Here is a 57,671-nt window from a genome sequence, read left to right as displayed (position 1 = left end):
TAAACTAACTCACGTATTTTAATCTTCAGCTAAAGCTTCAAATACCTTTTTCTTTTCTGCAAAATATTCTTTCATCACTTCTGGTTGCTGCATCATCATCATAACTTTTTGCATGGCTTGCATATGATCTGCATCTTGCTTTTGAAACATTTGCATACCATGAACTTTACTTAGTTCAACGATCTCTTCAAATGTATTACCTTGAAACTGCTCATCGCAAGCTCCACCCAGTTGTTTACAAGTCATTGTTTTCATTTTCGAATCCTATATTTAAATTGTGATAATAAAAAAGAGACTATTAAAAGCTGTCCCCCAATATCATAAATAGTATCTACTTAGGGTCTGTTGTTCTTTCAGGATTAAATTTTATTCAATTTAAAACGGATTTAATCGCGATGTGAGCTTTGTCTAATAGTTATTCTATTAAAAAAGCGAACAGCAATGAGTAAATTTGTTTTAAATGAACCCAAAGGGCAGCAGGTGTTTGACATTTATACCGCGTTATCGTCTGTTCGAGTAGCCAGCTAAACGTCACATACTCTGCCTTGCCTAAATATCAAACACCTTGCTGTAAAAATAATCTCGAAAGATCAACAGACCCTAATTTATTCTGGAAACTTAGAGAATTTTTTAGCGTGAATAGCTTTATCATACCATTGAGCTTTTTCATCATAAAAAATATTATCTTGTGCTTCTAAGTTAGGAGTACCATCTAAATAACCAGCTGGAACAATAAACGTTTTTCCAGAGCTCGATAGATATGGAACAAGACTTCCACATTCTTTACAAAAAGCGCTTGATATAGACCTATTAGGTACATCATAACGTTTAATAAGGCTTTCACCTTTTAAGCATTTTATTTTTTCTGAAGAAATAAACAAGTTAGAAGCATGGGCAGAACCTGTTATTTTCTGGCATTGAGTGCAATGACATAAATGGAACTGTGTAAAGTTATTCTCGCATTCAAATTCAACACCTTCGCACAGGCAACTTCCAGTAATTGTAGACATATGTGTTCCTTTACAAGTATAAAAACAGTCTTAAAAAAGAATTATTTTTTTGCAAAAATCTTATTGAATATACGCGAAACAAAGTAAGACACACCAAAACCTATAACAACATACAAAACAACTAAAGGCATTTCAAAACCTGTTGTAAAAATGTTGCCATCTTCTAATAAACATTGACCTTTTTCATACTGAAATACGCCACCTTCATTTACACAAGGTTGAATGAGTAGTAAGTCGTTTATTACCCAAATGACTAACAAACTAACAAATACACCAATAAATTTTGCGATTGCACTTTTATTCATAACACTCTTAATAATTTTATTCGTTGAACTCTATTTTAATGGTGCTGTTATATCACATGAGTTTATCTGGAGTTACTATTTATTGTCTATACGGGGCTAAAGACTTAAGAAACAGCACTAATCAGATAGAGCTAAGTTGACCGCGGCTTCTGCATGTATTTCTGTGGTGTCGTATAAGGGTACTGAAGTGTCATTTTGGTTAATTAATAACGCGATTTCGGTACAACCTAAAATAACCGCTTGTGCACCTTGTTCAAATAAGTTTTTTACAATGGTTAAGTAAAGCTCTTTTGAGCCGGAGTTAATCACACCTCTGCATAGTTCATCATATATGACGTTATGTACAATAGTTTGGTCATTGCTTGAGGGAACAACCACTTCAATACCAAAGCGTTCAGTTAAACGATCTTTATAGAAGTCTTGCTCCATGGTAAAACGAGTTCCTAGTAAACCCGCTTTTGTAATACCCTTTTTAACCAATTTAGCCGCTGTTGCATCAGCAATATGCAAAAGAGGAATAGAGATATTTCTTTGGATCTGTTCAGCCACTTTATGCATAGTATTAGTACATATAATAAGAAAGTCAGCACCGCCTGCCTCAACAGATTGAGCTGCTTTGCTTAGAATTAAGGCCGTTTCATCCCATTGACCAGCATGCTGCAGTTTTTCAATCTCTTCAAAATTAACGCTATATAAGCAAATTTGTGCTGAAGACAATCCTCCAAGTTTTTGTTTAACACCTTGGTTAATAGTTTTGTAGTAACTCGCGGTTGACTCCCAACTCATACCACCTAACATGCCGATTGTTTTCATTTAAAATCCTTCTAAATTATGTTTAATATCTACATAAATTACTTTCGACCCAATATACGTAATATGCGCAAGAACAAGTTAATAATATCCATATACAATGCAGCGGCACTATCTATCGCATTATCGTAGGTTTTAGGTATGGCGTTTGCTCTAGCCCAATCGTAACCAATATAACCACAAAAAATTATTGCTACAATCCAATCTAAAATACCGTGATGAGTATCAAAAACAAAAACCATAATCAGCTCAACAATAATGACACTGATTAAAGCTACCGTTAACCCACCAATAATTTTATTAAAGAATGCTGGATACATAGAGCCTAAAAGCATCATCACAAAGGTTACTAAACCTGTGACTCTAATTGCCTCAAGTACAATGTCAGGATTGTATTGGCTAACGACTAAATTAATAATTAAACCAAAAGGTACTACGACAAAGTTATAACCAATAAAGCTTACCGCAGGGTTATCTGATTTATTAAAAAGATAAATACCAAAGAAACAACAGGCAAAATAACCTACAAAAAATATAATAGGATTAACACTGCTAATAGATTCTGGTGAGATATTTAAAACCATAAACCAGTTAACAGCAAAGCCCCAAATAAGGGCTAAACCAATAACAATATTATATGCCGTAGCACTTATAATTTTGTCGTTGGTGTGAGTTCTATCAAATACATTTACTTCCATTGTAAGTTTCCTTTTTGTGATTTCTCGTTATTTTTAATTTTTAGTTATCAGTGTAAAAGCACACTACCCTTTCTGATATCCCCAGCGTGGCATAATGTTCTGATCGATACCAAGATGATCCAACATTCTTCCTACCATAAAATCAATCAAGTCGTTGATTGATTCAGGATTATGATAAAACCCTGGAGACGCAGGCATAATAGTTACCCCCATTTGCGACAGAGTTAACATGTTTTGCAGATGAATAGTTGAATACGGTGTTTCGCGAGCAACTAAAATAAGCTGTCCACGTTCTTTTATGACTACATCTGCAGCACGTTCAATTAAGTTATCGCTCATACCTTGGCTTATTGCTGCAAGGGTTCCTGTTGAACAAGGGCAAACCACCATTAACTTAGGCGCTGCTGAACCCGATGCCACTGGCGAGAACCATTGTTCTTTACCAAAGACAATAATTTGCTCGGCTTTCGCGTTAAATTTATCAACAAAGAATTTGCTTGCTGCATCAGGTGATGATGGGACTTTTAATCCTACTTCTGTATCAAATACCACTTTTGCAGCACTCGAACATAATAGGTAAATTTGATAATTGGCAGCCACTAAACATTCAAGTAAACGCAACGCATAAGCAGAACCTGAAGCACCTGTAATCGCTAAAGTGATTTGTTTTTCGAACTGTGTATTTTTAACTAATGTTGAGCTCATGCTAAACCTTATTTTGTTTGTCTGTTAAAGCGTTTAGTAGCTTGTTGTGTATATCACCAAAGCCACCATTACTCATCACAACTATAGTATCGTTTGTTTGTGTTTCGTCACTAATGCTCTCAACTAAATTAGCTAAATCAGCACTTACCACACAAGGTGCTTTACAGTCTTTGATCAAGTCTTCAACCGACCAATCAACACCATCACCTTGATAAATATAGATCAGGTCTGCATGATCAAGTGAAGCGGCTAAGGTATCTTTATGAACGCCTGACTTCATAGTATTTGAACGAGGTTCAAGCACAGCAATAATACGTTCTTTGCCTACGTGATGACGCACACCCGTTAAGGTTTTATTAATAGCGGTTGGATGATGAGCAAAATCATCAAATACACGAATACCATTTACCGTGCCACGCAATTCTAAACGACGCTTAGTGTTTATAAATTCGCTTAGAGCTTCTATTCCTACTTCGCTTGGTACGCCTGCATGTCGAGCTGCGGCAATCGCCATTAAACCATTATCGATATTAAAGTCGCCAATTAAATTCCATTTTACAGTACCTTGAATATCAGCTTTGAAACTTACAACAAATTCACTGCCGTCTGCTTTCAGTTTTTCAGCAAACCAACCTTTGTCACGATTAAGTTCGTCAACACTTTGTTGAGTAGGTGTCCAACAGCCTTTATTAATCGTTTCAGCAATGGCTTGTTCGTTTTGTGGATATAGTACTAACCCATTACTCGGTACCATTCGAATAAGATGATGAAATTGTTTTTGGATATCACTTAAATCATCAAAAATATCGGCATGATCAAACTCTAAGTTATTGATCACTAACGTACGAGGACGGTAATGAACAAACTTAGAACGTTTATCAAAAAAGGCGGTGTCGTATTCGTCAGCTTCAATCACAAAAAAAGGAGCTTCACCTAATCTAGCTGAGCTCTCAAAGTTTTGTGGAACTCCGCCAATTAAATAACCTGGCGCCATATTCGCATATTCTAAAATCCAAGTTAACATGCTGCTGGTAGTGGTTTTGCCATGAGTTCCTGAAACAGCAAGCACCCAACGATCTTTCAATACATTTTCAAGTAACCACTGAGGTCCAGAGGTGTAGGCAATATTTCGGTCTAAGACATACTCAACCATAGGATTGCCACGCGACATTGCATTACCAACAATCACTAAATCAGGTTCATCTTTTAAATGCTCGATTAAGTAACCTTGTTTTAACTCTATGCCTAATTCTTCGAGCTGAGTGCTCATCGGCGGATATACGTTAGCATCGCAACCTGAAACTCGATGTCCTAACTGTTTTGCTATGGCGGCTATTCCGCCCATAAATGTGCCACAAATACCTAAAATATGAATATGCATATGTTTACCAAGAAAATTGTAAAAAATAACGACCTATATGCTGGCAATATACCTTAGTCGCACTAGGGAAAACTAGTTGTAGATTGTATTTAATCCGATAGTAGGCATTACATATTTTATAATGAGGGATGATACACGTAGAAGTTCGAGCTATTTTCTTATCAAAAATGAGATTTTAAAAGCTAATAACTGTCGTTAAAGTATATAGCTTCATCAATTTACAAGCTTCGAGAACAAAACTAATGGTAGATAGACAAGCCTAGCTCTTCAGCGATATTTTCTATTAAATTCATACCCACAACAGAGTTACCGTAATGATTCAAAGGTGGGCTCCAAGTACAAATAACACCATATCCCGGTACAATAGCAATTATCCCCCCACCAACACCACTTTTAGCCGGTAAACCTACAGAAAAGGCAAACTCACCCGACTGATCATACATTCCACTCGTCGATAATATTGCATTTACTCTATGTGCATCTCGTGCAGTACAAATGGTCTCTTTTGTTATGGGATCTATGCCTTTATTCGCTAAAAAGAGTAAACTTTGTGCTAATTGCTCGCAACTCATCGATATTGAGCATTGAGTGAAATAATGGCTTAAAACATCTGGTACTTCAGATTCTATATTGTCAAAGCTCTTCATCAAATGTGCAAATGCGGCATTAAGATGCCCATGCTTAACTTCTGATAAATATACGTCATTATCAATGCGTATATTATCATTGCGTGCAAGCTTTCTAATATAGGTTAGAAAGGCAAATTTACTTGATGAGAAGTTACTTGTTAATATGTCTGATATTAAAATCGCTCCAGCATTTATAACCGGATTTCGTGGTATGCCTTTCTCAGCTTGTAACTGAATTATAGAATTAAACGGTAAACCCGAAGGTTCCATTCTTACGCGTTTCCATAAAGGATCGCCTATTCGGTTTATTGCCATAACTAAACCAAACACTTTAGAAATGCTTTGAATAGAAAAAGGATGTTGATAATCACCAGCGCCAACAACTTTACCCTCTAGCGTACCTACGGCAATTCCCATTAAATCAGGTTTCACACTTGCTAGTGCAGGTATATAATTAGCTACTTTTCCCTGAAGGTAATTATCTTTCTCAGCGGATAACAATGTCTGTAGTTTTTTCTGCAATTCAATAATGTTTTTTTTCATTTTTTTTAAAGCAACTTAAGAGTGAAGTACTAGCACAAAATTAGTGAAATGCATTGTCAGAAAAACACTTAACACATCGACTAAGTTATACTGAATCGTTTACTTGTATATCACAAGACATTCTATCGACTTTGTTGTTAATTCAATGTAATTATTGGTATTGTCGATTGAATCACAATGAGATTCCACTTACATTAATCATATACATTTTGATAAGGAAATATGTGTGACCAATCTAGCATTACAGTCAATCTCAGTTTACCCAATAAAATCGTCATCAGGTATTCATCTTTCAAATAGCTGGGTAGAAGAACTTGGTTTGTCTTTTGATCGCCGTTTTATTGTGGCAAACGCTAACGGTGAAATGTTTACCGCTCGCACAGAGCCACGCTTATGTTTGATTCAGGCGAATCTGACTTCTACAGGCATAAACATTACCGCTCCTGGCATGCCTATTTTGTCTATTGAATATGCTAAGTTTTCTTCTGAATATCAAAATGTCACCGTTTGGAAAAGCGACATAAAAGGTCAAATAGGTGCCGAACATTACAACCAATGGTTCAGTCGTTATTTAGAGCAATCTTGTCAGTTATTATTTTTTGGTGAAAACTCAGAGCGCTATGTTAAAAACAAAAATAGCCAAGTGGGTTTTGCCGACGGATACCCTATTCTGCTTATTTCACAACAGTCTTTAGCTCAGCTTAATCAAAAACTCGGTGCTAATAATAGGGTTACCATGAGTCAGTTTAGACCGAATTTAGTGGTAGATGGTTGCGATGGTTTTGCTGAAGACACATGGAAACACATCCGTATTGGAGAAGTTGAATTTGAAGTTACCTCGCCTTGCTCTCGTTGTATTTTTACAACAATTAACCCTGAAACAGCTGAGACAAATAAACTACAAGAACCATTAACAACACTAAAAACTTTCAGGCAAGTTGAAGACGGCGATGTGATGTTTGGTCAAAACTTGGTGCCTTTAAATCAAGGACAAATTAAACTTGGCGATAAAGTTGAAGTTATCGAAACTAAGCAAGCCCCAACTTTTGTGATAAAAGAAAATAAACAAATTAAAAATACAGCTAACCAGGATTCTGCACCTATGAAAGTAAATAAAAAACCTAAAATCAACTTTAGTTCTTGGAATAAAGAAGTGGTTGGTAACAACAAAGCGACTATTTTAGATCAAGGTGAAGATGCCGGTTTAATTTTACCTTATTCATGTCGTGGCGGAATGTGCGGACGCTGTAAAATAAAACTAGAAAGTGGTGATGTAGAACAACTAGCCACAGATGGTTTGTCTGGTGAAGATATAGAAAATGGTTACGTTTTAGCCTGTAGTTCTATTCCAAAATCTGACATTGTGCTAAGTAAGGCACCAAGAAACTAAAGGATAAACCATGAAGTTAAACTGCGATTTAGGTGAAAAAGTACATGATAACGATGCGTTGATCATGCCCTTTATTAACATGGCAAATATCGCGTGTGGCTTTCATGCTTCCGACCCTTTAACCATGAACAACACAGTTAAGTTAGCACTTACCAACAAGGTAACTATTGGTGCCCATCCAAGTTATAACGATAAAGATAACTTTGGCCGTATTAGTGTTAATTATTCAGCTGCGGAACTCATCGCGATAATTCAATACCAAATAGGTGCAATGCAAGCGATATGCGACAGTAACAAAGCCACTTTAAGTTATGTAAAACCACATGGTGCTTTGTATAACGACATGATGAAAAACGCTGAAATATTCGAACAAGTTTGCCAAGCAATTTCAGCATTAAAACATCCTCTGCCATTACTTATTCAAGCTTTACCTGAAACCGATAATACCTTCATTCAATTAAAAGCTATTGCAGGTAAATATCAAATATCTTTGTTATTTGAAGCCTTTGCCGACAGAGAATATACCGACCAAGGCTTGCTTGTTTCTCGCCAAGAAAGCAATGCGGTGATACACGATATAGACAAAATCATAAGCCGATGTGAACAATTAATCCGCCACAATAAATTCATCAGCGTTAACGGAAAACCTTTAAATCTCAAAGTAGATACGCTATGTGTTCACGGCGATAATCCTGAGGCAATAGCAGTCGTTAAACAACTCCATCAATTACTCAACGCTGAATGTTCAAATAATACAAACAATATATCGCCAAGCTCATGTTAAAAGCATCTGAAAAATCAGAGAATCAGTCTTTGATTTCCCTTTCATACATTAGTGAAAATGCCGTATTACTTGAATGGCCCGAAAAGATTTGTGCAACACAACATCAACATATTATGTTTTGTCAGCAGCAAGCTTCTGCTTTTCTTAAAGAGGTTTTAATTGATTGCATAGCAAGTTATGCCAGCCTGATTATTTATTACAAATTTGAAAAAATACAACACGACACCTTAAATACATTCTTGCTTGAGCTGATCCAAAATCCTACCAACAATAACAACCCAACAAGTACTTCAAGTAACTCAAATCATGTTGATTCAGTAGAAAACTCACTTATAGAAATTCCTGTTTATTATGGCGAAGGCGTTGCCTGGGATATTAAAACAGTTGCTCAACAAACTAAGCTCAGTATTGAGGAAGTTATTCAGCTACATAGTCAAACCACTTATCGAGCTTACGCTTTAGGCTTTACTCCTGGTTTTTGTTATTTAGGTAGATTACCTGCGCAATTACAACTTCCAAGAAAATCATCTCCGCGCCTTAGTGTGCCTAAAGGTGCTGTTGCCATTGCAGAGCAACAAACCGCTATTTACCCTAATACCAGCCCTGGTGGTTGGCATATTATTGGGCAAACACCTTTAGATATGTATCATGCTGATTTAACGAGTAATAACGAAGAAAATAAAAATAGCGCCTGTCAAAGTTCACAATTTAACAGCACCATTCAAGTGGGACAATCAGTGAAGTTTGTTTCTATTACACTAGAAGAATTCTTATCTTTAGGTGGCGAATTAATAAAGGAAATATCCTAATGAGCGCAAAGCCAAAAAATCACTTAACAGTTATCAAGCAAAATGGCTTTTGTAGTGTTCAAGATTTAGGTCGAATGTCGAGTCAGCACTTAGGTTTTAGTGCTAGTGGAGCTGCGGATGAATATGCTTTTCTGTATGCTAATTATTTATTATTTTTAGCTCAAAAGCTTTTTCAACCTTGTGTTCAACTTAATCGCCACCTTACCCATAATCTAAATCAGGCTCAGTTAGAAATAACCTTAGGACAAATAACGTTTAAGGCTGAACAAAATTGTACTATCGCCATAACAGGAGCAGATTGTTCTGTATCTATTAATGATAAACCTGTAAATAACTGGCAAATTCATCATGTAAAGACTCATGATATTATTCATTTTAGCCAACCAAAAATGGGGTTACACAGTTATTTAGGGGTTGCAGGCGGTATTCAAAATAAACAATGGTTGGGCAGTCGTTCACAAACATCAACTGAAAAAGGTTTAGGCTTTAATAATGCGCCAGCAGATACAATATCACTTAATTACCGGATCCCTCTAGCTGAACATTGTAATATTAATGACAGAAATAAGGAGCATTACAACCTTACTTCTACAATCCCTGCTTCTGGTCGTTTTGATTTAGAGCAAGCATCTAAAGTCGCATTTGCACAAAAGCAATTAACACCTAGCACGTTTTACAAAGAGCTAAATAAGCCATTAACGCTACGTTTTATTCCTCAAAGTTTATGGCATTCGTTTGCTAAGAAACAACAAACCGCTTTTTGTAAGCATCAATTTACCATCAGCGCAGATAGCAATCGTATGGGTTATCGATTATCAGAAACACCTGATGATATAACCTCTTCTATGTCAAACACGCAGTCTAAGCTATCTAAACCTGTAACTTTTGGTACTATCCAAATCCCAAGTAAAAACCAACCTATTGTTCTAATGAAAGAAAGGCAAACGATAGGTGGTTACCCCGTTTTAGGCTCGGTTATACAAACCGACTTATTCAAATTAAGTCAGCTACGTCCAGGAAATAAAATACAGTTCTCACCTACTACTTTAAGTTTTGCTCAACAGCAACTTAGCGCTTTTCATCAAAAATTCTGTTTCTCAATTTAAATCAAATACATTTTTTGCCTGCGCTTTAAAACGCACTGTAATTGTGCAAGACAACAACAACAGTGCAGTTTATATGTATTAAAAATCAATAAAAACAATAAATTAAACTTAACCTCATGATATATATACAATAAAAAAACTTATACCCTATGGCACTAGCCTTGCTATCTCATACTCAATAGATTTTTTAAATTTCAACTTTGAAATAATACGGTGAAAACTTATGAGTGGACAAGCAGGCATTAACATACTGTCATTTACAGGAAAAATGAAAGTACTTCATTTAAGTTGGATGGCTTTCTTCATAACCTTTATGGTTTGGTTCAACTTTGCTCCATTAATTTCTGTTATTGGTGACAGCCTAGGCTTAACAGCGAGTGAACTTAAAACCCTTATGTTACTTAACGTAGCACTTACCATTCCTGCTCGCGTTATTATTGGTATGCTTACCGATAAATACGGACCTCGTTTAGTTTATGCACTTCTACTCGCAGTATGTAGTATTCCATGTTTTATGTTTGCCTTTGCTGATACCTTTGAACAAGCTGCAATTGCTCGCTTTTTATTAGGCTTTATTGGTGCCGGTTTTGTTATTGGTATTCGTATGGTTTCTGAATGGTTTCCAGCTAACGAATTAGGTACTGCAGAAGGTATTTACGGTGGTTGGGGTAACTTTGGTTCTGCAGCAGCAGCAATGACTTTACCGTCAATTGCTTTATTATTTGGTGGTGATGATGGCTGGAGATATGCTGTAGCGCTAACAGGTTTATTAAGCCTAGCATTTAGTTTGATTTGGTATGCAAACGTTAACGACACACCTAAAGGCTCAACCTACTTTAAACCAAAACAAACAGGTGCAATGGAAGTAACCAGCGTTCCTGATTTTTACTTACTATTAATAATGAAAGTTCCTATGTATGGCGCCTTAGCATTACTTGCTTGGAAACTTTCACCATCAGGTGTTTCATTATTTACCGAAAGTACAACGTTAATCGCGTACTTATCCTTAGTTATTTTGTTCTTAATTGAAGTTAAACAAACATTTAAAGTGAATGGTCATTTATTTAAAAATGAAGTGCCTGAATCGCATCGTTATAAATTCAAACAAGTTGCGGTATTAAATATTTTATATTTTGCTACTTTTGGTTCTGAGTTAGCTGTTATTTCAATGTTACCTTTATTCTTCGCTGAAACTTTCGAGTTAGAAATGGTTTACGCGGCAATGTTAGCTTCCACTTACGCTTTCATGAACTTAATGTCGCGTCCTGGTGGCGGTTGGTTAAGTGATAAATTTGGTCGTAAGAAAACCTTACTTATTTTAACTGCTGGCTTGGCCGTAGGTTATTTTGCTATGTCGTTAATTGATAGTTCATGGCCTTTAGTTATCGCTGTAATTACTGCAATGGCTTGTTCTTTCTTCGTTCAAGCAGGTGAAGGTGCGGTATTTGCGGCTGTGCCACTTATTAAACGTCGCTTAACAGGCCAGATTGCTGGTATGACTGGAGCATACGGAAACGTAGGTGCTGTAGTTTATCTAACCGTATTATCAGTGGTAGACTATTCAACATTCTTTCTTGTTATTGCGGCGACGGCAGTTGTTGGATTTATTGCATTGTTATTTATGCAAGAACCAAAAGGAACAATTACCGAAGTACGTGAAGACGGTAGCATTGAGCTAATAAATGTCTCATAAACCTTCAGTTAATTCTGAAAAAAGTACAGATAAAAGTACAGAACAAACATCAGCACAAAGCCAAAACACACCAGACAAATTAGACGTGTGTTTTGGTGGCTACAGCACAGCCGGTAAAAAAGCGGAAAATCAAGATGCCTTCGCAGCACTTGTTCCCAAAGCCGCCGAAATTATATCGAAAGGTGTTGTCGCTACAATCGCTGATGGGGTTTCAAGCGCAAGCCGAGCTGCCGATGCGGCTCAGGTTTCCGTCACCCAATTTATCAATGATTATTACGCAACCTCAGACACTTGGTCTACACAAAAGTCAGCATCAAAAGTTCTCACTAGTTTAAACCAATGGTTATCTTCTCAAACCGATTCTGCCAACGGTGAATCATTACAATGGCTAACCACTTTTACTTCATTAATTGTGAAGTCTTCTACGGGTTATGTTTTTCATGTTGGGGATACACGTTTAAGTGTCTATCGTGAAAATGATATCGAAATAATCACTCGCGATCACAATCGAAGAAGTGGCACTAACAGTACTAATGTTATTTTAACGCGTGCTTTAGGTGCAGATCCTCGCCTAAAAGTAGACGTACATCAAATAGATGTTAAAGCTGGTGATATTTATATTTTAACTTGTGATGGCGTACACGACTTTTTATCAACAGCCGCCATCAAATCTCGATTACGTGATTTACCAAAAAACCCAAGTAATGAAGACTTAGAAAACGCCAGTAAAATTATTGTAAATTTTGCTTTAGAAATGGGTAGTAACGACAATGTTAGTTGCTTACTTATGTATATTGGCAGTACGCCTAATCGCGAACTTATCGAAATAGAAAGAGACTTACTAAGTAAAACCATACCACCTGCTCTTGAAGTGGGTATGAAGATAGACAATTACCAAGTCCGAAAAGTTATTCACGCCAGCATACGCTCACATTTATATCTTGTTGAGCAAGAATCAGAACCAACCCCTTTTGTGTTAAAAGTTCCTTCAGAAAACTTTGCTGATGATATGATTTATCTACAAGGTTTTATGCGCGAAGCTTGGATTGGCGAACGTGTAAATCATCGTAATGTAATGCGTATTCAAAGCGCTAAAACTAACAGTAAATTTTTATATCATGTTTGCGAATATATTGATGGGCAAACTCTATCAGAATGGATGCATGACAATAAAAATCCGAGTATTGCTCAAGTTCGTGATATTTTAGAACAAGTGATCAAAGCGCTACGCACATTCCAGCGTTTAGACTTAGTTCATCGGGATTTGAAGCCAGACAACATCATGATAGATGCTTATGGTAAAGTCACTTTAATTGATTACGGTACGGTACTTGTCGCCTCATTAGAAGAAAACAGTAATAATTTAGCCGAATCGGTTCCACAAGGCACGTTAAATTATATTGCCCCAGAAACCTTATTGACCTTACATGCAGATCACAAAAGTGATTTATTTTCGTTAGGTGTTATCGCTTATGAAATGCTGTGTGGGAGTTTACCTTATAAACCTATGGTAAGAGCTGAAGTCACCTTTAGTGATTATTCGCCATTTCAATACAAACGTATTACTCACTTTAGAAGTGACTTACCTTTATGGTTAGATTTAGCACTGAAAAAAGCCACTGAAGCAGATCCCGCTTTAAGGTATAACGCTTTCTCTGAGTTTTTTGCCGATTTAAGCAAGCCTAATATTAATGCCTTACAGGAATATAAAAAACAGCCCATCATGGAGCGTAACCCTATTCAATTCTGGCAAAGCATGTCTGCCATATTGTTTGTAGCTTTTATTATTGCCCTTATTTATTAATTTAGAACCTGCTCTAAATATGTACAAACAACAGAATATATTAAACAAAAAAAGCGCCTGAATCATTGGCTGATTCAGGCGCTTTTGTTTATCTAGCTTAGTTTACATAGCTATGATTCATATAATGTTAAAAAGTATAGTTCAAACGCGTATATAAAAAGCGTCCGTCAATGCTATACGATGAAAAGCCAGAGTACGGGAATATTTGGTTAAAGTTAGATTGACCAATATTACTTACAGTATCTTGTGGGTATTCGTCGAATAAATTATTCGCCCCTAACGATATTTTAAGATTATCAGTAAGTGCATACGATACATCTAAATCCACTATCCAGTTTGGATCTAATACTTCATCGTTTTCAACCGTAGTACCAGAGTCAATAACTTCGCCGTAACGTGTCGCACGTAAATTAACTTGTAGTTCATCTAAGGTCCAACCCGCAGCTAAGTTCAGCTTGTTTTTTGGTGTACCATCTTCAAAACGTGCAATTTCTCTGCGTGAGAATACAACATAGCTATCGCCTAATGCTGATAACTCACTTGGATTTTCTTTTACATGAGTGACTTCAGTTTCATTAATGTTAAGGGCTGCACTTAAACGTAGCTCGCCGTTAGTACTTAAATCAAGGTCGTAAGTTGCAACAACATCAACACCTTTTGTTTTGGTATCTATAGCATTAGTAAAGTAACGCGCACGTTGTGTATTGAGTTCGCCAGCTTCTTGTAAAATGTTTACAACAGCATCACCACTTAAGTTTTCAGATAATACGATACGGTCATCAATAGTAATCTGGTAAGCATCTACCGTTAAGTTGAAGTTTTCTTTCTCATAAACAAAACCTAACGTACCATTGACTGAATCTTCAGCTTCCAACTCTTTTGCGCCTAATGCTTGCGCTGCTGATGCAGAAACCGGGAACAAACCTACTTCACTTGGAATGCCATTTTCGAAAACTGTCGCAATAGATTTATAAGACGTTTGCGCTAAACTCGGCGCTCTAAAACCAGTACTAATTGCACCACGAAACGCTAAGGTATCTGATACTTCGTATCTCGCTGCGAGCTTAGACGTAAGTGTTGACCCAAAATCACTGTAATCTTCAAAACGCGTCGCTACAGCGATATTTAATTTGTCTGTTAAGTCGGTATCTAAATCAACATATAAAGCAACATTATGTCTGCTTTCATCAACGGCACTTTCTGGAGAAAAACCAGATAATACTTGCGCACCACCAGCTGCAACAGGAATACCATTGTCATCAAGTACAGTAATGTAAGAAGCCTCTTCGCCTGCAATAATTTGATAACCTTCAGAGCGATATTCTGCTCCCATCGCTAGAAACACTTCGTTTTCTAAACCTAAATCAACCATATTAGTCACATCAAAGTTTACTACGGTTTGATCGTAAACTAGGCTACCGTTTTTAAATTCAGTTGGGCTGTCAAGTCCCATTGAAGCATTTAAACTATTAACCACTTCAAATTCAAAATCATTTTTGCCGTAATTAACACTTAAATCCCAAGTCCAATCATCTACTTCACCATTCACACCTACAACAATCGCCTGATCTTTAACATCAGAACCAATTTGAGGTAAAAAACCATCAGGATAAATTTCAGGAATGTTATTACTATCGTTAGGCTCTCGGTAAAAACCACCCGATAAACCATCACGAACAGCATAACTACCAAATGAATAGAGCTCTACCTCGTTACTTAATGATACGCCAGCATTATAGAAGAAAGCCGTATCTTTAATGTCGGCTTTACCAAAGTTGTGGTTGTAACGATTAAAAGTTAATTCACGAGGATCTAATTCCCCATTAATACGGTCATATTGTTCGCGTGGGTCGAAACCTGAACGGTTAGTTGCATCACGATCGCGAGATTCTAGCGATAAATTGATGAAACCATTGTTTTCAAATGTAGTTCCCCAATTGGCAGAAAGCGTAGTTGTTGCGCCATCGGTACGGGATCTATCGCCACCCGTTACAAAATCTAAATCGCCATTAGCATCTATTTGAGTTTGCTGTAACTCAGGTACACCATCCATAGTTGTTACATGTTTACCATAAGTAACATTAATGCTGCCGCCTTCACTCTTTTTAAGAATGATGTTGATAACGCCAGCAATAGCATCAGAACCATATTGAGCAGCTGCGCCATCACGAAGAATTTCTATACGTTCAATGGCAGCAGTAGGAATAGTATTTAAATCAACGGCTGTTGAACCTCGACCTACCGTTCCATTTAAATTAAGTAAAGCACCACTGTGACGACGCTTACCATTAATAAGTACTAGCGTGTGATCAGGTGCTAAACCACGAAGTACAGCTGGACGAGCGTGATCGGTACCGTCAGCAACAGTAGCGTTTGGATAGTTAAAACTCGGTACAAGATTAGATAGCACTTGGCTTACTTCTAACTGTCCTGTTTTAGCGATATCTTCAGCACTTAGTACATCAATAGGTACCATGCTTTCAGAAACGGTTCTGTCATTCCTACGTGAACCAGTAACAATAATACGCTCAACGTTAGCTTCTTCTAATGACTCTGCAGCTTGCACGGTATAAGTGGGAATAGCACTAACTGAAAGAGCAAGCCCTAAACCAATAGCGGAATGTGCTTTAAATGAATGACGAATATTTTGAGTAAGTTTTTTATAAGAGGTATTTAACAAAATGTATCTCCTTGTATGGCGAATGCCTTACTTTATCTGGGGTGAATCATGTTTATCTTGGTAATTATACTGATGGCTATAACATAAAAATGCAACATTAAATACGAAGAATTTCGTAATAATAAAGTCAATTCTATAATAAATAACCTATCAGAGCTTTGTTCACGCCTTTAAGAGGCTTTTATATTATTGAATGTGCACTGCACTTGTGCGGAAATGTATTCACACTTGTGCATAGGTAAATTTTTTTCACGTCTAAAAAACATAAACAGCTGATTACTAACAATTAAAATTCATGGCACTGTGTTTGCTCTATATCTACTAAGTCGAGGGGTATAACAACGTCCTGTATACATAACCTCAGTTCCGCATCGATGCGGCATTAAATAGCAAAGTAGGATTGTAGTATGAGCATAAAACAAAAGATCGTAGTTGTAGGTAACGGAATGGTTGGTCATCACTTTGTTGATGAAATGGCTAAACATGATGGTTATGAAATTACAGTATTGTCGGCAGAAGATAGACTTGCCTATGACCGTGTACACCTTTCTGAATACTTCTCAGGTAAAACCGCTGAGGATTTAGCCCTTACGACACCCGAACACTATAATGAATTAGGTGTTAAGTTTTTTACTGACGCTAAAGTTACCAATATCAATAAAGCAGAAAAAACTGTTAGTACTGAAACTGGCGATAAATATGCTTACGACAAACTTATTTTAGCAACAGGTTCTTACCCTTTTGTTCCACCTATTCCAGGTAAAGAAAGAGAGCATTGTTTAGTTTACCGTACCATTGATGATCTTGACGCGATTCAAGCCTCAGCTAATTCAGGCAAAGTAGGTGTTGTTGTTGGTGGTGGTTTATTAGGTCTTGAAGCGGCTAACGCATTAAAAGAGTTAGGTTTACAAACTCATGTTGTAGAGTTTGCACCACAATTAATGGGTGTTCAGCTAGATAAAGATGGCGGTGAATTACTTAGAAATATGATTGAAGGCATTGGCGTTCAAGTACATACACAAAAAGCGACGAGTGAAATTATTGATGGTGAAGATTGTGTACATCGTATGGTATTTGCCGACGGTACTCATTTAGAAACCGATCTTATTTTGTTCTCAGCAGGTATTCGTCCTTACGACAACTTAGCGCGTGATTTTGACCTACAAATAGGTGAACGTGGCGGTATTGTTGTTAACAATGAATGTCAAACTTCAGACGAACACATTTATGCCATTGGTGAATGTGCCCTTTGGAATAACTTTATATATGGTCTTGTAGCTCCAGGTTACACCATGGCAAAAGTTGCAGTAGACAATATTATTGGCGGTGAGCAACAATTTACTGGTGCAGACATGAGCACCAAGTTAAAGCTAATGGGAATGGATGTAGGTTCAATTGGCGATGCGCATGCACGTACAGCTGGAGCTAAATCATATACTTACTTTAATGAACCAGACGATATCTACAAAAAGATTGTAGTGAGCGCAGACGGTAAAACATTAATAGGTGCTGTTCTTGTAGGTGACACCAGCGAATACGATTCATTATTACAATATGCATTAAATGCAATTGAATTACCTAAAAACCCAGACAGCTTAATTTTACCAAGCTCAGGTGAGAAACCAACACTAGGTGTAGACGCCCTTCCAGATACCGCAACTATTTGTTCATGTTTGAACGTTACTAAAGGCGACATTATTAGTGCGATTGATGCAGGCGCATGCGATGTTGCAGGCGTTAAGTCTTGTACTAAAGCAACAACAGGTTGTGGTGGTTGTGCTGCTTTAGTTAAAACAGTTACCGATCACGAATTAGAAAAACGTGGTGTAGAAGTTAGTACAGATATTTGTGAACATTTTGCTTACAGCCGTGTAGAACTTTTCCATATCGTTAAAGTAGAAAAAATCAGAAATTTCGATACCTTAATTGAAAAACATGGTTGTGGTATTGGTTGTGAAATTTGTAAGCCAGCTGTGGGGTCAATCTTAGCTTCTGTATGGAACGACTACGTATTACAAGAAGATCACTTACCGCTGCAAGACACAAACGATACATATCTAGGTAACATGCAAAAAGACGGTACTTACTCAATTGTACCTCGTATGCCAGGTGGTGAAGTAACGCCAGAGCGCTTAATTGTTATTGGTGAAGTAGCGAAAGAATACAACTTATATACCAAAGTAACAGGTGGTCAACGTATCGATTTATTTGGTGCTCGTGTTGATCAATTACCTGACATTTGGGAGAAATTAATCGCGGCAGGTATGGAAACAGGTCACGCTTACGGTAAATCTTTACGAACAGTTAAATCATGTGTTGGTAGTACTTGGTGTCGTTATGGTGTGCAAGACAGCATGGCAATGGCGATATTCTTAGAAAACCGCTACAAAGGTTTACGCTCTCCTCATAAAATTAAATTTGCAGTATCAGGTTGTACACGTGAGTGTGCTGAAGCGCAAAGTAAAGATATAGGTGTAATCGCCACAGAAAACGGTTGGAACTTATACGTAAGTGGTAACGGTGGTATGAAACCTCGTCACGGCGATTTATTTGCTACCGACCTTGATGACGAAACATTAGTGAAATACATCGACCGTTACTTAATGTTTTATGTACGAACAGCTGATCGATTAACACGTACTTCAGTATGGTTAGACAACCTTGAAGGCGGCTTAGAATACATGCAGAAGATTGTTATTGATGATCACTTATCTATTAACCAAGAGCTTGAAAGCCAAATGGACGCTGTTGTAGATACTTATCAATGTGAATGGAAAACAACCATTGAAGATCCGAAACAGTTAAAACGTTTCCGTCAATTTGTTAACTCTAAAGCAGTAGACAAAAACATTGAATTTGTAACAGAGCGCGAACAAATTCGTCCAGCCAGAGGTGACGAAAAAAGCTATAAAGGCGTACAAATCCATACTGTAGATATTACGACTGATCGCGAAGTAGAACCGGCGTAGGAATAAAAAAATGACAATTGAAAAACAATGGCAAACCATTTGCCACAAAGATGACTTAGTTAAAAATTCAGGTGTTTGTGCATTATTGGCAAACGAAGAACAAATTGCGATCTTTCAAGTTAAAGACGATGTATTTTCGGTAGGTAACTGGGATCCAATCGGTCAAGCTAATGTGTTATATCGTGGTTTAATTGGCGACAGCAAAGGTCAAATTTATGTTGCATCACCTCTATATAAACAACGTTTTGTTTTAAACAGTGGAAAGTGTTTAGACGACGAAACTGTTGCTATTAAAACTTACGATACGCGCTTACAAAATGATGAAGTTCAAGTATTAGCTTAACAAGTTATTACCTGAAATTTTGAAAGGCTTATTACGCAGCAACTAGCTTTTAGTTGCTGCGTTTTTTATTCTCATTTAATTGGATTGATGCTTCTCACGTAATACTTATCACTTAAGACCTTCACTTAATGCTTTATTTGAAATTATTGATTTAAGGTTCTTTAATTAAAATAATAGATGTATTGTTCGCTCTACCCTATTAGAATAGCGCCGCTTGATACTGTCTGAATAAAACTCTTTAACTTATTTATAATTCCAAAGGAAAATCTTCTTGTTATTAATGATCGACAACTACGATTCTTTTACTTTTAACTTAGTGCATTATTTTCAATCACTGCATCAAGAAGTAAAAGTCTGTAGAAACGATCAAATTACCATTGAAGAAATAAAAGTACTCGCGCCACAATACATCGTTATATCGCCAGGCCCTTGTGATCCAGATTCGGCAGGCATCTCGTTAGCTGTTATAGAACACTTTGCAGGAAAAATACCTTTATTAGGGGTATGTTTAGGGCATCAATGTATTGCTCAACATTACGGTGCTGTTGTAGAGAAAGCTTCTAAGGTTATGCACGGTAAAACAAGCAGTATCAGCCATAACAACACAGGTGTTTTTGAAAACCTAAATAACCCGCTCACGGTTACTCGCTATCATTCATTAGTTGTTAATAAAAATACGTTACCTGAAGAATTAACAGTGACGGCTTGGAGTCATGACAACGATAGCGAAGAAATAATGGCACTTTCTCATAAGAAACACCCGATAGACAGTGTACAATTTCATCCTGAATCTGTTTTAACAGAACAAGGTCATGAATTATTGAAAAATTTTATTACCTTATATGAGAATTACTCATGTGATTATAAATAATAAGTAAATAAGCAATCATTACTCATGTTCCGCCATTACTATCCGATATAGAGATCACACTGATTTATCACCTAAAGAGCCCTAGAATTTTTTTATATGCTAATACTTAATAATAACGAACACATTGCTCCTATTTACAATAAGTCATTAAGTTTATTAATCGGTAAAGACTTTGCGGAGAAAATGAGTGGAAAAATATCATTGAGTGGGCATCAAGATAGCGAGCAAGTTAATCGTAGAAGAGAACTATTAGCCATAGAAGAAGAAACGAATAAAAATAAGATCATAGAAAACCACGGAAAAAACCATTTTAAAAAACAAGTCATGGAGCAACTCTTTACGAAAGTAAACGAGAAAATGGATCTGCAACTAGATAATACCGAAAGCTTATTTTACGAAACATTAGCAATTAAAGATGCTGCGCCCGAAGTTTTAGAAATTCTATGTTTAAAAGCTGCATCAATTAAACGCATATCTCCTTTAGTTAAGTTACTGCCTTGGCTAGCACGCGAAGTAGTTAACTTAGTAAACAAGCCACAATATAGAAAACGAGCTGACGTACAAGTAACAGATCCTAACTTAGCGCTGAGTTATATAGGCTTAGATAACTTACAACAGGTTATTCCTACATTTACCCTAAAATATATACTGCCTCACTCAACCACACCTTTTAAGTTATTAAAACGTAAATTGTGGAATGACAGTTTAGCCATAGGATTAGCCTCAGCTGCACTTGCTGAAGATACTGGTTTAGATAGGTTTACCGCCTTTACCGCTGGCATGTTTAGTAATATCGGTCGATTAGTTGTAACACGCTATTATTTACAAACCTACGATGAATTACATAGAGCTGAATTACAAAAGGCGTACGATAATAAAGATAAAAAAGTCCATGATGCTCTACTCGAGTTTGATTCATCACCAGAATTACTTTTAGAGCAACTTATTGCTCGCAGCGATAAAATATCTGCAGATATTGTCGAACTTATGCGCTTCGAAAGACTGCAAATTACCGAACCAATTTTTGACTTAGCCTATGCCACAGAATACAAAAAAATGTGTCCCATCGCGCAAGTAGTAGCAAAGGCAAAAGCTTATGTAACTTTTAGAGGATTAGCACGAGAAGAATTGATATCTAAAAGTGAAGTAAAACTACTTTTATCTCAAGTAAAAATGACACCAAAATGTCTCGCCTTATTGAAAAAAAGTGATATTGATCACATAAAACTTAGGTTTAATTAAGATTTAATCACCTTTTATGTAAAATAATTTAAATTTTTTTTCTGATTATTTATAACTCTAGCGAATTTTTGTTTAAATCGACGCGAATTTCAGCGCCACAGATGCAACAGAAATATATCACTTCATTTATCCAACTATAGTTATTCATTTAAAATGAATAAAACCTGTCAAGCCCGTGATTATTGTATTGAGCAAGTCAAATTTTAATCATTTTAGACGAGACAAACCTAAACTTTCGTACCATAATACCCTTAACAAATAAGCTCAATTTCATACTTGAATGAACAAGAAAAATGAAATTAACCTGTATTTTTGGATCTTAATTTTTAACAAAATAGAACCTTATTAAATGGCAAAAAGGCCAGTAATTAGTGGAGTAAGAAATGACTAATAAATTCCCAGTAAATCGCGCATTATTTGATGATGTAATGGCACCAAACTATTCACCGTCTGCAGTGATCCCTGTTCGTGGTCAAGGCTCTCGTGTTTGGGACCAAGAAGATCGCGAATATATCGATTTGGCTGGCGGAATTGCAGTTAACTGTTTAGGTCATTGTCATCCTGCATTAACGTCTGCTCTTAAAGAACAAGGCGAGAAAATTTGGCATTTATCAAATGTAATGACAAACGAGCCAGCATTAAGACTAGCTAAGAAGTTAGTTGATGCAACTTTTGCAGAGAAAGTATTTTTTGCTAACTCGGGTGCTGAAGCAAATGAAGCAGCATTTAAACTGGCTCGTCGTTGGGCATTAGAAGAATACAGTGCTGAAAAATCACAAATTATCGCCTTCAAAAAAGGTTTTCACGGTAGAACATTCTTTACCGTTACTGTAGGCGGACAAGAAGCTTATTCAGATGGTTTTGGTCCTAAACCTGGCAACATTTGTCATGCAGAATACAACAACCTTGATAGCCTTAAAGCGCTTATCTCAGACAAAACATGTGCCGTAGTAATGGAACCATTACAAGGCGAAGGTGGTGTTATCTCTCCTACTGATGAGTTTGTAAAAGGTGTTCGTGATTTATGTGACCAACACAATGCATTATTGATTTTTGATGAAGTACAAACAGGCGCAGGTAGAACTGGCGAGTTATTCGCATACATGGGTATGGATGTTACTCCTGACATTTTAACAAGTGCTAAATCACTAGGTGGCGGTTTCCCTATTGCAGCAATGTTAACAACTACAGCTATTGCTAGCCATTTAAAAATAGGTACTCATGGCAGTACTTACGGCGGTAATGCATTAGCTTGTGCTGTTGCTGAAGCGACTATTGATACCATTAATACACCAGAAGTTTTACAAGGTGTAACAGCTAAAGCGAAACTCCTTACTGATGGTCTTAATGCTATTAATACTAAATATGATATTTTTGCTGAAGTTCGAGGTAAAGGTTTGTTAATCGGTGCAGAACTCACTGAAAAGTATGCGGGTAAAGCGAAAGACTTTTTAAATGCTTCTATGGAAGAAGGTCTAATGATCTTAGTAGCTGGCCCTAACGTTATTCGTTTAACTCCATCGTTAGTGATACCTGACACTGATATCGCTGAAGCCCTAGCTCGTTTCGAAAAAGCAGTGGCTAAAATAGCGCAATAGTCTGTATTTCAAAATATCGACTACACTCAAAAGATCCTAACTGAATAAAAAAGTACTACTTAGCATACGTATTTCGCTAAGTAGTCTTTTGTTATGGGTGATTTCTGCTTTAGTAGTTTTTATAACCAACTAAATATATTGGATTATAAATCTCTTCACCCAAGTAAAAACATTGCAGAAAAGCACTTAAGAGTATTATTGAATAAAGTCTTTTAGCCTAAATGATTAGGTATTCAACTCAATAATCCTGTAACACTAAATTACTAGTAGAGAAAACTTTATGATCATTATTCGCCCTATTCAACAGCATGATTACGATGCCTTATATCGTATTGCAGAAGAATCTGGACATGGTTTTACTTCCTTACCAGTAAATGAAGGTTTATTAAAAAAGCGTATCAACTGTGCAGAGGCTTCTTTCAAAAAAGAAGTATCTAAAGCTGGCAGCGAAGGCTATTTATTTGTAATGGAAGATACCGATACCGGCAAAGTTGTAGGTACAACAGGTATTGAAGCTGCAGTAGGTTTAGAAGATACTTTTTATCATTATCACCTAGGAAAAGTTGTACATAGTTCTAGAGAACTAAATATCTATAACCGAGTGGAAACCCTTACTTTATGTAACGACTACACCGGAGCTTCAGAAATATGTACCTTATTTTTAAGTGAAAGCCATCGTAAAGGTCGCAACGGCAGATTTTTATCTCGCGTACGCTTTTTATTTATGGCTGAACATCCTGAACGTTTTGACGAAACAGTGATCGCTGAAATGCGTGGAGTGTCTGACGATAATGGGCGTTCACCTTTTTGGAATTGGTTAGAAGCTCACTTTTTCTCGATGGACTTCCCTACCGTTGATTATTTAACAGGTATAGGCAATAAATCTTTCATCGCTGAACTCATGCCAAAACATCCTGTGTATGTAAATTTACTTAGTGAATCAGCTCAAGCTGTTATTAATCAAGTACATGAAAAAACCATCCCTGCTTTAAAACTATTAGAAGCAGAAGGTTTTTGTCGTCGTGGTTATGTGGATATTTTTGATGCCGGACCAACGGTTGAATGTAATATCAGCAACATTAAAACCGTAGCTAAAAGTAAGCGTTGCAAAGTTATTATTAGCGACGTTACAGAAGAGAATAATTACATAGTATGTAATACAAAAATTGAAGGTTTTGTTGCCGTACAAGCAGCGATAACTCTTAAAGAAGATTCAGAAGATGTTGTGCTATCACAATCTACTGCCCAAGCCCTAAATGTTACTGATGGTGACTGGGTGCGTTTAGTAGAAAATTAGAAAGCATGAGATCAAGCTAGATAATAATAAACTAGCTAAACAGTAATAACGTAAAACTTATTACACGATAATCATTTAACAAAATAACTCTTACCCGTTTTTTAGGTAATAAGGAAACAGCATGTCGCAAGCAATACAATTAATCGATGGTAAATGGCAGGAAGGTCTTGGTCATGATGTTACATCATTAAACCCTGCGAAAAATGAACTTATTTGGCAAGGTAAATCAGCTTCTCAAAGCCAAGTAAACGAAGCGGTATTAAGCGCGCGTGCTGCTTTTGAAAAATGGGCAGACTTAACCGTTGATGCTCGCATTGTTATCGTGACTAAGTTTGCTGAATTATTAGCAGAAAACAAAGAAAGCTTAGCCTACACCATTGCTTTAGAAACAGGCAAACCACTTTGGGAAACGCGTACTGAAGTTGGTGCTATGGTTGGCAAAATCAACATTTCAATCAAAGCGTACAATGAAAGAACAGGTACAGTTGAAAACCCTATGCCTGGCGCAAAAGCATTTGTACGTCATAAGCCTCATGGTGTTGTTGCTATATTTGGTCCTTACAATTTCCCTGGTCATTTACCTAATGGGCATATTGTTCCAGCATTAATTGCAGGTAATACCGTTGTATTTAAGCCAAGTGAATTAACACCAAAAGTTGCGGAAGAAACATTAAAAATTTGGTTACAAGCAGGTTTACCTAATGGTGTAATCAATTTAGTTCAAGGTGAAGTTGAAACAGGCAAAGCCTTGGCTAGTCACCCTCAAATTGATGGTCTATTTTTTACAGGTAGCTCAACAACAGGTCAATTATTGCATGAACAATTTGGTGGTCAGCCAGGTAAAATTCTAGCTTTAGAAATGGGTGGTAATAACCCGCTTATCGTTAAAGATGTTGCTGATGTAGATGCTGTTGTTCACGATATTATTCAATCGGCTTTTGTAACAACGGGACAACGTTGTACATGTTCACGACGTCTATTCATTGAAAGCAATGCAGCAGGCGATGCTATTTTAGAAAAACTGATTGCATCAACTGAAGCGATTAAGATTGGTTATTTTGATGACGAAGAACAACCATTCATCGGTTCAATGATTTCTGAAAAAGCAGCTTTAGGCTTAGTTGCAGCGCAAGCGCAATTACTTGGTTTAGGCGGTGAGTCTTTATTATTAATGAAGCACCTTGAAGCAGGTACTGGTTTTATCTCTCCTGGTATTATTGATGTTACTAATATTGAAGACATGCCTGACGATGAACATTTTGGACCTTTACTTAAGGTTTATAGATACTCAGATCTAGATAAAGCGATTGATGAGGCAAACAATACATCATTTGGTTTATCCGCAGGTTTATTGTCTGATGACGAAGCAACTTATCAACACTTCTTCCGTAGAATTCGTGCTGGTATAGTAAACTGGAACAAACCATTAACAGGCGCAAGTAGTGCTGCCCCATTTGGTGGTATTGGCGCCAGCGGTAATCATAGAGCGAGTGCTTACTATGCTGCTGACTACTGTTCTTACCCTGTAGCTTCTGTTGAAGCAGAAAAAGTAGCTTTACCTGCGACATTAAGCCCTGGTATTACAATTAAATAAACATTGTTAACACTTTTACGCATAATGAATGTAACAAAAGCAAACAATCCAATGAAACTAGCTGGGATACGTCCCGGCTTTTTCAAGAGTATCGACCAACTTTAGCCGGTTTCTTTCTGGCGAATTAAACACACCTATCTATTATTAATTACATAAGTAATTAAAAACCAATTGCACCACTGTTTGTCTAAACAACTGCATAAAATGTGCTTATAACGCCACCAATCTAACTATTAAATTGTTATAACGTATTTTAGGAGAACAACCATGACTCAGCAAAACACTTCAGCAGTAAAAGAATTATTTAACCATATTTGGAATAACTACCTAGAAGTAACACCTTCGGCTTTAAAAATTCATGACCTGTTATCGACAGGAGATGATTTAATTAACGACCATGTGGCTTACAGAACCTTTAACATAGCAAAAGTTAATATGAATAAGCTAGCAGACCACTTGATCGCTTTAGGTTACAAAGAATGTGGTGAATATCACTTCGAAGCAAAAAAACTTTACGCCAAACATTTCGAACATAGCGATAGCACGTTACCTAAAGTATTTATAAGTGAATTGTTAGTTGAGAAATTTCCACAACCTATACAAGATATTATTGAAAAAATGGTAGATGCTGTAGATGCAAACGCAACAAACAACAGTAGTTTCTTGTATTCAGGTACTCATTGGCAAGTAAGCTATGCTGACTATCAAACATTATTAGCCGAAAGTGAATATGCTGCATGGATGGCTGCATGGGGTTACAGAGCTAATCACTTCACTGTAAGCATTAACCACCTAGAAAATTTTGACGATATTGAAAGCGTAAACACTGCGGTGAAGAATGGCGGATTTTCTTTAAATACATCTGGAGGAGAAATTAAAGGCGATAAAACGGTCATGCTTGAGCAATCGTCAACTATTGCTGATAAAGCTGAAGTTGCCTTTACAGATCAAACAGTATTAATTCCAAGCTGTTTTTACGAGTTTGCTAAAAGATATCCTTTAGCAAATGGTGAGCTATACACAGGCTTTGTAGCCGCTTCTGCTGATAAAATTTTTGAAAGTACAAATGCTAGTTAAACTAAATATTATGAGGTGTATGATTCATACACCTCATAAATCAGCTTTAATATACAAAATCAATTAACCCTCTTAACCCGAATACTGCGATTATTCCCCAGCTTTTTCAAATATACCGCACCTAGTGCACCTTCTTTGAGCTTTGCTTTTTCGCCTGCTTTTATTTTGAAGCGAACATTATCCATTTGTTTCCAAGTTTGACCATTCTCAAATGTAAAATAAAGTTTTTTATCTGTATTTTTTTTAACACCTGCAACAGTAAGAATCATTGATTTTTCTTCATCATTTACAGTGTCTTTTTTCAAATGACTTGAACCAAAGTTATCTATGAACTGTTTTTTTTCATTATCTTGTATCGAACTTATTACTGGATTTTCCTTCTGAATTAACACAGGGGGTTTCTCTACTTCAATACTTTGTATATCGGTATTTTCAGATGGCGTAATAAATGATTTTGCTAGTTGGTCAAAGCAATGTAGTCGAGTTAAATCTTTATCAATTTTCGCACATTCTCGAAATGAATTATTTAATGTTGTTGCTTGTGAATTTGTGGCAAATAGAATTATGATAAAAAAACACGACCGGAATATTAGTTTCATACTTTTCCTTTTAATAATTTTAGTAATTTCAGACATCTATTTTTAATAATATCCTTTAAACAAATAAATATGCCGTTCATTTACAGAACGGCATTAATCATTAAATTAATATTTTACTAGTCTAACAATTAGAAAGTAAGCTTAACGCCAACTTTGTACATACGCCCTAGGTTGTCATATGTACTTGGGAAAGTGTTACCACTATTATAAGAGGTACTACCTACTTCACCACCTACTACAGGAGCATCTTTTTCAAAGATATTATCGATACCAAATGTAAACTTAGTGTGGTCGCCAAAATGATAACTAGCAAATAGATCTACATAATCATAACTTTCAATTTTTCTGAATTGCTCAAATGTATTAGCTATTTGATCAGTTTGAATATCGATTGAACTCATATGGCGCCATTGTGCTGATATTGTTAAATCATCCAAGCTCCAAGTGGTGCGTTGAACCCAACGTACATCAGAAGTAGGACTGCAAGTAGTACCAAATCTACCTTTACAATCAATAACTTCAGACTGGTCAGAACTTTGCTGCTTATGAGTTAAATATTTGTTTACATTAGCATTAAATGTTAGCTCTCCCATATCACCTAAATCATAACTAAAATCAACATTAACCTCTACACCTTCAGCTTGACGAGACTTCAAGTTAGTTGTAAACAATTCAACACCAGCTCCTGATAGAGTTAAAGCCCCACCAATACGTTGAATTTTTGAACAAGCAACGCTATCTCCGCCTATGTAACATCCATCTAAAACTTCTTGAGGAGAAAATTCTCCAATATAGTTTTCAACTTCAATATCATAATAATCTACAGTAATTACAAAGTTGTCTAAGAAATCTGCTGAATAAACGAAACCAGCTGTAAATGTATCAGCTTCTTCTGCACCAGGAGCATTTGTAGGGTCACTTCCATCAAAAGTATTTATTTGTCCAGATATAATATCTTGAACAGTACCAACTTGTGCTTGAACCATCCCAGTAGATAGACAAAGTTGATTTAACGTTGCATCAATATTCCCAGCGTTAGCAATTGAACATGGATCCAATGTCGCATTATCTAAGCCTGTAACTACTGGAGAAGATAATTCTCCAACGTTTGGAGCTCGTGTTGCGGATTGTTGCATTACTCGAACTAATAGGTTGTCCATTGGTTGCCAAGTAGCACCTAACTTCCATGTATCAACAGAACCTACTGAACTATAATCTGCGCCACGGTAACCAAATTCCAAATCAACTCGTTCAGCAAATGCGACATCTTCTAATACAGGTAAAATACCTTCAATGAAAATTTCTTCTGAAGAAAAACCACCATCAATAGCAAGTAAGTTACCGCCAGCACCACCTTGACAACTTGCTGGAGCTTCTTTTAAACATTCATCAGGTGTTAATGAGCCTTTTTCAGTTCGGTGTTCATAACCAACACTAATTGAAAGCTCTTCTTCTGACCATGGAGACTTAATTTGCTCAATAGGACCATTTGCGGTGATGAGTAAGATCTCTTGGCTATATTTCTGAGTTTGAAGCGCAATAGCTGTTGAATAAGCCGCCATCTCAGGTGTTATTGTGCCTAAGCCACCAAATAAATTGATTGGAACACATGATGAAACACCATTTGCACAATTTACACCATCAGTTGAATCTAATGCATTTTGGATATTTGTTAAATTGGTATAACCACCACGTGTTGTTACACGGTTTGTTTCACCATATTGATAAGAAGCATCATACATCCAGTCTCCAGCTATCTCACCTCTGACACCTGCTAAAATCGAAAATTGGTCTGTCGAAAACTCTTCAGTACGAGGACCTAACTCAACAGTTCGTCGACGTAATTGAACATTCAAATAATCAGCTTCATCAACGACACCGTTATTATTTTCGTCTCTCCAATTAGTTAAACCCGGAGTATTCAATAAACCGGCAGCCAAAGCATCATTACCTGCATCGATCATATATTGGCGAGCTTGATCACCGATAAAAGGATTGGCTAAAGGTAAATCAAATGTCGCACCAAAAGTACCTGATGGAGCTACTTGTTGTACTACCGAGATATGATTGTAATTAACAGTGGTGTATACATCTGCATGGTCATTAATTTCATAATGAGCAATAGCTGTTGCAGAATAACGTTTAGCAGGAGTTTGATAGAAGTTAGTCGGGTTAAAATTAAAACGACTACAGTCTGTTCCAATTGTACCATCATTTCGGAATTGCCCATCAGCAGGAGCATAACCAGTAAGAGCAAACCTTGTTGGGATAGAAGTAGTTGAACCACTACCTTCAACAAAATCAACTACATTAGGTGCATCACAACCGGCAGCGGCTTCAACAGGTGGTAAACCCGCATTAAATTCAGCTAAACCCGCACCTGACTCACTATCAATACCTAATAAACCTAGTGGTCTGTCGCCTAAAAGAACTTGATCGCGATTCATCCAGCTAACAGACACAGCTACATTACCTTTACCATCAGCAGTGTTTGAACCAATGGTTAAAGATAAATTATCTTTATCGCCATCGTTATCACCAGTAACTGCATGATTGTATTGTAACTCGACACCTTCAAAATCTTTTTTCATTCTGAAATTAATAGCACCAGAAATAGCATCAGAACCATAAACTGCAGATGCACCACCAGTTACAACATCAACACCTTCTAATAAAGCCGTTGGTATTGCTGAAGTATCAACTTCACCATTGTAGTTGAATGGTGTCATACGGCGACCATCCATTAAGATCAATGTACGTTGAGTTCCTAAACCACGTAAGTTAACAGTAGCCGCACCAGCACTACCATTATTTACATTTGCTCCATCACCAGGAATTGTACTTGGTAATACTTTTAAAATTCTTTCAACTTCAGGTTCTTGCAAATAACTAAGTTCCTCAATATCCATTGAAAAAATAGGACTCGTTGAAACAGCACCAGGACGTCGAATACGACTACCTGTTACTGAAATTCTTTCAACTTCTTGTTCAGCTTGACTCTCTGAAGATTCTGCGGCAAATGCTACTGTATTAGGTATAACTACTGTCGTTGAGATAGCTAATGCTATTAACGATCTTTGAAATGTTTTAGATAAGTTGTTTTTCATGTTTATTTCTCTTTTTAAATAAAATTTAAATTATTAAAAATAGAACTACGCATCAGATTAACCAACTAGTCGTCTTTATTTTAAGAGTTCCAGTTATGGCTGGTATGGCCATACTTAATAATATAAGGTCTGCAATAATAGAGATGAGCTTAATCAATATTTTTAGATAAATCATTTACAAACTTACTACTTTAATTAAATCGTAATAATCTTTAAAAGTTTATCTTTTATTATCTTTATCTAAAGCCCATTAGCCCTGTATTTTTTTCGACAAAAGAATTAAAATTCAATAGTCTACAATAAGAATACAGCTAATTATCAGAACATCACCTAAACTATCTTAACTAGATTTATAGTGCCTACTGCTGTTAAAAGCACATTGACTTAGTAACTAATATCTTTACAGCGCATTTAAGACATAATACAACAAGCTAAATACAATATTTTTACATCACATTAACTATAGACTAGATTTTAAGAATAATTGCTAACTAGCAAATTTATATTTACTTAATTGAATTCTTTAATAAATATACACTTATTTTGATGAAACGATCATGTCTGAATACTATCTAGGTTAAAACTAAACTATATAAAAATAATCAAGTGATTAACTAAATATTCATAGGTTACTTTAAGTCGATGCATATACTTTTAATAGATAAAAATAGTGGAAAATTAGCCATAACTTCTATTAGAAAAAGTAATAGCTTCCTAAGGTAACTTTCGCAACTAGATGTAATGAGTATTTTTAAAGAAACTCCAGAGAAAAGAAAAGACTATAAAATAAGAACAGAAGTTATTGATGTTATAACTAAACATGGTGAAGGTTATCACTATTATTATCTTCAGATAAAACCTTTGAAAGTACTAATGCAGAATAATAAACTAATGACGTAGGTGCTAAGAATTACTATATGCTATAGATATAGATATAGTAATCTAGCATGAACAAATTTATTAAAGGATAAGCTTTGAATATTACTGAAATTGGAAATAGCGTTGTAAAAGACGTACAAACTAGAAACCATAAAAGCGCTGCAGAAAAAATTCAATCCCTTTTAGATTGTAACGCTGATCTTAAAGAAAAATGGGGAGCTATAACTCGCCTAGCGGTTACAATAGGTGAACTTGAACAAGCAAAAGCTGCTAGCCAAAAATTTCTAGAACTTGCTCCAGATGATCCACGACGAATTGTTCAATGTGCTGCTATCTTAGCAGAAATAAGACAAGTAGATGCAGCCATCAATATGGTATTACCTCTATTAGAAACCAACCGAACACCAGAAGTTCTGCATTTTTTGGGAACTGTTTATACACAAGTTGGCGAAGTTAAATTAGCTAAAAAATATCTTATTGAACTTTTAGAAAAAAATCCAGATTCAGGTATTTCATGGTTAACACTTTCTGCAATCTATCACTTTGATGAACAAGATCCATTATTTGAGAAATTAAGTGCAATTCAAAATACTCAAACTCAAGTTGCTCCCTATTGGTTTGCATTAGGAAAAGCATGTTTAGACATAGACGACAAGAAATTAGCTTTTTCATACTTCAAAAAAGCTAATCAGTTAATGAGAAATACTCAATATATTCCCAGTCAACATCGCAAATTTGTTGATGAAATAATAGAAAACCAAAATACACAATTTATTGAAAATATAATAGCGACAGAACTAAGCGATAAAACAGATCCTATATTTATAATTGGACTTCCTCGCAGTGGAACAACTTTACTTCAACAAATGCTTAGTGCACATAGTAAGTTAAATGAAGGAGGAGAATTAAAATGTTTAACTTACCCTACGTCAGAAGTTGGACAAGCACATATAAACAATGTAAATAACTTAGATAATGAAGAACAAAAAAGCCTATTTGATAGGTTCAGAACTGATTATTTTTATTATTTAGAGCAACAGATTGACTCTGTATTACCGTGTATTGATAAATCATTAGACTTAAATCATCACTTAGGTGTCATCACGAAATCATTTCCTAATGCTCCTATCATCAGAATTGTCAGAGATGCTAAAGATACAGCGTGGTCTTGTTATAGAGCCTTTTTCAATCAAGGAATAGCTTGGAGTTACGATTTAGAAAATATCGCTGAATACTTTTATCATGAAAATAGATTATCAGAGCATTGGTCAAATATTTTAACTGACAGGATCCTTGAGATTTCATACGAAGAACTTGTTAATAATCCGACAGAAACATTAACAAAATGCTTAAACTATATAGGATTAACTTTTGAAAATGATATGTTATCTTTTTACAAGAAAAATAGCTTAATACAAACATCTAGCGTGAAACAAGCAAGAAGTCCTATCAATACAAATTCGGTGAACAGCGCCAAACCTATCACTGAAAAACTCAAAGCCTTTACTAATCGTTATGAATTGTTGTTAAACCGAAAGTGATAGCTTAGCTTGCTTTAAATTTCATAGAAAATAAAAATTTCTTGAAAAAATAAGGTTTGATCAATACTTAATTATTTTATTTATAAGGTTCTCTAGAGATTCAGAGCCTTATTACCCTCTTTAAATATAAATCAGATTGTTACATATCTGTATTCACCAATTTTACCTTTCTCTTGCTTTTTTAAGCAAACTTCCAGTTATATTTAAATTAAATATATCTAATTGAATTTACCGATTAGATTTCGAATACATCTATTTAGAATAATCCAACAACTTCTTAGAATCTGACTTTTCAATAAAGTATAAGAGCTAGGATAATATCCTAGGCATAAAAAATGCCGTTCACAACAAAGTGAACGGCATTACTTGGTTAGTAATATTAACTAAATAATATTAGAAACGTAGAGATGCACTTAAACGCACATAACGTGGTGTTTGGTGGTTGTCTGCATAACCGTAGTATTCATCAGCAGGATGAACGCCAACACCAGCAAAGCTGCCCGTATCTTCTGAATCTGCAATTTCATAAACTTGTCTAACAGTATCGTTATTAAATAAGTTAAAGATATCTAATGCAAAAGTTACATCAGCTCCATTGATTTCAGTAAAGTACTTAGCATTAACATCCATACTCCAGTAACTAGGTAAATTACCTAAAGACCCACGTGGAATTAACTCTCCATTTTTGAAGAATGACTCACTACCGTATAACTGTGCGAAATCATCTGTAGGATGGTAACCAAATGCATTTTTAGGACGACCTGATTGCCATACAAAGTTTGCACCTACTAAGAAGTTCTCAGTAACTTGGTAACCACCAAATACTTTAACTTGATGTCTTCTATCGTTAGGTAAGTTACCACTAGCGCCATCAGTTAAGCCAGGTTGGTCAAAGTTAGTTGTTAAACCAGCATCATCTTGTCCATTATCTGAACGTACAGCACCTTCTGTATTACCCCAGCTATGTGACCAAGTGTATGAACCTTTCAACATCCATACGCCGTCCCATGCACGGTCAAATGTAATATCTACAGAACCGTATTGACGTTCAGCTTCAGGGTAGCCTAAATCTTCCGCAGAAATTGTATATTCCTGATTAAGTAAAGGGCCATCACCATCAGGGTCAGTTGTAAAGGTTAAATCAGTACCTGGGTTTGTTAATACATAGTAATGGAAACCACTACACAAAGTACAAGAAGAACCAAATTCTCTCTCTAAATAATCGTTAAAGCCTTTATCGATAGCAATATCTTCTAAAGATGTATCTAAGTTACGGTAAGTAGCACGAACACCAATTGTCCATTCTTCATTAACCATAGTTTCATAACCAATAATTAATTCTTCTTGGAACATAGGTTCAATAGTTGAATCAACTAATTCTTTTGTATCAGCTACAGTTCCGTTACTAAATACAGTAGTACCACCTAATTGATCAGGGTGAACAGCAGTAGTACCTGAAACTGAGGCGAAGTTATCATTGGTAGGAAGTGAATTAGCATCTAAACCATCTAAAGCGAAGAAACGTTCAGTGTATAATTCAGCGCCGGCCATACGTAAGTTAGTGTTTGCTGCAACTGGTAAGAAATAATGTCCGTAATGAGCATATAATTTACTTTCACCATCACCATTAATATCCCAAGCAGCACCTAAACGTGGAGCTAATTGATTTGATACTTTAATAAATGAATCACCATCGATGTTTTTATTATCGAAAGTTTCATTACGCAAACCTAATGTAAGCACAACTTCATCTGTTACTTGCCATGTATCTTCAATATAAATAGCGCTAGTGATAGTTTCGAAAGAACCGTTATTTGTACGTTCTCTTAAACGGTAATATTCATCGCCTTCAACAAGAGCACCATCAAAAGCACCATCTTCGCCAGTAGTATAATAACGGTAATACCCACCACCACCAGAATATTGTTCAATATTGTTTATTGAGTTTTCTTCGTAATCCACACCAAATCTTAACGAGTGGTCACCTAGGTAGTAATCAACATCTACGCGGAATGCTTTTCGTTCGTCGTCAGCTTCAACAACATTTGCAGTTGCCCAACAACCTAATTTAGTTAAACCACCATCTCTTGAGTCATATATCCATGGACAATCAGCATCAAATTCGCTTGAATCAGTACGGTCGTAACGGTTAAGACCAGCTAAAGCACTAATTTGTAAATCATCAGTTATGATTGACGTATACTTTAATGCTACGTTTAAACCACCACGACTTTCAATAGATGCCGCAGGATTAATCGCAGTATTAGTTTCTGGAAGCCAAGTTGAAGTAACAAGATCAGTCTCACGCTCATCACTAAAAGCAGTTAATTCAACAATATTGTTATCGTTAATATACCAATCTACATTTAAGCCCCAGAATAATGATTCTGTTTCTCTTTCAAAGTAACTAGAACCACCTAATGTTGAAGTATTAAGAGCAGATTCAGTTTTTGTTGGGTTTAACAATACGTAATAAAATAGCTCATCTTCAATCAAAGCACCTGATGCTGAAAAGTTGAAATCATATTCATCATTTTCATCTTGGTCGTTAATCTGAATCAATTCACCAGAATCGTTATATACGTTTGGCTTGTCAGCTCTTAATGAATCTGGTTCAAAGAACGCTGAAAATGAATATTTACTTTCGTTACTACCAGATTTAGTGATAGCAGTAACAACACCACCAGTAGATCGACCGTATTCAGCGCCGTAACCACCATTTTTAACTTCAAATTGCTCGTAGAATTCAAATGGTACTTGTGAACCACCTAAACCATTACGGAAGTTTGTAGTGTTTAAACCATTGATGTAATATGCATTCTCACCAACTGAAGAACCAGCAAAAGAAGCTAATGTTCCATCGCCTTCAAAAGCAGAATCACCTTGGTTAACACCTGGAGCTAATAGAGCTACAGAAGTAAGGTTTCTTGAAATTGGTAATCTATCGATAGTTTCACTATCAATCAACATCACAGATTCAGCACTTGTTACATCAATCATAGCGATAGATGAGCCAGTTACTTCGATTACTTCTGTATTACTTCTAACGTTAAGGTCAACATTTGCATTTTGACCAATAACAACTTTTACAGTTCTGATATTTGATGAACCAAAACCGTCTTTAGTTGCTGATACTTCATAAGTACCTGCTGGTAATAAAGGAAAACGGTAGTTACCTTCAGAATCACTTTCTACACTACGTGTTAGGCCGGTGTTTTTGTTTTTGATAACTACAGTAGCTTGACCAATAGTGTTACCGCTTGAAGTAACAGCTTGTCCAACAAGTCCACCTTGAGTGTTAGAGGCAGCAATAGCTGGTAAAGCCATACCTAACGATACAGAAACTGCTAACGCAGTAACCGATCTTTTAAATGTTTTAGATAAATTATTTTTCATGTTTATTTTTTCTCTTATTAATTAAGAATTAAATTATTATAAATAGAACTACACATCACTGACCATATTGACCAACTGGTCTACCTTTGTTTAGGTTGATCCAGCTATAGCTGGTAAAGCCATACTTAGTTTTATAAGGTCTCCTATGATAATTACCGTCCTAGCAAATATTTTAGATAATTTATTTTTCAAGAATATTCTTTTATTTTGAATAAGAATACACTTTTAAAATAAATTTATGAGATCTACAACTATGCCATAAATCGCAATAGTCGATCATTTTGCCGACAAAAAAACCAAAATTCAATTATTTTACGACAAAAGTACGATTTATCACGATAACATTAGATCATTACCTTATCTATTTTAACTATATTATTCGTTTTAACACATGATAAAAAATACATTGACTAACCAATCTATATCATTTATGCACTATTTAAGAGATAATATAAAATCATAAATGTACATATTTTAAACCACAATTAACTATAAACTAGATTTTAAAAAATGGTAACTGATCAGGAAGGTTATATTCATCTAATTGAATACTTGACCAAACATTTAAGTTTATTTGAGAATATCACCTCATCTCAAAATATAACAACTTCAACAATCATAGAAACGATTGAGGAGGAACTAAGTTGTCAAATAATAAATGTTTGTCAGCAAAACCAAGAACTTAATTTTAATGAACGAAATACAATAATACGAGAAGTTGATTCTGTATTATATGATTTAGAGGAAGTACTTGCTGCCGTACTTGATAATTGGGTTACAGAAGAGCAAACACTATTCATTAAAGAATTCTGTATTTTAATTAAAAGCTTGTTTGATGAAGCAATCACAACATCCATAAATACGGTGTAGCAATAGCAATTCAAAACCTAAAGAATTCGGTTAACAGCTTGTTATACCGAGATAATATTAAAACTAATCACACTAAAATAATTACTATCGATGATGAAAGGTTATATCGAACAAAATTCACCTGGTTAGATGATTGTTTGTTTCAACATATTGTAAACGTTTTTATAAAATCAAAATCAGATGTTATTAGGTGAAGTGGAGATATATGGGTCGGAAATACTTAAAAGCCTATATAGCCCTCAGATATATTCTAAATTTATTGTTATTGATAACAATATTAATAAAATAACTGTTAGAAACGAGATTAACACGCAGAAATATATTACTTTATTAGATTGATACTTCCAGACTATATCTGCTCTTATGAAGTAATTAGAATATTTTACTCTAAAAAAATACTTATTATAGTAATTTAATCTTTCAAAAAAGTATTTATAAATCACTCATCCAGTCTAATTGCTTATTGGCTTCGTCTTTTTTACGCATTAGCTCTTGAATCAACGGGGTTAAAAGTAACTCCATTGCTAACCCCATTTTACCGCCAGGCACTACAAGGGTATTTACTCGTGACATGAATGCTCCATCTATCATACTCAAATAATATGGAAAATCGACTTTAGTGCCTTCTCTAAAACGAATAACAACAAAACTTTCATCAAGCGTTGGGATTACCTTTGCGCTAAAAGGATTAGAAGTATCAACAGTTGGTACGCGCTGGAAGTTAATATGAGTGCGTGAGAACTGTGGTGTAATGTATGAGATATAATCTTCCATACTCTTAACAATACTCGCTGTTACGGCTTCACGACTATGGCCACGTTTATTGGTATCTCTTACTATTTTCTGTATCCATTCAAGATTGACAATGGGTACCATCCCAATAAGAAGATCTACGTGTTGTGCAACATCATTCGTTTCTGTGACTACACCACCATGGAGGCCTTCATAGAAGAGTAAATCAGTTCCCTCACCCAAACCTTCCCAAGGTGTGAAAGTACCAGGCATTTGATTATATGGAACAGCCTCGTCAAAAGTATGTAAATACCTTCTCATCTTTCCTTTACCTGTTTCAGAGTAATCTTTAAAAAGGTTTTCTAATGCATCGAAGTCATTTGCAGTGTCACCAAAATAACTAATATTCCTATTTTCTTCACTAGCTTTACGCTTCTCGAGATCCATTTCTTGTCTTGAGTAACGATGGAAACTGTCACCTTCAACTTTAGCGGACGTAATACCTAAATATCTAAATATATGTTCAAAAGAATCTGTAGTTGTAGATGTACCTGCACCGGATGAACCAGTAACTGCAATTATAGGGTTTCTTGCTGACATAAATGGTATCCAAAATAAGAAGGGTATTTGTTATACGAATAAAACTTTAACGGGTCAAGTACTAGGAGGTATTTATTCTAATTTTTAATGATGTAAAAAATAAAAAACGGAGCATAAGCTCCGTTTTTTAATACGAGAAACAATTCAATTACTGAATTATGCTTCTGCGCTAACTTCTTCGATCACTTCGTCTTCAACTACTGGGCGATCTACAAGTTCTACATAAGCCATTGGCGCTTTATCACCAGTACGGAAACCACATTTTAAAATGCGAGTGTAACCACCTGGACGTTCTTGGTAACGAGCACCAAGTTCATTAAATAAAATACCTACAACTTCTTTATCACGTGTGCGAGCAAATGCCAAACGGCGGTTTGCTACACTGTCGGTTTTGGCCAATGTAATTAGTGGCTCAACAACGCGACGTAATTCTTTAGCTTTAGCAACAGTCGTTTTAATAACGCCGTGTTTAACTAAAGAACTTGCCATATTGCGGAACATCGCCTGGCGATGACTGCTATTACGGTTTAACTGGCGACCGCTTTTACGATGACGCATAAGTTAATCCTTATCTCAACTATTAAAAAACAATGATCGAATTAATCGTTATCAGCAATGCTTTCAGGTGGCCAATTTTCTAAGCGCATGCCTAGAGATAAACCACGAGATGCTAACACGTCTTTAATTTCAGTTAATGACTTCTTACCTAAATTAGGTGTTTTAAGAAGCTCAACTTCAGCTCGTTGTACTAAATCACCAATGTATTGAATCGCTTCTGCTTTTAAACAATTTGCAGAACGAACAGTTAGCTCTAGATCATCAACTGGACGAAGTAAGATTGGGTCGAAGAGAGGTTTCTCTTCTTTCTGCTCTACTTCTTTCACATCACGTAATTCTACAAACGCATCTAGCTGTTCAGCTAAAATTGTTGAAGCGCGACGGATAGCTTCTTCTGGATCTAATGTACCATTAGTTTCCATATCTAAAACTAGCTTGTCTAAATCTGTGCGTTGTTCAACGCGGGCAGAATCAACATCATAAGCTATTCTTACAACTGGGCTAAAAGACGCGTCTACTAATAAACGGCCAATAGCACGATCTTCTTCCTCGGCATCACGACGAGTTGACGCAGGTACATATCCTCTACCCATTTCAACTTTAATTCGCATATTTACTGAACCATCACCTGTAAGATTACAGATTACATGATCTGGATTTGCAATTTCTACATCACCATCATGTTGAATGTCAGCAGCCGTTACAGGGCCTTCACCGGACTTGGTTAAAGTAAGAACGGCTTCATTTTTGCCTTCTAAACTTATGGCTAGTCCTTTAAGGTTAAGCAGTATTTCAATGACGTCTTCTTGAACACCTTCTTTACTGCTGTACTCATGAAGTACGCCGTCGATTTCCACTTCTGTTACGGCACAACCCGGCATAGAAGATAAAAGTATGCGGCGTAACGCATTACCTAAAGTGTGACCAAAACCACGTTCTAATGGCTCTAAAGTTACCTTAGCCCTTGTTGGACTAACTGTTTCAATATCAACCAATCGTGGTCTAAGGAATTCGGTTACAGAACCCTGCATTATGTCCTCTCTTAAAGTGCAACTTTACTTAGAGTAAAGTTCAACAATCAACTGTTCATTAATTTCGGCAGATAAATCTGAGCGATCAGGGATGCGTTTGAAAACACCTTCTAATTTCTTATTATCTACTTCAACCCAAACTGGCTTCTCACGTTGTTCAGCTAATTCTAAAGCAGCGATGATACGCGCTTGAGTTTTAGATTTCTCACGTACAGAAACTACATCTTCGGCTTTTACAGTGAAAGATGGAATATTAACAACAACGCCGTTTACTGTAATAGCTTTGTGGCTTACAAGTTGACGAGCTTCAGCTCGAGTACTTGCATAACCCATACGGTATACAACATTGTCTAAACGTTTTTCTAAAAGCTGTAATAAGTTTTCACCAGTATTACCTTTTAGACGTGCCGCTTCTTTATAGTAGTTGCGGAATTGTTTTTCAAGTACACCGTATATACGACGAACTTTTTGTTTTTCACGAAGCTGAATACCATAATCAGATAGGCGACCTTTACGTGCACCATGCTGACCAGGAACCATTTCGAATTTACATTTAGTGTCAATTGCTCTTACACCGCTTTTAAGGAATAAATCTGTTCCTTCGCGACGACTAAGCTTTAACTTAGGACCTAAATATCTAGCCATGTTCTTTCTCCAACTATCCTATTAAACGCGACGTTTCTTAGGAGGACGACAACCATTATGAGGAATAGGTGTAACGTCAGTAATGTTGGTGATTTTAAAACCAGCAGCATTTAAGGCACGGATAGCAGATTCACGACCTGGACCTGGACCTTTAACGAACACTTCAATATTCTTCAAACCAAACTCTTGTGCTGCTTTACCAGCACGATCTGCAGCAACTTGTGCAGCAAATGGTGTAGATTTACGTGAACCACGGAAACCTGAACCACCAGCAGTCGCCCAAGATAAAGCATTACCTTGACGATCTGTAAGAGTCACGATTGTGTTGTTGAAAGATGCATGGATATGAGCCATGCCATCAGCAACTTGTTTTTTTACGCGCTTACGCGTACGTACAGGTGTTTTAGCCATTGTCTAGTTCCTCTTACTTCTTAATTGGCTTACGAGGACCTTTACGTGTGCGCGCATTAGTTTTAGTGCGTTGACCACGTAGAGGAAGACTGCGACGATGGCGAATACCACGGTAGCAACCTAAATCCATAAGACGTTTAATATTCATTGAAACTTCACGGCGTAAATCACCTTCAACGGTGAATTTATCCACTTCAGCACGAAGCAAATCAATTTGAGCTTCGTCCAATTCACTGATCTTAGTTGTTTCTGCAATACCAGTAGCAGCACAAATTGACTTTGCGCGAGTTGCTCCGATACCGTAGATCGCAGTAATGGCGATTACTGCATGCTTACGATCAGGGATGTTAATGCCAGCGATACGGGCCACTAACACATCTCCTATTCTAAATTAAAATTACATCAGGTTGGAAAGCCCGTTAGGATACCCAACCCGTCTCTTTTTTGCAATCGAAGCGGCATTATACAGAGTTATCTGCATAATGCTACTGCTAAAGATTTAGCCTTGACGTTGCTTATGTTTTGGTTCGCTACAAATTACACGAACAACACCAGCACGCTTAACAACTTTACAGTTACGGCAGATCTTTTTTACGGATGCACGAACTTTCATCTTACTACTCCGTTATATAAACGTAAGTTAATCTTACTTGCCATAGCCTTTAAGATTAGCTTTCTTAAGTACATTATCATATTGATGAGACATCATATGCGTTTGCACTTGGGCCATAAAATCCATAATTACAACTACTACGATTAGTAGTGATGTTCCGCCAAAGTAAAAATTGACGTCCCAAGCGATAATTATAAACTGAGGTACTAAACAGATAAATGTGATGTACAACGCGCCTGCTAGGGTTAAACGTGTCATTACTTTATCTATATACTTTGACGTTTGCTCACCTGGACGAATCCCTGGAATAAACGCACCTGATTTTTTCAAGTTATCTGCAGTTTCACGCGGATTGAAAACAAGAGCCGTGTAGAAAAAACAAAAGAAAATAATCGCTGCTGCTAGTAACATTACATAAAGTGGTTGCCCTGGAGACATCGCGATTGAAACTTCTTGTAAGAAGTCTGCAACCATTCCTTCACCTTGACCAAACCAACTTGCAAGTGTTCCTGGGAACAAGATTATACTTGAAGCAAATATTGGAGGAATTACACCTGCCATATTAACTTTTAACGGTAAATGCGTGCTTTGTGCAGCGAAAACCTTACGGCCTTGCTGACGTTTAGCATAGTTAACAACAATACGTCGTTGACCACGTTCTACAAATACAACGAAAAAAGTAGTAGCAAATACAATAACACCAATAAGCAATAATACTAATAAGTGCAATTCACCTTGACGCGCCATTTCTGCTGTTTGACCAACAGCTGATGGCATACCTGCAACAATACCAGCAAATATTAGAACCGAAATACCGTTTCCAATACCGCGCTCTGTAATCTGCTCACCTAACCACATTAAAAACATGGTGCCGGTAACCAAACTAACTACAGCTGCGAAATAGAAACCCATTCCTGCATTCATTACTAAACCAGGCATCATACCCGGTAAGCTTTTTGCTATTGCTATAGATTGTACAATTGCAAGTACTAAAGTACCGTAGCGAGTATATTGGCTGATCTTACGACGTCCAGCTTCACCTTCTTTCTTTAATTCTGCCATTGCCGGGTGTATAACCGTAAGCAATTGCATAATTATCGAAGCTGAAATGTACGGCATAATACCAAGAGCCAATACAGAGGCACGCTCCAGAGCACCACCGGAGAACATGTTAAACATCTCTACGATAGTACCCTGTTGTTGTTCAAACAACTGAGCTAATACAGCGGCGTCAATACCAGGGATTGGCACAAATGATCCTAGACGAAATACAATAAGTGCTCCGAATACAAACCATAATCTTTGTTTAAGCTCAGACATACCGCCTTGCGCTTTGTTATCCATACCTGGTGTAGCCATAGCCTGTACTATTCCTCGATTTTTCCGCCTGCAGCTTCAATAGCTGCACGTGCGCCTTTAGTAACACTTAAACCACGAACCGTTACAGGTTTTGTGATTTCACCAGACAACATAATTTTTGCTGTTTTGATGTTACGTGTAATTAGGTTTGCATCTTTCAAAGTAAAGATATCAACCACGTCACCTGTGATTGTGTTTAGTTCATGTAAACGTACTTCAGCGTGAACTAAAGATTTACGTGATGTGAAACCAAACTTAGGTAAACGTTGTTTCAATGGCATTTGACCACCTTCGAAACCAGGACGTACACTACCGCCAGAACGAGACTTCTGACCTTTGTGACCACGACCACCTGTTTTACCGATACCTGAACCTATACCACGACCACAACGCTTTTTAGCTTTCTTAGCGCCTGGTGCAGGAGATAAAGTATTTAAATGCATTATTAATCCTCCACCTTAATCATGTAAGACACTCGGTTAATCATACCGCGTACAGATGGAGTATCTTCTAACTCTACTGTGTGACGAATACGACGTAAACCAAGACCTTTTAAAGTAGCTCTATGCTTAGGTAAACGACCTATAGAACTTTTTACTTGAGTTATTTTTACTGTTTTAGCCATGCTCAATTACCCCAAAATGTCTGAAACGCTTTTGCCACGTTTTGCTGCAACAGCTTCAGGCGAATGCATATTCGCTAGAGCAGAAACAGTAGCGCGAACTACGTTAATTGGGTTAGTAGAACCGTATGCTTTTGACAATACGTTCTGAACGCCTGCAACTTCTAGTACTGCACGCATCGCGCCACCGGCGATGATACCTGTACCTTCAGATGCTGGTTGCATGTAAACTTTAGAACCAGAATGACGACCCTTGATAGGGTGTTGAAGAGTAGTACCCTTCAGGTCAACTGTTACTAAGTTACGACGAGCCTTTTCCATTGCTTTTTGGATTGCAGCAGGAACTTCACGTGCCTTACCGTAACCAAAACCAACGCGACCGTTGCCATCACCAACTACTGTTAGTGCAGTGAAACTGAAAATACGACCACCTTTAACCACTTTTGAAACACGGTTAACTGCGATTAACTTTTCAGCTAAATCACTTTGTTGTGAGTTTTCTTGATTAGCCATCATCAACCCCTAGAACTGTAGACCAGCTTCACGAGCTGCATCTGCTAACGCTTTTACGCGACCATGGTAACGAAAACCTGAACGGTCAAAGGCAATTTTTGTAATGCCTTTAGCTACTGCACGTTCTGCGATAGCTTTACCTACAGCAGTTGCTGCTTCTACGTTACCTGTTTTTTCTAACTGAGCACTTAATTCTTTATCTAATGTAGACGCTGCTACAATAACTTCAGAACCAGTTGGTGCAATCAATTGCGCGTAAATGTGGCGAGGAGTACGGAACACTACTAAACGATTCGCACCCAGCTCGCTAATTTTTGCACGGGCGCGTTTAGCGCGGCGCAAACGAGATGTTTTCTTATCCATCGTATTACCCTACTTCTTCTTAGCTTCTTTACGACGAACATTTTCGTCTGAATAACGAATACCTTTACCTTTATAAGGCTCAGGCTTGCGGTATTCACGAATGTTCGCTGCAGTTTGACCAACTAAATGCTTATCAGCACCTTTCAGTGTGATTTCAGTTTGGCTAGGAGTTTCAACAGTTATTCCTTCAGGAATAGCGTGATCTACCGGATGTGAAAAGCCTAGAGATAAGTTTAAATTCTTACCTGCAGCTTTAGCACGGTAACCAACACCGTTTAAAACTAATTTCTTTTCAAAACCTTTACTAACACCTTCAACCATATTATTGATTAAAGCACGTGCAGTACCGGCTTGAGCCCAAGAAGCTTTATCTTCAGTAACTACGCCAGTAGTAATAGTGTTATCTTCATAAGATACCGCTACTAAACTATGGATAGTACGTGAAAGTTCACCTACAGGACCTTTTACTTTAATGTCTTGACCAGATAACGTAATAGTAACGCCAGCAGGTACATCGACAGGTGCTTTTGCAACACGAGACATATTCTGCTCCTTACTCTACGAAACCAATAACTTCGCCACCAAGACCCGCTGTGCGAGCGGCGCGATCAGTCATAAGACCTTTTGAAGTAGAAATAATCGCAATACCCATTCCTGCTAATACTTTAGGTAGCTCATTAGCACCTTTGTATACGCGTAGACCTGGACGTGAAACACGTTTAATTGTTTCGATTACTTCTTTACCTTCGAAATATTTCAAAGTAACAGCAAGTTCAGGTTTTGCTTCGCCTGATACTGAATACTCTGAGATGTAACCTTCTTCTTTAAGTAAGTTAGCAATTGCTACTTTAACCTTTGAAGATGGCATTGTTACTGCAGATTTAGCTGCAGATTGACCGTTGCGGATGCGTGTAAACATGTCCGCGATAGGATCAGTCATCATAACCATTTACTCCCGTGAATTACCAACTAGCTTTCTTAAGACCTGGAACTTCACCACGCATAGTTGCTTCACGCAACTTGATTCGGCTTAAGCCAAATTTACGTAAGTATCCATGTGGACGACCAGTAATGTTACAACGGTTACGTTGACGACTACTGCTTGAATCACGAGGTAAACTTTGAAGTTTCAATACCGCATCCCAACGTTCTTCTTCAGAAGAATCTACGCCAGAGATGATTTTTTTCAACGCAGCACGCTTTTCAGCATACTGTGTAGCTAGTTTAGTTCTTTTAGCTTCACGAGCTTTCATTGACGATTTAGCCATAACTCTACGCCTTCTTCTTAAATGGGAAGTTGAATGCAGTCAATAAAGCGTGACCTTCTTCGTTATTCTTCGCACTTGTAGTGATAGTGATATCCATTCCACGAATCTTATCGATTTTATCGTATTCGATTTCAGGGAAAATGATTTGCTCACGAACGCCCATGCTGTAGTTGCCACGACCGTCGAATGACTTAGGGTTTAAGCCACGAAAATCACGAATACGAGGAATAGAAATAGAGATTAAACGCTCTAAAAATTCCCACATACGATCACCACGAAGAGTTACTTTCGTACCAATAGGGTAGCCTTCACGGATCTTGAAGCCCGCAACTGATTTGCGTGCAACTGTCGTTACCGGCTTTTGCCCTGAGATTGCAGTAAGATCATTTGTGGCGTGTTCTAATACCTTTTTATCAGATATAGCTTCACCAACACCCATGTTAAGGGTGATCTTTTCAATCCGAGGGACTTGCATGACACTTTTATAGGCAAATTGCTTTTGCAATTCTGCTACAACGGTATCTTTGTAAAACTCATGCAGTTTCGCCATCGTTTACTCCAATTATATTAATTCGTTATTAGATTTGAAAAAACGTACTTTCTTTCCGTTTTCATCTCTAAAACCAACACGGTCTGCTTTCCCAGTAGCTGGGTTAACAATCGCAACGTTGGATACATTTAAAGGTGCTTCTTTTTCAACAATCCCACCAGGCTGCTGTAACTGAGGTACAGGCTTAGTGTGTTTCTTGATCAGGTTAATACCTTCAACAAATACTTTGCTTTCTTCTACAAGAACTTTGGTAACTTTACCAGTTTTGCCCTTGTCTTTTCCTGCAAGTACGATTACTTCATCATCACGACGAATTTTAGATGCCATTATCGTGACTCCTTAAAGTACTTCTGGTGCAAGTGAAACTATTTTCATGAACTTTTCATTACGAAGTTCACGTGTCACAGGACCGAAAATACGAGTACCAATTGGTTGTAAGTTAGCATTTAACATTACAGCCGCGTTTTCATCAAAACGGATAGTTGACCCATCTGTACGACGAACACCTTTCTTAGTGCGCACCACTACTGCAGTAAGAACATCACCTTTCTTAACCTTGCCGCGAGGATTTGATTCCTTCACTGCAATTTTAATGATGTCACCAATGCGTGCGTAGCGACGGTGCGAACCACCAAGAACCTTTATACATTGTACACGTCGAGCGCCGCTGTTATCAGCTACGTTCAATTGTGATTGCATTTGGATCATTTAATATGTCTCCGCTAAATTATCTTATAAAAGATTAAATTCAAGGCCAGAAATTTGACCCGTCACTGCCTTCTAAATCCCACTCACAACGAGTGGGCGCGAGATTATAACACCAACTCTATAAAAGTGATACTTTAAATTACTAAAAAATATACAGTTCGATAAATAAACAACATTTGTATTACAGCCAACGTCATCACTGACTTTTGAGTTATGTTAATTGGTTTTAGGCTTGGGTTTGGTAAATATTTTTTTGTTTAGAAGTGAGAAAGGTTTTATTTTAACAATTAAATAGCCCAGTTTATTGTCTTACTAATAAACTAGTTTGAATTTATCAAATGATCTTATCCTCGAGTATATGCGAATGTTTTCTAGTTTAACTTTAATAATATAATTCAATTTATTGGTCTTTTCTTATCTCTCTTTATTTATAGACATAAAAAAACCCTATCAAATAAATGATAGGGTTTTAGCTAACTACTTAAAGCTATTTATCTAAAAGATAAATTATGCTTTAGTGATTACGTCAACCAATGTCCAGTTTTTAGACTTAGAAATTGGAGCACATTCACGAATAGTTACAATATCACCTGCTGCACATTGGTTAGTTTCATCATGCGCTTTCAACTTAGTTGAACGCGTAATGAATTTACCATACATAGGGTGCTTAACACGACGTTCAATCAGGACAGTGATAGACTTTTCCATTTTGTCACTGATAACACGACCTTGTAGTGTACGAACTTTAGCTTCGCTCATTACTTACCTGCCTTTTCAGTTATGATAGTCTTAACACGCGCGATATTACGGCGTACTTGTCTAAGCAAGTGAGTTTGCGCTAATTGACCAGTGCTTGCTTGCATGCGGTAGTTAAACTGCTCGCGAAGTAAGCTTAATAATTCAGCGTTTAGCTCTTCAATGCTTTTTTCTTTAAGTTCACTAACTTTCATTACATCACCGTCCTAGTTACGAAAGCGGTTTTGAATGGCAGTTTAGCAGCTGCTAATGCAAATGCTTCACGTGCAATCTCTTCAGAAACACCTTCCATCTCATAAAGAACACGACCAGGAAGAATTTGACATACCCAATATTCCACTGAACCTTTACCTTTACCCATACGTACTTCTAATGGCTTTTTAGTAATTGGTTTATCAGGAAATACACGGATCCAAATTTTACCTTGACGTTTAACGTGACGAGTCATAGCTCGACGAGCTGCCTCTATTTGACGTGCAGTCATACGACCACGCTCAAGAGATTTCAACCCGAAAGTACCGAAGCTAACAGCGCTACCAGTGTGTGAAAGACCACGGTTACGCAGTTTAAATTGCTTACGGAATTTAGTACGTTTTGGTTGTAACATTACTTATTCCTCTACTTACTGCTCTTGCGGTTGTTCTTTCTTTTAGGCTTAGCAGCTGGTTGCTCTGCTTGTAATGGCATGTTGCCAATAATTTCGCCTTTAAAGATCCAAACTTTAACACCGATAATACCATAGGTAGTATTAGCTTCAGCCGTTGCGTAATCGATATCTGCACGTAAAGTGTGTAATGGAACACGGCCTTCACGGTACCATTCAGCACGAGCAATTTCTGCTCCGCCTAAACGACCACTAACTTGAACTTTAATACCTTTAGCACCTAAACGCATAGCATTCTGTACTGCACGCTTCATAGCGCGACGGAACATAACACGACGTTCTAATTGACTAGTGATACTCTCAGCAACTAACTGCGCATCCATTTCTGGCTTACGTACTTCAGCGATGTTGATTTGAGCTGGAACACCAGCAATCTTTGATACTTGTAAACGTAATTTTTCTACGTCTTCGCCTTTCTTACCAATAACAACACCTGGACGAGCCGTGTGAATTGTTACGCGGATAGATTTAGCTGGACGTTCAATTACAACTTTAGATAATGAAGCACGTTTTAACTTTTCAGTTAAATATGCACGAACCAAATGGTCACCGTGCAAATTAGCAGCAAAATCTTTGTTACTTGCAAACCAAGTAGACGCGAAAGGTTTCGTGATACCTAGGCGTATACCGTTTGGATGTACTTTTTGACCCATACTAATATCTCCTAGCTATCAGATACAATCACAGTAATGTGGCTTGTACGCTTAATTATACGATCGGCACGGCCTTTCGCACGAGGTCTAATACGCTTCATTGTAGGACCATCGTCAACCATTATAGTTTTAACGATTAGTTCATCAATATCTGCACCTTCGTTATGCTCAGCATTAGCAATTGCTGAATCAAGTACTTTTTTAACTAACACAGCAGCTTGTTTGTTGCTGTAAGTTAGTATTTCAAGTGCCTTTTCAACATGTAAGCCGCGGATTTGATCCACAACTAAACGTGCTTTTTGAGCAGAACCGCGGGCAAATTTATGTGTAGCAATAGCTTCCATTTAATTTCCCCTATCTTTTCGCTTTCTTATCCGCGACATGGCCACGGTAAGTACGAGTTGGTGCAAATTCTCCTAATTTGTGACCGATCATTTCATCAGTTACAAATACAGGTACGTGTTGACGGCCATTATGGACAGCTATGGTCAATCCGATCATGTTAGGTATGATCATTGAACGACGGGACCAAGTCTTAATTGGCTTTTTATTCCCGCTTTCCAGAGCTTTCTCTACCTTCGTCAACAAGTGCAGGTCTATAAATGGACCTTTCTTGAGAGAACGTGGCATGGTGAATCCTCTTTACTTAGTAAGTACTATTTAGTACGACGACGTACGATAAATTTATCGGTACGCTTGTTTGAACGAGTCTTGTAACCCTTAGTTGGTACACCCCAAGGTGATACCGGATGACGACCGCCTGAAGTTTTACCTTCACCACCACCGTGTGGATGGTCAACTGGGTTCATGGCAACACCACGAACAGTTGGACGAACACCGCGCCATCTTGAAGCACCTGCTTTACCCAAAGAGCGAAGCATGTGTTCAGCGTTACCAATTTCACCTAATGTAGCACGACAATCAGACTCAATTTTACGCATTTCGCCTGAACGTAAACGTAATGTTACATACGCACCGTCTTTAGCTACTAATTGAGCATATGCTCCAGCTGCACGTGCGATTTGAGCACCTTTGCCTGGCTTAAGTTCAATTGCGTGAACAACACTACCTAATGGAGTATTGCGTAATGGTAACGTATTACCTGCTTTGATTGGAGCATCAACACCAGACTGGATCGTATCACCAGCTTTTAAGCCTTTAGGGGCTAAGATGTAACGACGTTCACCATCTGCATATAATACAAGAGCAATGTTAGCTGTACGATTTGGATCATATTCCAAACGCTCAACTTTTGCAGGGATACCATCTTTAGTACGTTTAAAATCAATCAAACGGTAATGTTGCTTATGACCACCACCAATATGACGAACTGTAATACGACCGTTGTTATTACGACCACCAGACTTTGATTTAGTATCAAGTAATGGTGCGTAAGGCTTACCTTTATGCAACTCCGTGTTTACCACTTTAACTAAGTGGCGACGACCCGGAGAAGTAGGTTTACATTTTACTATAGCCATTTGAACTGCTCCTATGATTCCGCGCCGACAAAGTCGATGTCGCTGCCTTCAGCAAGAGTTACATATGCTTTTTTCCAATCGTTACGACGACCGATACGAGCACCTGTACGTTTAGTCTTACCTTTAACATTTAGAGTACGAACACCTTCTACAGAAACTTCGAAAAGTTTCTCTACGGCTGCTTTGATTTCAGCTTTAGTAGCAGTAGTAGCAACTTTGAAAACAACAGTGTTGTTTGCTTCAGCAGCCATTGTGCTTTTCTCAGAAATGTTTGGCGCTAAAAGCACCTTTAACAAACGTTCTTCGTTTATCATGATAACATCTCCTCAATTTGCTTAACTGCAGTAGCAGTCATCAAAACTTTTTCGAAACCAACTAAAGATACTGGATCAATACCATCAACATCACGAACGTCAACTTTATATAAGTTACGTGCTGATAAGAACAAGTTCTCATCAACTTCTGGAGTAACGATTAATACGTCTTTTAACTCCAAACCGTTTAGTTTAGCTACTAATTCTTTAGTTTTTGGTGTTTCTACTGCAAAATTTTCTACCACAATCAAGCGTTCTTGACGAACTAACTCAGAAAGGATGCTAGCGATAGCACCACGGTACATTTTACGGTTAACTTTTTGGCTGTGGTCTTGAGGTTTAGCAGCAAATGTAACACCACCTGAACGCCAAATTGGACCACGAGTTGTACCAGCACGAGCTCGGCCAGTACCTTTTTGACGCCATGGTTTTGCGCCGCCACCACTAACTTCTGAACGAGTTTTCTGAGCACGAGTACCAGCACGAGCACCAGCTGCATATGCAACTACTACTTGGTGTACTAATGCTTCATTAAACTCACGTCCAAAAGTTGTTTCAGAAACTTCAAGAGCGCCTGACACGTCTTTTAATGCTAATTCCATCACAAATCTCCCGGACGTTAGGCTTTAACAGCTGGTTTAATGATTACGTTACCGTTGATAGCACCCGGAACCGCACCTTTAATAAGGAGCAAGTTACGTTCAGCGTCAACGCGAACCAATTCAAGGTTTTGTGTAGTTACCTTCACAGCACCCATGTGACCAGACATTTTTTTGCCTTTGAAAACACGGCCTGGTGTTTGACACATGCCGATTGAACCGTTAGAACGATGTGATAACGAGTTACCATGAGTAGCATCTTGCATTGAAAAATTCCAACGTTTGATACCGCCTTGGAAACCTTTACCTTTCGAAGTACCGGTTACGTCTACTAATTTAGTGTCGTTGAATAACTCAACAGTGATTTCACTGCCAGTTTCAAGACCTTCGCCTTCATTTGCATTTAAACGGAATTCCCACAGGCCGCGACCTGCTTCGATACCAGCTTTAGCAAAATGACCAGCTGTTGGCTTGTTAGTACGATTAGCTTTTTTGCTACCCGTAGTAACTTGAAGCGCTGAATAACCATCGTTGTCAACAGTTTTAACCTGAGCAACTCGGTTGGCTTCAACTTCTAGGACTGTTACAGGTGTTGAAACACCATCTTCAGTGAAGATGCGAGTCATACCTACTTTACGTCCAACTAGACCTATAGTCATGTTAAAAACCCCTTATTAACCCAAGCTGATTTGAACATCAACACCAGCTGCAAGATCTAAACGCATTAAAGCGTCTACAGTCTTTTCAGTTGGTTCAACGATATCAATTAAACGCTTGTGAGTACGAATTTCGTATTGATCACGAGCATCTTTGTTAACGTGCGGAGAAGTCAAGATAGTAAAACGTTCTTTACGTGTAGGTAGTGGAATTGGACCACGAACCTGCGCGCCAGTACGCTTAGCAGTATCTACGATTTCTGCTGTTGATTGATCAATCAAACGATGATCGAACGCTTTCAAACGAATGCGAATTCTTTGATTTGACATGAATCAAATCCCCATTTTAAAGAACAACAAAACACAGCCCATCACCTTTCAATATATTAAAGGGGGGAGTGTCGCTATATAAATCATTCAATCCCATATCGGGATTGCTGTAAGTTAATCTTTATCGAACAAAATTAACTAAATACACGAGAGCAAGCTCAACGTGGAGGCATATTATACATAAATATAAATCCAACGCAACTTTTAATCATAATGTATATTTTATCTACGTTTATTCTTATCTATATATAAGCAGAGCTATTTATTTAATCCTTGTGGTTTTTAATTTATAAAATAGCTCATCCTGTTTATTCACTGTATTTTTATTTCCATATTATGGTTAATAACCGCTCTTTTCCGGCAGTTATCTAGATAATACTTTCAAATTATCAAAGTTCACCAGATTTTTATGTAGATTTATTTTTAGTAATGTTATACTCGCGCGCAAATTTTCAACAATTCCACTTTCTTAGTAGAACTTAAAATAGAGTAAAGTAATGGCAGATTTATCTAAATACAGAAATATAGGTATCTTCGCTCACGTTGATGCTGGTAAAACAACAACAACTGAACGTATATTAAAACTTACAGGTATGATCCATAAAATTGGTGAAGTACATGACGGTGAGTCAACAACTGATTTCATGGAACAAGAAGCTGAGCGCGGTATTACTATCCAATCTGCTGCTGTTACTTGTGAATGGAAAAAACATCGTTTTAACGTTATAGATACTCCTGGTCACGTTGACTTCACAGTTGAAGTTTACCGCTCATTAAAAGTTCTTGATGGTGGTATTGGTGTATTCTGTGGTTCTGGTGGTGTTGAACCACAATCAGAAACTAACTGGCGTTATGCGAACGACTCAAAAGTAGCTCGTTTAATTTTCGTTAACAAATTGGACCGTTTAGGTGCTGATTTTTACCGTGTTAAAGACCAAGTACAAAACGTTCTTGGTGCACACCCTCTTGTTATGACATTACCAATTGGTACTGAAGATGAGTTTGTTGGTGTTGTAGATGTATTATCTCAAAAAGCATACATCTGGGATGATTCAGGTTTACCTGAAAACTACACTGTAGAAGACATCCCTGCTGATATGGTTGATGATGCTGCTTTATACCGTGAGCAAATGATCGAAACTGCTTTAGAAGCAGATGAAGATTTATTGATGGATTATTTAGAAGGTGAACTTACACCGACTGAAGAGCAAATCAAAGCATGTATCCGTAAAGGTACAAACGAACTTCTATTCTTCCCTACATACTGTGGTTCAGCATTTAAGAACAAAGGTATGCAGTTATTATTAGATGCTGTTGTAGATTACTTACCTTGTCCTACTGATGTTAATCCTCAACCATTAACTGATGAAGAAGGTGAGCCTACCGGTAAATTTGCTATCGTTGACTCTAAAGAAACCTTTAAAGCGTTAGCATTCAAAATAATGGATGACCGTTTCGGTGCACTTACATTCGTACGTATATACTCTGGTACGCTTAATAAAGGTGATACGATATTAAACTCTTTCACAGGTAAAACAGAGCGTGTTGGCCGTATGGTTGAAATGCAAGCTGAAGACCGTACAGAGCTTTCATCTGCTCAAGCTGGTGATATCCTTGCAATCGTTGGTATGAAGAATGTACAAACAGGTCACACATTATGTGATCCTAAAGATCCATGTACATTAGAAGCAATGGTTTTCCCTGAACCAGTAATCTCAATTGCTGTTGCACCTAAAGATAAAGGTGGTTCTGAGAAGATGGGTGTTGCAATTGGTAAAATGGTTGCAGAAGATCCAACATTTAAAGTTGAAACCGATGAAGATTCAGGTGAAACAATCCTACGTGGTATGGGTGAACTTCACTTAGATATTAAAGTAGATATCCTTAAGCGTACTTACGGCGTTGACCTTGTAGTTGGTAAACCTCAAGTTGCTTACCGTGAAACAATCACTCAAGCAATTGAAGATTCTTATACGCATAAGAAACAATCTGGTGGTTCTGGTCAATTTGGTAAAATTGATTACCGTATCCGTCCAGGTGAGCCAAACTCAGGCTTCACATTCAAATCAACAGTTGTTGGTGGTAATGTTCCAAAAGAATTCTTCCCAGCTGTTGAGAAGGGTTTCAAATCTATGATGGACGAAGGTGTACTTGCCGGCTTCCCTGTATTAGATGTTGAAGTAGAATTATACGATGGTGGCTTCCATGCTGTAGATTCATCTGCTGTTGCATTTGAAATCGCTGCTAAAGGTGCTTTCCGTCAGTCTATTCCAAAAGCTGGTGCTCAGTTAATTGAACCAATCATGAAAGTTGATGTGTTCACACCTGAAGATCATGTTGGTGATGTTATCGGTGATTTAAACCGTCGTCGTGGTATGATCAAAGATCAAGAAGCTGGTGTTTCTGGTGTTCGTATTAAAGCTGACGTACCTCTTTCAGAGATGTTTGGTTACATTGGGTCATTACGTACTATGACATCAGGCCGTGGTCAATTCTCTATGGAATTCTCTCACTACATGCCTTGTCCTGCAAACGTAGCTGAAACAGTTATTGCTGAAGTTAAAGCTTTAAAAGCTGCAGCTAAAAAATAATATTACTTTACTGTAATGTGTAAAAAGGATGCTTCGGCATCCTTTTTTTTGTACGTAATTTTATCTTCTAACACTTCCTTAACTTTTACATCAATCTATATAGTTACAACTAACAATTAATATAGGATTCTATTAAGTTACAATGTTTCTATTTTAAGAATTAATAAGTTCTCTATCTTGTACTAAGTTATTACCTCTAATTAAGTAACCTCAAACTTTCATTCAATAATGCTATTTAACTGCCTACGCCACGAAAGTTATATGATACTTCAATAAATCAATGAGTTATTAAATCCGCTAAGCTTAAGTAGTCTTTAATAACGTTATACGGTGCATTACATGTACTAAATCAATTCATCTAACTTAGTCGGAAATATATTAATTACAGCTTGATAGGGACGTTCTGAGCACTATCGTGATAAAACGGTTACAAGAACAAATCACAATGTGTTGTTATTTAACCTCAGCTTGGGATAAGCAAAGTTACTCAATAAGCTATTTTTCTGAATTTTATGACATTCATTATCCCGAGTTTAGGTTATTTAGCATAATACTTCATATTGATACTATTCAGACTAATAAACCTTACAAGATTTGGATCTGACAAAAGTAGCTATAAACTAATTTATGCTCCGTGTCATAACAGTCAGCAGTTGATTCCTTTAATAGAAGAGTTTCTTCTGTCTCAAACTTTAATCTTTATGCATAATTCCAACCTACAATTTTGAAATTATGATTTCCAGACTAGACAAAGGATGCCGTAGTATCCTTTTTTAGGTTCTATATATTAATGAAAATTAGTCGATAATTTTTGAAACAACACCTGCACCAACTGTACGACTCTCCACTTCGTCGCAGAGCTCTTCGCCCTCGCTAACTAAATATATACCATTGGGCATAGTACCTTAACGTGCTCGGTCTTCACGTCCGTGAAGGTAGTCAAACTGAAATGAAAAAAGGATGCCGAAGCATCCTTTTTTTAGGTTCTGTATGTTAACAAAAATTAGTCAATAATTTTTGAAACAACACCAGCACCAACTGTACGACCACCTTCACGGATTGCGAAGCGTAAACCTTCGTCCATCGCTACTGGGTTGATTAGCTCTACAACAAACTTTAAGTTGTCGCCTGGCATTACCATTTCAACACCTTCAGGAAGTTCTACTGCACCTGTGATATCTGTTGTACGGAAGTAAAACTGTGGACGGTAACCTTTGAAGAATGGAGTATGACGACCACCTTCATCTTTACTTAACACGTATACTTCTGATTCGAATTTTGTGTGTGGAGAGATTGAACCAGGCTTACATAATACTTGACCACGTTCTACGTCTTCACGCTTAAGACCACGTAAAAGTACACCACAGTTCTCGCCCGCACGACCTTCGTCAAGAAGCTTACGGAACATTTCAACACCTGTACACGTTGATTTTTGTGTATCACGGATACCTACAACTTCTACTTCTTCACCAACTTTGATGATACCGCGCTCAACACGACCTGTTACAACTGTACCACGACCTGAAATTGAGAATACATCTTCGATAGGCATAATGAATGCTCCATCAATTGCACGCTCTGGCTCTGGAATGTATGTATCAAGTGCTTCTGCAAGTTCGATTACTTTAGCTTCCCACTTCTCTTCACCTTGAAGTGCGCCTAAAGCTGAACCTTGAATTACTGGTAAATCATCACCTGGGAATTCATATTCGCTAAGAAGTTCACGAACTTCCATTTCTACTAATTCTAGTAACTCTTCGTCATCTACCATGTCACATTTGTTCATGAATACGATGATGAATGGTACACCTACTTGACGTGATAACAAGATGTGCTCACGTGTTTGTGGCATTGGACCATCTGTTGCAGCAACTACTAAGATTGCTCCATCCATTTGTGCTGCACCTGTGATCATGTTTTTGAT

The 57,671-nt window shown here is 37.2% G+C and carries 59 protein-coding genes; 17 read left to right on the top strand and 42 right to left on the bottom strand.

Translation table 11 applies throughout. From position 1 onward, the window contains the following. Positions 1-18 precede the first annotated feature (18 nt). From Q5N69_RS14025 to glsA, 8 genes are all read right to left on the bottom strand, one after another. Positions 19-255, bottom strand: coding sequence for a hypothetical protein (locus Q5N69_RS14025; protein WP_304369635.1), 237 nt, complete (start codon positions 253-255; stop codon positions 19-21). A 350-nt stretch (positions 256-605) separates the two neighbouring features. Next, the gene (locus tag Q5N69_RS14020) at positions 606-1,010 is read right to left on the bottom strand and encodes a GFA family protein (RefSeq protein ID WP_304369634.1); all 405 of its coding nucleotides are present in this window, start codon (positions 1,008-1,010) and stop codon (positions 606-608) included. Positions 1,011-1,051: 41 nt separating this feature from the next. Continuing rightward, positions 1,052-1,315 carry a hypothetical protein gene (locus tag Q5N69_RS14015; protein ID WP_304369633.1) on the bottom strand — a complete coding sequence of 88 codons (264 nt, stop codon included), beginning with the start codon at positions 1,313-1,315 and terminating at the stop codon, positions 1,052-1,054. A 117-nt stretch (positions 1,316-1,432) separates the two neighbouring features. Then, on the bottom strand, positions 1,433-2,128 hold the full coding sequence (locus tag Q5N69_RS14010) for an aspartate/glutamate racemase family protein (protein ID WP_304369632.1): 696 nt from the start codon (positions 2,126-2,128) through the stop codon (positions 1,433-1,435). A 38-nt stretch (positions 2,129-2,166) separates the two neighbouring features. After that, on the bottom strand, positions 2,167-2,823 hold the full coding sequence (locus tag Q5N69_RS14005) for a Bax inhibitor-1 family protein (RefSeq protein ID WP_304369631.1): 657 nt from the start codon (positions 2,821-2,823) through the stop codon (positions 2,167-2,169). Positions 2,824-2,886: 63 nt separating this feature from the next. Continuing rightward, a complete protein-coding gene (locus tag Q5N69_RS14000) occupies positions 2,887-3,528 on the bottom strand; it encodes a flavin prenyltransferase UbiX (RefSeq protein WP_304369630.1) in 642 nt (213 codons plus the stop codon). A 1-nt stretch (position 3,529) separates the two neighbouring features. Then, positions 3,530-4,909, bottom strand: coding sequence for a UDP-N-acetylmuramate:L-alanyl-gamma-D-glutamyl-meso-diaminopimelate ligase (mpl, locus tag Q5N69_RS13995; protein ID WP_304369629.1), 1,380 nt, complete (start codon positions 4,907-4,909; stop codon positions 3,530-3,532). A 239-nt stretch (positions 4,910-5,148) separates the two neighbouring features. Further along, the gene (gene glsA / locus Q5N69_RS13990; RefSeq protein WP_304369628.1) at positions 5,149-6,081 is read right to left on the bottom strand and encodes a glutaminase A; all 933 of its coding nucleotides are present in this window, start codon (positions 6,079-6,081) and stop codon (positions 5,149-5,151) included. Between the two features lie 226 nt (positions 6,082-6,307). On the opposite strand from glsA, the gene Q5N69_RS13985 reads away from it, so the two are divergent. From Q5N69_RS13985 to Q5N69_RS13960, 6 genes are all read left to right on the top strand, one after another. After that, positions 6,308-7,471 (top strand): YcbX family protein, encoded by a 1,164-nt coding sequence (locus tag Q5N69_RS13985; RefSeq protein WP_304369626.1) that lies wholly within the window; start codon positions 6,308-6,310, stop codon positions 7,469-7,471. Between the two features lie 10 nt (positions 7,472-7,481). Further along, a complete protein-coding gene (locus tag Q5N69_RS13980; RefSeq protein WP_304369625.1) occupies positions 7,482-8,255 on the top strand; it encodes a 5-oxoprolinase subunit PxpA in 774 nt (257 codons plus the stop codon). Beyond that, positions 8,249-9,064, top strand: coding sequence for a 5-oxoprolinase subunit PxpB (pxpB, locus tag Q5N69_RS13975; protein WP_304369623.1), 816 nt, complete (start codon positions 8,249-8,251; stop codon positions 9,062-9,064). Before Q5N69_RS13980 ends, pxpB begins: the two co-directional genes overlap by 7 nt. Next, positions 9,064-10,170, top strand: coding sequence for a biotin-dependent carboxyltransferase family protein (locus Q5N69_RS13970; protein ID WP_304369622.1), 1,107 nt, complete (start codon positions 9,064-9,066; stop codon positions 10,168-10,170). Before pxpB ends, Q5N69_RS13970 begins: the two co-directional genes overlap by 1 nt. 223 nt (positions 10,171-10,393) lie before the next feature. After that, entirely contained in the window at positions 10,394-11,863 is a 1,470-nt protein-coding gene (locus Q5N69_RS13965; protein ID WP_304369620.1) for a NarK family nitrate/nitrite MFS transporter, read from the top strand. Next, positions 11,853-13,667 carry a bifunctional protein-serine/threonine kinase/phosphatase gene (locus tag Q5N69_RS13960; RefSeq protein ID WP_304369618.1) on the top strand — a complete coding sequence of 605 codons (1,815 nt, stop codon included), beginning with the start codon at positions 11,853-11,855 and terminating at the stop codon, positions 13,665-13,667. The genes Q5N69_RS13965 and Q5N69_RS13960 overlap by 11 nt, the downstream gene beginning before the upstream one ends. Before the next feature lie 127 nt (positions 13,668-13,794). On the opposite strand, the gene Q5N69_RS13955 is transcribed toward Q5N69_RS13960, so the two are convergent. Next, entirely contained in the window at positions 13,795-16,311 is a 2,517-nt protein-coding gene (locus Q5N69_RS13955; RefSeq protein ID WP_304369663.1) for a TonB-dependent siderophore receptor, read from the bottom strand. A 443-nt stretch (positions 16,312-16,754) separates the two neighbouring features. Between Q5N69_RS13955 and nirB the strand changes: the two genes are divergently transcribed. From nirB to Q5N69_RS13915, 8 genes are all read left to right on the top strand, one after another. Further along, positions 16,755-19,316, top strand: a complete 2,562-nt coding sequence (gene nirB / locus Q5N69_RS13950; protein WP_304369616.1) for a nitrite reductase large subunit NirB — start codon at positions 16,755-16,757, stop codon at positions 19,314-19,316. A gap of 10 nt (positions 19,317-19,326) precedes the next feature. Continuing rightward, positions 19,327-19,659, top strand: a complete 333-nt coding sequence (nirD, locus tag Q5N69_RS13945) for a nitrite reductase small subunit NirD (protein WP_304369613.1) — start codon at positions 19,327-19,329, stop codon at positions 19,657-19,659. 271 nt (positions 19,660-19,930) lie between these two features. Beyond that, a complete protein-coding gene (locus Q5N69_RS13940; protein ID WP_304369612.1) occupies positions 19,931-20,530 on the top strand; it encodes an aminodeoxychorismate/anthranilate synthase component II in 600 nt (199 codons plus the stop codon). A gap of 96 nt (positions 20,531-20,626) precedes the next feature. Next, the gene (locus tag Q5N69_RS13935) at positions 20,627-21,772 is read left to right on the top strand and encodes an HDOD domain-containing protein (protein ID WP_304369610.1); all 1,146 of its coding nucleotides are present in this window, start codon (positions 20,627-20,629) and stop codon (positions 21,770-21,772) included. A gap of 383 nt (positions 21,773-22,155) precedes the next feature. Beyond that, the gene (locus Q5N69_RS13930; protein ID WP_304369609.1) at positions 22,156-23,370 is read left to right on the top strand and encodes an aspartate aminotransferase family protein; all 1,215 of its coding nucleotides are present in this window, start codon (positions 22,156-22,158) and stop codon (positions 23,368-23,370) included. 280 nt (positions 23,371-23,650) lie between these two features. Next, positions 23,651-24,667, top strand: a complete 1,017-nt coding sequence (astA, locus tag Q5N69_RS13925) for an arginine N-succinyltransferase (RefSeq protein WP_304369608.1) — start codon at positions 23,651-23,653, stop codon at positions 24,665-24,667. 121 nt (positions 24,668-24,788) lie between these two features. After that, a complete protein-coding gene (gene astD, locus Q5N69_RS13920) occupies positions 24,789-26,261 on the top strand; it encodes a succinylglutamate-semialdehyde dehydrogenase (protein WP_304369607.1) in 1,473 nt (490 codons plus the stop codon). A gap of 267 nt (positions 26,262-26,528) precedes the next feature. Then, positions 26,529-27,338 (top strand): DUF1338 domain-containing protein, encoded by an 810-nt coding sequence (locus tag Q5N69_RS13915; RefSeq protein ID WP_304369606.1) that lies wholly within the window; start codon positions 26,529-26,531, stop codon positions 27,336-27,338. A 59-nt stretch (positions 27,339-27,397) separates the two neighbouring features. On the opposite strand, the gene Q5N69_RS13910 is transcribed toward Q5N69_RS13915, so the two are convergent. Together Q5N69_RS13910 and Q5N69_RS13905 are read right to left on the bottom strand one after the other, a co-directional pair. Further along, positions 27,398-27,937, bottom strand: coding sequence for a hypothetical protein (locus Q5N69_RS13910; RefSeq protein ID WP_304369605.1), 540 nt, complete (start codon positions 27,935-27,937; stop codon positions 27,398-27,400). Positions 27,938-28,065: 128 nt separating this feature from the next. Beyond that, on the bottom strand, positions 28,066-31,044 hold the full coding sequence (locus Q5N69_RS13905; RefSeq protein ID WP_304369603.1) for a TonB-dependent receptor: 2,979 nt from the start codon (positions 31,042-31,044) through the stop codon (positions 28,066-28,068). A 974-nt stretch (positions 31,045-32,018) separates the two neighbouring features. Here Q5N69_RS13905 and Q5N69_RS13900 point away from each other — a divergent pair. Continuing rightward, a complete protein-coding gene (locus Q5N69_RS13900; protein ID WP_304369602.1) occupies positions 32,019-33,464 on the top strand; it encodes a tetratricopeptide repeat-containing sulfotransferase family protein in 1,446 nt (481 codons plus the stop codon). A gap of 393 nt (positions 33,465-33,857) precedes the next feature. Here Q5N69_RS13900 and Q5N69_RS13895 read toward each other — a convergent pair whose 3' ends face one another. Then, positions 33,858-36,860, bottom strand: coding sequence for a TonB-dependent receptor (locus tag Q5N69_RS13895; protein ID WP_304369601.1), 3,003 nt, complete (start codon positions 36,858-36,860; stop codon positions 33,858-33,860). Positions 36,861-37,370: 510 nt separating this feature from the next. Between Q5N69_RS13895 and Q5N69_RS13890 the strand changes: the two genes are divergently transcribed. Beyond that, complete coding sequence (locus Q5N69_RS13890) at positions 37,371-37,730, top strand: DUF3802 family protein (protein ID WP_304369599.1); 360 nt, start codon at positions 37,371-37,373, stop codon at positions 37,728-37,730. Between the two features lie 432 nt (positions 37,731-38,162). Here the strand turns inward: Q5N69_RS13890 and Q5N69_RS13885 are convergent, their stop codons facing one another. The 29 genes from Q5N69_RS13885 to rpsJ form a co-directional block, all read right to left on the bottom strand. After that, on the bottom strand, positions 38,163-39,062 hold the full coding sequence (locus tag Q5N69_RS13885; RefSeq protein WP_304369597.1) for a phosphoribulokinase: 900 nt from the start codon (positions 39,060-39,062) through the stop codon (positions 38,163-38,165). A 156-nt stretch (positions 39,063-39,218) separates the two neighbouring features. Continuing rightward, the gene (rplQ, locus tag Q5N69_RS13880) at positions 39,219-39,620 is read right to left on the bottom strand and encodes a 50S ribosomal protein L17 (protein ID WP_304369596.1); all 402 of its coding nucleotides are present in this window, start codon (positions 39,618-39,620) and stop codon (positions 39,219-39,221) included. 41 nt (positions 39,621-39,661) lie between these two features. Then, positions 39,662-40,651, bottom strand: coding sequence for a DNA-directed RNA polymerase subunit alpha (rpoA, locus tag Q5N69_RS13875; RefSeq protein ID WP_304369595.1), 990 nt, complete (start codon positions 40,649-40,651; stop codon positions 39,662-39,664). Between the two features lie 24 nt (positions 40,652-40,675). Further along, positions 40,676-41,296 (bottom strand): 30S ribosomal protein S4, encoded by a 621-nt coding sequence (rpsD, locus tag Q5N69_RS13870; protein ID WP_304369594.1) that lies wholly within the window; start codon positions 41,294-41,296, stop codon positions 40,676-40,678. Between the two features lie 21 nt (positions 41,297-41,317). Continuing rightward, on the bottom strand, positions 41,318-41,707 hold the full coding sequence (rpsK, locus tag Q5N69_RS13865; protein WP_076420861.1) for a 30S ribosomal protein S11: 390 nt from the start codon (positions 41,705-41,707) through the stop codon (positions 41,318-41,320). Between the two features lie 13 nt (positions 41,708-41,720). Then, entirely contained in the window at positions 41,721-42,077 is a 357-nt protein-coding gene (rpsM, locus tag Q5N69_RS13860; RefSeq protein WP_304369590.1) for a 30S ribosomal protein S13, read from the bottom strand. Positions 42,078-42,206: 129 nt separating this feature from the next. After that, positions 42,207-42,320 carry a 50S ribosomal protein L36 gene (gene rpmJ / locus Q5N69_RS13855; RefSeq protein WP_009839384.1) on the bottom strand — a complete coding sequence of 38 codons (114 nt, stop codon included), beginning with the start codon at positions 42,318-42,320 and terminating at the stop codon, positions 42,207-42,209. Positions 42,321-42,353: 33 nt separating this feature from the next. Further along, a complete protein-coding gene (gene secY, locus Q5N69_RS13850; protein WP_304369588.1) occupies positions 42,354-43,679 on the bottom strand; it encodes a preprotein translocase subunit SecY in 1,326 nt (441 codons plus the stop codon). A gap of 8 nt (positions 43,680-43,687) precedes the next feature. Next, positions 43,688-44,122 (bottom strand): 50S ribosomal protein L15, encoded by a 435-nt coding sequence (rplO, locus tag Q5N69_RS13845; protein WP_304369587.1) that lies wholly within the window; start codon positions 44,120-44,122, stop codon positions 43,688-43,690. Between the two features lie 2 nt (positions 44,123-44,124). Beyond that, positions 44,125-44,304 carry a 50S ribosomal protein L30 gene (gene rpmD / locus Q5N69_RS13840; RefSeq protein WP_304369585.1) on the bottom strand — a complete coding sequence of 60 codons (180 nt, stop codon included), beginning with the start codon at positions 44,302-44,304 and terminating at the stop codon, positions 44,125-44,127. A gap of 6 nt (positions 44,305-44,310) precedes the next feature. Beyond that, positions 44,311-44,820 carry a 30S ribosomal protein S5 gene (gene rpsE, locus Q5N69_RS13835; protein ID WP_175623931.1) on the bottom strand — a complete coding sequence of 170 codons (510 nt, stop codon included), beginning with the start codon at positions 44,818-44,820 and terminating at the stop codon, positions 44,311-44,313. 3 nt (positions 44,821-44,823) lie between these two features. Then, entirely contained in the window at positions 44,824-45,177 is a 354-nt protein-coding gene (gene rplR / locus Q5N69_RS13830) for a 50S ribosomal protein L18 (RefSeq protein WP_304369584.1), read from the bottom strand. Between the two features lie 9 nt (positions 45,178-45,186). Beyond that, the gene (gene rplF / locus Q5N69_RS13825; RefSeq protein ID WP_304369583.1) at positions 45,187-45,720 is read right to left on the bottom strand and encodes a 50S ribosomal protein L6; all 534 of its coding nucleotides are present in this window, start codon (positions 45,718-45,720) and stop codon (positions 45,187-45,189) included. A gap of 10 nt (positions 45,721-45,730) precedes the next feature. Then, a complete protein-coding gene (gene rpsH, locus Q5N69_RS13820; RefSeq protein WP_304369582.1) occupies positions 45,731-46,126 on the bottom strand; it encodes a 30S ribosomal protein S8 in 396 nt (131 codons plus the stop codon). Positions 46,127-46,139: 13 nt separating this feature from the next. After that, positions 46,140-46,445 carry a 30S ribosomal protein S14 gene (gene rpsN / locus Q5N69_RS13815; protein ID WP_304369581.1) on the bottom strand — a complete coding sequence of 102 codons (306 nt, stop codon included), beginning with the start codon at positions 46,443-46,445 and terminating at the stop codon, positions 46,140-46,142. A 4-nt stretch (positions 46,446-46,449) separates the two neighbouring features. Beyond that, on the bottom strand, positions 46,450-46,995 hold the full coding sequence (gene rplE / locus Q5N69_RS13810) for a 50S ribosomal protein L5 (protein WP_304369580.1): 546 nt from the start codon (positions 46,993-46,995) through the stop codon (positions 46,450-46,452). 12 nt (positions 46,996-47,007) lie between these two features. After that, positions 47,008-47,322 (bottom strand): 50S ribosomal protein L24, encoded by a 315-nt coding sequence (rplX, locus tag Q5N69_RS13805; RefSeq protein ID WP_077287483.1) that lies wholly within the window; start codon positions 47,320-47,322, stop codon positions 47,008-47,010. Positions 47,323-47,334: 12 nt separating this feature from the next. After that, positions 47,335-47,703: a 50S ribosomal protein L14 gene (gene rplN / locus Q5N69_RS13800; protein WP_076420835.1), complete on the bottom strand. Its 369-nt coding sequence runs from the start codon at positions 47,701-47,703 to the stop codon at positions 47,335-47,337. Positions 47,704-48,210: 507 nt separating this feature from the next. Further along, positions 48,211-48,462, bottom strand: coding sequence for a 30S ribosomal protein S17 (gene rpsQ, locus Q5N69_RS13795; protein ID WP_304369579.1), 252 nt, complete (start codon positions 48,460-48,462; stop codon positions 48,211-48,213). Further along, positions 48,462-48,653 (bottom strand): 50S ribosomal protein L29, encoded by a 192-nt coding sequence (gene rpmC / locus Q5N69_RS13790; protein WP_304369578.1) that lies wholly within the window; start codon positions 48,651-48,653, stop codon positions 48,462-48,464. The genes rpsQ and rpmC overlap by 1 nt, the downstream gene beginning before the upstream one ends. Then, on the bottom strand, positions 48,653-49,066 hold the full coding sequence (gene rplP / locus Q5N69_RS13785) for a 50S ribosomal protein L16 (RefSeq protein WP_304369577.1): 414 nt from the start codon (positions 49,064-49,066) through the stop codon (positions 48,653-48,655). Before rplP ends, rpmC begins: the two co-directional genes overlap by 1 nt. A gap of 11 nt (positions 49,067-49,077) precedes the next feature. Further along, positions 49,078-49,776, bottom strand: coding sequence for a 30S ribosomal protein S3 (gene rpsC, locus Q5N69_RS13780; RefSeq protein ID WP_076420827.1), 699 nt, complete (start codon positions 49,774-49,776; stop codon positions 49,078-49,080). 11 nt (positions 49,777-49,787) lie between these two features. Beyond that, on the bottom strand, positions 49,788-50,120 hold the full coding sequence (rplV, locus tag Q5N69_RS13775; RefSeq protein ID WP_304369576.1) for a 50S ribosomal protein L22: 333 nt from the start codon (positions 50,118-50,120) through the stop codon (positions 49,788-49,790). Between the two features lie 10 nt (positions 50,121-50,130). Beyond that, the gene (rpsS, locus tag Q5N69_RS13770) at positions 50,131-50,406 is read right to left on the bottom strand and encodes a 30S ribosomal protein S19 (protein WP_076420823.1); all 276 of its coding nucleotides are present in this window, start codon (positions 50,404-50,406) and stop codon (positions 50,131-50,133) included. 26 nt (positions 50,407-50,432) lie between these two features. Continuing rightward, entirely contained in the window at positions 50,433-51,257 is an 825-nt protein-coding gene (gene rplB / locus Q5N69_RS13765; RefSeq protein WP_304369575.1) for a 50S ribosomal protein L2, read from the bottom strand. Between the two features lie 11 nt (positions 51,258-51,268). After that, positions 51,269-51,571 carry a 50S ribosomal protein L23 gene (rplW, locus tag Q5N69_RS13760; RefSeq protein ID WP_304369574.1) on the bottom strand — a complete coding sequence of 101 codons (303 nt, stop codon included), beginning with the start codon at positions 51,569-51,571 and terminating at the stop codon, positions 51,269-51,271. Next, positions 51,568-52,173: a 50S ribosomal protein L4 gene (gene rplD, locus Q5N69_RS13755; protein ID WP_304369573.1), complete on the bottom strand. Its 606-nt coding sequence runs from the start codon at positions 52,171-52,173 to the stop codon at positions 51,568-51,570. Before rplD ends, rplW begins: the two co-directional genes overlap by 4 nt. 17 nt (positions 52,174-52,190) lie before the next feature. Continuing rightward, positions 52,191-52,829, bottom strand: coding sequence for a 50S ribosomal protein L3 (rplC, locus tag Q5N69_RS13750; protein ID WP_304369572.1), 639 nt, complete (start codon positions 52,827-52,829; stop codon positions 52,191-52,193). Positions 52,830-52,844: 15 nt separating this feature from the next. Beyond that, positions 52,845-53,156, bottom strand: a complete 312-nt coding sequence (gene rpsJ, locus Q5N69_RS13745) for a 30S ribosomal protein S10 (protein WP_019026497.1) — start codon at positions 53,154-53,156, stop codon at positions 52,845-52,847. 497 nt (positions 53,157-53,653) lie between these two features. Between rpsJ and fusA the strand changes: the two genes are divergently transcribed. Beyond that, on the top strand, positions 53,654-55,747 hold the full coding sequence (gene fusA / locus Q5N69_RS13740) for an elongation factor G (RefSeq protein WP_304369570.1): 2,094 nt from the start codon (positions 53,654-53,656) through the stop codon (positions 55,745-55,747). Positions 55,748-56,750: 1,003 nt separating this feature from the next. On the opposite strand, the gene tuf is transcribed toward fusA, so the two are convergent. Then, a partial coding sequence (tuf, locus tag Q5N69_RS13735) for an elongation factor Tu (protein WP_304369569.1) occupies positions 56,751-57,671 on the bottom strand: 921 nt, incomplete at its 5' end.

Origin of the sequence: Pseudocolwellia sp. AS88, assembly GCF_030551755.1 — a bacterium.
GTDB lineage: Bacteria > Pseudomonadota > Gammaproteobacteria > Enterobacterales > Alteromonadaceae > Pseudocolwellia.
Note: the sequence above shows the minus strand (reverse complement) of the source record. Positions and strands in the feature narration are given on the sequence as shown.

Bases quoted from the DNA above. Each gene is read 5' to 3' on its own strand.
- Q5N69_RS14025 (WP_304369635.1), bottom strand. From the start codon at position 255: ATGAAAACAATGACTTGTAAACAACTGGGTGGAGCTTGCGATGAGCAG.
- Q5N69_RS14020 (WP_304369634.1), bottom strand. From the start codon at position 1,010: ATGTCTACAATTACTGGAAGTTGCCTGTGCGAAGGTGTTGAATTTGAA.
- Q5N69_RS14015 (WP_304369633.1), bottom strand. From the start codon at position 1,315: ATGAATAAAAGTGCAATCGCAAAATTTATTGGTGTATTTGTTAGTTTG.
- Q5N69_RS14010 (WP_304369632.1), bottom strand. From the start codon at position 2,128: ATGAAAACAATCGGCATGTTAGGTGGTATGAGTTGGGAGTCAACCGCG.
- Q5N69_RS14005 (WP_304369631.1), bottom strand. From the start codon at position 2,823: ATGGAAGTAAATGTATTTGATAGAACTCACACCAACGACAAAATTATA.
- Q5N69_RS14000 (WP_304369630.1), bottom strand. From the start codon at position 3,528: ATGAGCTCAACATTAGTTAAAAATACACAGTTCGAAAAACAAATCACT.
- mpl (WP_304369629.1), bottom strand. From the start codon at position 4,909: ATGCATATTCATATTTTAGGTATTTGTGGCACATTTATGGGCGGAATA.
- glsA (WP_304369628.1), bottom strand. From the start codon at position 6,081: ATGAAAAAAAACATTATTGAATTGCAGAAAAAACTACAGACATTGTTA.
- Q5N69_RS13980 (WP_304369625.1), top strand. From the start codon at position 7,482: ATGAAGTTAAACTGCGATTTAGGTGAAAAAGTACATGATAACGATGCG.
- pxpB (WP_304369623.1), top strand. From the start codon at position 8,249: ATGTTAAAAGCATCTGAAAAATCAGAGAATCAGTCTTTGATTTCCCTT.
- Q5N69_RS13970 (WP_304369622.1), top strand. From the start codon at position 9,064: ATGAGCGCAAAGCCAAAAAATCACTTAACAGTTATCAAGCAAAATGGC.
- Q5N69_RS13965 (WP_304369620.1), top strand. From the start codon at position 10,394: ATGAGTGGACAAGCAGGCATTAACATACTGTCATTTACAGGAAAAATG.
- Q5N69_RS13960 (WP_304369618.1), top strand. From the start codon at position 11,853: ATGTCTCATAAACCTTCAGTTAATTCTGAAAAAAGTACAGATAAAAGT.
- nirB (WP_304369616.1), top strand. From the start codon at position 16,755: ATGAGCATAAAACAAAAGATCGTAGTTGTAGGTAACGGAATGGTTGGT.
- nirD (WP_304369613.1), top strand. From the start codon at position 19,327: ATGACAATTGAAAAACAATGGCAAACCATTTGCCACAAAGATGACTTA.
- Q5N69_RS13935 (WP_304369610.1), top strand. From the start codon at position 20,627: ATGCTAATACTTAATAATAACGAACACATTGCTCCTATTTACAATAAG.
- Q5N69_RS13930 (WP_304369609.1), top strand. From the start codon at position 22,156: ATGACTAATAAATTCCCAGTAAATCGCGCATTATTTGATGATGTAATG.
- astA (WP_304369608.1), top strand. From the start codon at position 23,651: ATGATCATTATTCGCCCTATTCAACAGCATGATTACGATGCCTTATAT.
- astD (WP_304369607.1), top strand. From the start codon at position 24,789: ATGTCGCAAGCAATACAATTAATCGATGGTAAATGGCAGGAAGGTCTT.
- Q5N69_RS13915 (WP_304369606.1), top strand. From the start codon at position 26,529: ATGACTCAGCAAAACACTTCAGCAGTAAAAGAATTATTTAACCATATT.
- Q5N69_RS13910 (WP_304369605.1), bottom strand. From the start codon at position 27,937: ATGAAACTAATATTCCGGTCGTGTTTTTTTATCATAATTCTATTTGCC.
- Q5N69_RS13905 (WP_304369603.1), bottom strand. From the start codon at position 31,044: ATGAAAAACAACTTATCTAAAACATTTCAAAGATCGTTAATAGCATTA.
- Q5N69_RS13895 (WP_304369601.1), bottom strand. From the start codon at position 36,860: ATGAAAAATAATTTATCTAAAACATTTAAAAGATCGGTTACTGCGTTA.
- Q5N69_RS13890 (WP_304369599.1), top strand. From the start codon at position 37,371: ATGGTAACTGATCAGGAAGGTTATATTCATCTAATTGAATACTTGACC.
- Q5N69_RS13885 (WP_304369597.1), bottom strand. From the start codon at position 39,062: ATGTCAGCAAGAAACCCTATAATTGCAGTTACTGGTTCATCCGGTGCA.
- rplQ (WP_304369596.1), bottom strand. From the start codon at position 39,620: ATGCGTCATCGTAAAAGCGGTCGCCAGTTAAACCGTAATAGCAGTCAT.
- rpoA (WP_304369595.1), bottom strand. From the start codon at position 40,651: ATGCAGGGTTCTGTAACCGAATTCCTTAGACCACGATTGGTTGATATT.
- rpsD (WP_304369594.1), bottom strand. From the start codon at position 41,296: ATGGCTAGATATTTAGGTCCTAAGTTAAAGCTTAGTCGTCGCGAAGGA.
- rpsK (WP_076420861.1), bottom strand. From the start codon at position 41,707: ATGGCTAAAACACCTGTACGTACGCGTAAGCGCGTAAAAAAACAAGTT.
- rpmJ (WP_009839384.1), bottom strand. From the start codon at position 42,320: ATGAAAGTTCGTGCATCCGTAAAAAAGATCTGCCGTAACTGTAAAGTT.
- secY (WP_304369588.1), bottom strand. From the start codon at position 43,679: ATGGCTACACCAGGTATGGATAACAAAGCGCAAGGCGGTATGTCTGAG.
- rplO (WP_304369587.1), bottom strand. From the start codon at position 44,122: ATGCATTTAAATACTTTATCTCCTGCACCAGGCGCTAAGAAAGCTAAA.
- rpmD (WP_304369585.1), bottom strand. From the start codon at position 44,304: ATGGCTAAAACAGTAAAAATAACTCAAGTAAAAAGTTCTATAGGTCGT.
- rplR (WP_304369584.1), bottom strand. From the start codon at position 45,177: ATGGATAAGAAAACATCTCGTTTGCGCCGCGCTAAACGCGCCCGTGCA.
- rplF (WP_304369583.1), bottom strand. From the start codon at position 45,720: ATGTCTCGTGTTGCAAAAGCACCTGTCGATGTACCTGCTGGCGTTACT.
- rpsH (WP_304369582.1), bottom strand. From the start codon at position 46,126: ATGGTTATGATGACTGATCCTATCGCGGACATGTTTACACGCATCCGC.
- rpsN (WP_304369581.1), bottom strand. From the start codon at position 46,445: ATGGCTAAATCGTCAATGAAAGCTCGTGAAGCTAAAAGAACTAAACTA.
- rplE (WP_304369580.1), bottom strand. From the start codon at position 46,995: ATGGCGAAACTGCATGAGTTTTACAAAGATACCGTTGTAGCAGAATTG.
- rplX (WP_077287483.1), bottom strand. From the start codon at position 47,322: ATGGCATCTAAAATTCGTCGTGATGATGAAGTAATCGTACTTGCAGGA.
- rplN (WP_076420835.1), bottom strand. From the start codon at position 47,703: ATGATCCAAATGCAATCACAATTGAACGTAGCTGATAACAGCGGCGCT.
- rpsQ (WP_304369579.1), bottom strand. From the start codon at position 48,462: ATGAGCGAAGCTAAAGTTCGTACACTACAAGGTCGTGTTATCAGTGAC.
- rpmC (WP_304369578.1), bottom strand. From the start codon at position 48,653: ATGAAAGTTAGTGAACTTAAAGAAAAAAGCATTGAAGAGCTAAACGCT.
- rplP (WP_304369577.1), bottom strand. From the start codon at position 49,066: ATGTTACAACCAAAACGTACTAAATTCCGTAAGCAATTTAAACTGCGT.
- rpsC (WP_076420827.1), bottom strand. From the start codon at position 49,776: ATGGGTCAAAAAGTACATCCAAACGGTATACGCCTAGGTATCACGAAA.
- rplV (WP_304369576.1), bottom strand. From the start codon at position 50,120: ATGGAAGCTATTGCTACACATAAATTTGCCCGCGGTTCTGCTCAAAAA.
- rpsS (WP_076420823.1), bottom strand. From the start codon at position 50,406: ATGCCACGTTCTCTCAAGAAAGGTCCATTTATAGACCTGCACTTGTTG.
- rplB (WP_304369575.1), bottom strand. From the start codon at position 51,257: ATGGCTATAGTAAAATGTAAACCTACTTCTCCGGGTCGTCGCCACTTA.
- rplW (WP_304369574.1), bottom strand. From the start codon at position 51,571: ATGATAAACGAAGAACGTTTGTTAAAGGTGCTTTTAGCGCCAAACATT.
- rplD (WP_304369573.1), bottom strand. From the start codon at position 52,173: ATGGAATTAGCATTAAAAGACGTGTCAGGCGCTCTTGAAGTTTCTGAA.
- rplC (WP_304369572.1), bottom strand. From the start codon at position 52,829: ATGACTATAGGTCTAGTTGGACGTAAAGTAGGTATGACTCGCATCTTC.
- rpsJ (WP_019026497.1), bottom strand. From the start codon at position 53,156: ATGTCAAATCAAAGAATTCGCATTCGTTTGAAAGCGTTCGATCATCGT.
- fusA (WP_304369570.1), top strand. From the start codon at position 53,654: ATGGCAGATTTATCTAAATACAGAAATATAGGTATCTTCGCTCACGTT.